Raw genomic sequence first — 55,070 nt, 5'->3', positions numbered from 1 at the left:
GCGCGGTCAGCCTCGGAGAGCTCGCGTTCGGCTCGGACTCCGGACCGGATCCAGAAGCTCGGCAGATCCGGCTGCGCCACGTGCTCGACAGCTACGAGATCCTCCCGTTCGGCGTCGAGGAGGCGAAGCTCTACGGCGTCCTCGTGACGCTCGTCCGGGCCGCCGGTCGCAACTCGCGGCCCCGTCGCCTCGACCTGCAGATCGCCGCGACCGCTGCGGCGGCCCGCGTGCCATTTCTCACCGCGAATCCGGTCGACTTCCTCGGCGCCGACCGGCTCGTCGACGTCGTGCCGGTGGAACGCTCCGTCTGACGCCCACCGATCATCCCCGCCTGCGGCGCCTGCGGTGGTCGGCGACGTGGGCCTGGTTCGCGCAGCGGGTGCTGCAGAAGCGGCGTCTGCCGTTGCGTGAGGTGTCGACGAAGACGGTGTCGCAGCCGGGCCGGTCGCACCGGCCGATGCGGCCGGGGTCGTCGCAGAGGGCGTGGGCGAGGCCACCCACCGTGTAGGCCTTGATCCGGTGCACGAGAGGTGCGTCGTGCTCGGCGTAGTGGAAGTGCGGGGCCCGGCCGTCGTGCTGGGAGATGTAGGGCGGGGCGGCGACGTCGGCGAGGAGTTCGTTGAGCAGCCGGACGCGCCCGGTCACGTCGGGTTCGGCGAACACGGCGCGCAGCCGGTCGGCCCACCGGGCCAGTTCGCGGGCCTGAGCGGGGTCGACGTCGTGGGCCGGCCGGTAGTCGTAGGTCGTCAGGACGTCGTCGACGGCGTCCGCGGTGGCGGCGGGTCCGGCGTTGACGAGGGCGACCGCGAGCTGTGCTGCCGTCCCGCCGTAAGGGTTGAACTGCACTAGGGCATTACAACAGGCTGGTGCCCATGGACACCAGCGTGCAGCGCCCGACCGGTCGGTTCGTGGGCTTGTGGTTGGCGCTCGGCGCCGCCCTGGCGATGGGGAGTGCGGCGGTCGCGATGAAGGCACTGGGAACCATCGGGCTGCCGGCCGTCAACGTGGTCCAGGCGCGGCTGGTGGTCGCCGCGGCGGCGCTGATGGCCGTGGCGGTGCTGGTGCGCCGGGGCCGGGTCGGCGTGGCGCGGCGGGACTGGTGGCTCGTCGGCGCCTACGGCGTGATCAGCCTCGCGGCCAACCAGCTGGTGTTCATGATGTCGCTGTCCCGGCTGTCGGTCGGGGTGGCGTTGCTGCTGGAGTACCTGGCCCCGGTGCTGGTGGCGCTCTGGGTGCGGTTCGTGCGACGGGAGCCGGTGTCGGGCCTGGTGTGGGTCGGCATCGTGGGCACGCTCCTGGGGCTCGCGATGGTCGCGCGGCTCTGGGCGGGGGTCACGCTGGACGGGATCGGAGTCGTGCTCGGGTTGCTCGCGGCGGCGACCATGGCGTCGCGGTTCGTGCTGGCCGATCGAGGGCTGCGCCGCCACGACCCGCTGGTGCTGGCGGCGTGGGGCACGACGGTGAGCGCGGGAGCCCTGCTCCTGACCGGAGCGATCGCGCCGTTCCCGCTGGACGCGCTCGCGCGGCACGTGGAGCTGAACGGCACCGCCGTGCCGGCGGCTCTGCTGGTGGCGTGGGTCGGGCTGGTCGGGACGGCCGGGGGCGTGCTGCTCGCGGTGGCCGCGCAGCGGCTGCTTCCGCCGACCGCGGCGAGCCTGGTGCTGACCCTCGAGGTCGTGGTGGGCGCCGGGTTGGCCTACCTGGTCATCGGGGAGGGGCTCGCGGCGGCTCAGGTACTGGGCGGCGCGGTGATGCTCGGCGGGGTGGCGATGGCGCAGGTCGCGATCGTTCGTGGGCCGCGGAAGCGATCGGCGTACTCAGTTGACGCTGTGGTCCACCGCGTAGGTGGTGATCGGCGCAGGCACCGCCCTGAGCTCGGAGAGCAGGCCGGCCTCCCGGGCCAGGAGCACGCGCACCAGTCGTAGCCGCTCGATCGGGGAGGTCAGCTCCAGCAGGCGCTGGCGGTCGCCGATGGGGAGCAGGCAGTCCGCGGCGAGGACGTGCGGGAGCGTGCCGGGTTCGACGTCGGGTTCCGGTTCGGCCCATTCGCCGGTCCGCCAGGCGGCGGTGCAGTAACGGCGGTGGGCGGCCCGGGCGGCGGTGGACAGGATGCGGGTGAGCTCTCCGACCGCGGCATCGTCGGCGGGGTCGTCGGGGAGGGGCTCCACCGAACCCATCAGGTACGGCTTCGACTCGGTGTCGACGTCGAGCAGCTGGAACCGGCGTGCGCCCTTGGTGACGAGGTCGAAGCGGCCGTCGGGCAGTCGCTGGACGTCGCGCAGCACCGCGGTGCAGCCGACGGTGTGCAGCCCTGCGATGCCGTCGTCGTCGGGGGCCCAGCCCTCCCGGACGGCGACGACGCCGAACTCGCGGTCGGGCACCGTGCCCGTGACGAGGTCCACGGTGAGCTGCCGGTAGCGCGGCTCGAAGACGTGCAGTGGCAGCGTGGCTCCGGGCAGTAACACCGTGCCCAGCGGGAACAGCGGGAGCGTCTCGGCCACGCCGTTACGGTACGACCCCGCGGGTCGCTTCGCCCGACGCGATGGGTGGTCGCAGCACGGCGAAAGCGTCGGTCACGCGCAGGGTGCGCTCGGTGAAGCGGAAGAGCGCCGCCGGCCGTCCCCCTGCGGGCCCGGGCGGGGCGACCTCGCCGGTCGGTTCGAGGACCTGGCGCCGCGTCAGGACGCGCTGCAGGTTGGTGGCCGACACGGGGTGCCCGAGTGCGGCGACGTACAGGTCCCGCAGGGCGGAGATCGTGAACTCGCGGGGCGCGAGCGCGAACCCGAGGTTGGTGTAGGACAGCTTCGCGCGCAGCCGGTCGCGGGCGTCGGCGACGATCACGGCGTGGTCGAACGCGGTCGGGGGGAGCGCGGCGAGCGGGTGCCATGCGGTGTCCGGGGGCACGGCCGGGTCGGCGTCGGACGGCACGAGCCCGAGGAACGCGGTGGCGACCCGGCGGACGTCCGGCACCCGGTCCGGTCGGCTGAACACTCCGAGCTGCTCGACGTGGGTGACCTCGCGCAGGTCGACCTTCTCCGCGAGCTGGCGGCGGACCGACCGCTCGACGTCCTCGTCGTCGCCGAGGAGCCCTCCGGGCAGGGCCCACCGCCCGGAGTCGGGCTCGCGGGCCCGTTGCCAGGCGAGCACCTGCAGGCAACCGTCCCGGATCTGCAGCACCGCGGCGAGCACCTCGTGCTCGGTCGGGCGCGTCATGGTCGGATCGTAGGGTGCCGGCCGCGATACCCGGCGTGAACACCGGGTTGCGCCGGGATGAGTTCCCGGTCACGCGGAGGGGGTGCGGCGGCGCGCTCGCTGTTACGATCGCTACCGTTTCCGACTGAGAGTCGAAAACCAGGAGGGGTCATGACCGCAAGCCCGACGATCGCCGAGCCCCTGCTCGGCGGGTCGCTGGAACCCGGATGGGCCGACGAGGTGCGCGCACTGGCCCGCCGCCGCGACGCCGTGTTGCTGGCGCACAACTACCAGCTGCCCGAGATCCAGGACGTCGCCGACCACACCGGCGACTCCCTCGCGCTCTCGCGCATCGCCGCCGAGTCCGATGCGTCGACGATCGTGTTCTGCGGCGTGCACTTCATGGCCGAGACCGCGAAGATCCTCAGCCCGGACAAGACGGTGCTGATCCCCGACGCCGCCGCCGGCTGCTCGCTCGCCGACTCGATCACCGTCGAGCAGCTGCGGGCCTGGAAGGCCGAGCACCCGGGCGCGGTGGTCGTCTCCTACGTCAACACGACGGCCGCGGTGAAGTCCGAGACCGACATCTGCTGCACCTCGTCCAACGCGGTCGAGGTCGTGGCCTCGATCCCGGCCGACAAGGAGGTGCTGTTCCTGCCCGACCAGTTCCTCGGCGCACACGTCCGCCGCGTGCTGGAGCGGGAGAACATGCACGTCTGGGCGGGGGAGTGCCACGTGCACGCCGGCATCAACGGCGCGACCCTGACCGCGAAGGCGCAGGCTAACCCGGACGCCGAGCTCTTCGTCCACCCGGAGTGCGGCTGCGCGACCTCCGCGCTCTACCTCGCCGGGACCGGCGCGGTCCCCGCGGACCGGGTCAAGATCCTCTCCACGGGCGGGATGCTCGACGCTGCCCGCAGCTCGCAGGCGAAGTCGGTGCTGGTGGCAACCGAGGTCGGCATGCTGCACCAGCTGCGCCGGGCCGCGCCGGAGATCGACTTCCGCGCGGTCAACGACCGCGCGTCCTGCCGCTACATGAAGATGATCACGCCGGAGAAGCTGCTGCGCGCCCTGCGCGAGGGCCGCGACGAGGTGCACGTCGACCCCGTGCTCGCCGCCCGCGGCCGCGCCGCCGTGCAACGAATGATCGAGATCGGGCGGCCGGGGGGTGGCGAATGACCCCCCGGTGGGAGGCCGATGCGGACCTCGTGGTCGTCGGGTCCGGGGTCGGCGGGCTCACCGCCGCGCTGGACGCGGCCGAGCTCGGCCTGCGCGTCGTCGTGGTGACCAAGGACGCCGCCGACGCCGGCTCCACCCGCTACGCGCAGGGCGGCGTCGCCGTCGTGCTCGGGGACGTGCCGGGGGACAGCGTCGAGGCGCACGTCGCCGACACGCTCGCCGCCGGCGCGGGCCTGTCCGAGGTCGCCGCCGTCACGGAGATCCTCGCCGACGGCCCGGCCGCGGTCGCCCGGCTGCGGGCGCGGGGCGCGCTGTTCGATCCCGGCGCCGACGGCCGCCTGGCGCGCACCCGCGAGGGCGGGCACTCGGCGTTCCGCGTGGTGCACGCCGGAGGCGACGCCACGGGCGCCGAGGTGGAGCGCGCGCTGGTGGCAGCCGTGACCGACCGGCGGCTCCCGCTGCTCGCCGGGCACGTCGCCGTCGACGCGCTGCGCGACGAGCGCGGCGCGGTCACGGGGCTCGCGGTGCTCGACGACACCGGCCGGCCCGGCGTGCTGCGCGCGCCCGCGGTGCTGCTGGCCAGCGGTGGCTACGGCCAGCTCTATGCGAGCACCACGAACCCGGCCACGGCCACCGGCGACGGTCTGGCGCTCGCGCTGCGCGCCGGCGCCACGGCGGCCGACCTGGAGTTCGTGCAGTTCCACCCCACCGTTCTCTACACCGGGCCCGCGGTGGGCAGGCGGCCGCTCGTCACCGAGGCCGTGCGCGGCGAGGGAGCGGTGCTGCTCGACCGCGCGGGCCGGCGGTTCATGGCCGATGTGCACCCGCTCGCCGACCTCGCCCCGCGAGACGTCGTGGCCGCGGCGATCACCCGCACGCTCGCCGCAACGGGCGCCGACTGCGTACACCTGGACGCGACGGCCCTCCCGGACTTCGCCCGCCGGTTCCCGACCGTCAACGCGGCGTGCCGGGCCGCCGGGATCGACCCTGTGCGCGAGCCCATCCCCGTCACGCCGGCCGCCCACTACGCGTGCGGCGGCGTGGTCACCGACCTGCACGGCCGCACGTCCGTCCCCGGGCTCTACGCCGCGGGCGAGGTGGCCCGCACCGGCCTGCACGGCGCCAACCGGCTCGCGTCCAACTCGCTGCTGGAAGGGCTGGTCGTCGGGGCGAGGGCGGCGCGGGCGGTGGCGGCCGACCGGCAGGGCCTCCGGCCTGCCGCGGGCGGGTGCCTCGTGGCGTCGCCCGCGGTGCCGCTCGCGCCGCGCGAGGTCGTCCAGCAGGCGATGACGTCGGCGGCGGGAATCGGCCGCGACGCCGCAGGCCTCGCCGCGGCCTCCGACCGGGTGGAGGCCGCCACGGCCGTGGGCGTTCCCGTGGACCGGGCGGGTGTGGAGGACGCCGCGCTCACCCTCCTCGCGCAGGCCGTGCTCGCCGCTGCCGGCACCCGCACCGAGAGCCGCGGCTGCCACGTGCGCACCGACTTCCCCGACCGCGACGACCGGTGGCAGCGGGCGAGCCTCGAGCTCGCACTCGACGCCGACGGTCGGCCGGTGGTCCAGGCCGGGACGGCGGTGGCGGCATGACCGGGACGGCTGGTGTCGATGCGAGCTCCGCGCTGGTGGGTCCCGACCTCGCCGACCTGCGGCGGGTCGTGGCGACGGCCCTCGAGGAGGACCTGCGCTACGGCCCGGACGCCACGACGGCGGCCACCGTGCCGGCCGATGCCGTGGCAGTGGCGGCCTTCGCCGCGCGCGAGCCGGGCGTGCTGGCCGGTCTCCCCGCGGTGCGCGTGGTCCTCGACGAGGTCGTCGGCGGTTACGAGGTCCTGCAAGCCCGCTCCGACGGCGACCGGCTCGCGGCAGGCGACTCCGCCCTGACCGTCCGGGCCCCCGTGCGCGGGCTGCTCACCGCGGAGCGCACCGCGCTCAACCTGCTCTGCCACCTCTCCGGGGTCGCCACGGCCACCGCGGCCTGGGTCGACGCCGTGGCCGGCACCGGCGCACGCATCCGCGACACCCGCAAGACCCTGCCCGGGCTGCGGCTGCTGGAGAAGTACGCAGTGCGCTGCGGCGGCGGGGTGAACCACCGGCTCGGGCTGGGCGACGCCGTCCTGATCAAGGACAACCACGTCGCGGCCGCAGGCTCGGTGGGCGCCGCGCTCGCCGCCGCCCGGGCCGCGGCGCCCGACCTCCCGTACGAGGTGGAGGTCGACACCCTCGACCAGCTCGACGAGGTGCTCGCGCTCGGGGCCGAGCTGGTGCTGCTGGACAACTTCGACGTCGATCGCACGCGCGAGGCCGTCCGGCGGCGGGGCGACCGGCCGACGAAGCTGGAGTCCTCCGGGAGGCTCGCGCTGGCCAGCGCGCGGGCCTACGCCGAGACCGGCGTCGACTACCTGTCGGTCGGCGCGCTCACCCACTCGGTGCGCGCTCTCGACCTGGGGCTGGACCTGCGGTCCTCGTGACCGGGAGCGGGGTCATGGGCTTCACGCGAGAACGACGTTCGCCGCGGCGGTGGCACGCGGATATCCTTCGGCACCTCCTCGCAGATCGTGCTCGTCCATCCAGGAAGCGATGGCCGTGGCGATCGCGGCGGGCTGGTCTTCCGGGGTGTGATGGCCGGCGACGAGCTCGTGCTCGGCGATGTCGAGACCGGCCATGTCGGCGGCACACCAATCGACGAGCGCCGGACCCATCATCGTTCCGGGGCCGGGTTCGAACGTGATCAGCAGCTTGGGAACGTCGGTATTCGGCGCGAGCCATTCGTCGTATCTCGTGATCTCGGCCACGACATCGGCTGGTTCCCCGCCGAGCGGCATGGCCCGCGCCCACTGCAGCAGCGGTATGCGGCTGTCGCGCGGGTTACTGCTGTGGAGGTCGCGCCAGAGCAGGCGCGCCCGATGAGCCGTCCCGGGCGACGGGCTAACGCAGGCGCACGATGCTGCCGTTCAGCAAACGGGCCTCCTCCGACACGACCCAGGCGATCACCTCGGCCACCTCGTCCGGAGTGGCCACGTGGGTGTGCTCGGTGCTCGCCTCGACGCCGGCGCGCACCTCGTCGTTCACCCAGCCCGTGTCGGTGACGGGCGGGTAGACGATGTTGGCGGTCACCCCGTAGGGCGCCAGCTCCACCGACGCCGACATCGTGTAGTTCTCCTGGGCCGCTTTGGCCGCGCCGTAGGACACCTCGTCGGGGAAGCCGTGCTGCCCGCCGGACGTGAGCCCGACGATCCGGCCCCACGTGCCGCCGCGGGCGCGGTGGCGGCGGGCGAACTCCGCGATCAGGAGCGCGGGCGCCATCGCGTCGACGGCGAACTGCTGCCGGAACGTCTCCGCCGTGACCGCTCGCATCGGCCGCCCGAACCGATCCACTTCCGCGGGTTTGAACGTGTCCTGGATCCAGCCGCTGGCGTTGTTGACCAGGATGTCGACCGGCCCGAGGTGCTCCTCGGCGGCGTCGAACAGCAGTGCCGGGCTCGCCGGGTCGCTCAGGTCGGCCTCCACCGCGTGGGCCCGCCCGCCGGCCCGCTCGATCTCCGCGACGACGTCGGTGGCGTCGCCGCGGCGCAGGCGGTTGTACTCCGCGGGCTGGCCCTCGTCGTCGCCGGGACGGAAGTAGGCGACGAGCACGCCGGTGCCCCGGCGGCCCAGCGCGATGGCGGTGGCGGCGCCGATGCCCTGGTTGGCGCCGGTCACCAGAGCGACGTGCGGGTAAGAAGTGATCGCCATACCGGCACCTTCGCAGAGGGCGGGGCGGGCCCGCTTCCGGATTGCAGCATGGCCACCATCACGCAACGAGATGGCATGAAGGTGGCCATGCTGCAACTCGGCCGCGCTTACGCTCCCCGGCACTTCCGTGACAATCCGCCCGGAAGAGGGGGGCGCGTGGGGTTCGTGGCAAAACTGCAGGCGTTGCGTCGTGGCCGGCGGCAGGGGCCGGTCGCGGGGCCGCGACGCCAGGGCGTCTACATCACCGCCGGGGTGGCGATCGCGGTCGTGCTGGTCGTCGTGGCGCCGACCGCGTTCCGGCTGGTCGCACCGGGGGTCGTCGTGGTGCCCGGGTCGGCGAGCCCTGCGGCAGGCACCCCGGACCCGCCTCCGCAAGCCGGCCGGGAGTACCCGCCGTAGCCGGCCGACTCGCGCTACTCCGACCTCGCGGAGATCAGCGCCGCCACCGGCCTCGCCTTCGTCGACGACGGGTCACCACCGAGCGCGTGGCCGACGACCGGGAACCGGTCCAGCCGCAGCGCTACGGCGACCGGTGGGCGCCGGTGCTCGTCGACCCGGTGGACAAGCCGAGGTCGCCTACCCCGACGAGGAGGTCCACGGCGTCGCGTCCCGGTACGTGGTCGCCCCGTCGGGCACACCGTGGTCGGCGCGCTACGTGACGGGCTGGGTCGGGCTCAACCGCGCATGGTTCAGCGCTGCGCTCGCCGATCCCGGGAGGGCGGCGGTGGCGCGGGGCATCATGCTGCACGAGCTGGCGCACCTGGTCGGGTTGGACCACGTCGAGGACCCCACCCAGGTCATGCACGCCACGTCGGAGACGACCGGTCTCGGCGACGGTGACCGCGAGGGCCTGGCGATCGCGGGAGCAGGGAGTTGCTACGCGGACACGTGATGCTCCCCACCTGACGGCCAGGAACAGCAGTACGGCTCCGAGGTGCGTGTTTCGCAGCGGATTACGCTGGACGGCATGCTTCGGCGACTCGATCTGCGTGGTGCACCCCTGCCCCGTACCGCCCGCCTGCGCGGCCTGCTGCCGCGGGCCGAGCAGGACGTGGACGCGGCGGTGCACCAGGTGCAGCCGATCGTCGACGCGGTGCGCGAGCGCGGCGTGGAGGCGGCACTGGAGTTCGCGGAGCGGTTCGAGCGCGTGCGACCGAGCGCGGTGCGGGTGCCGGTGCAGACCTCGCAGGGCGCGCTGGCCGCGCTCGACCCGGCCGTGCGCACGGCGCTGGAGACGGCGATCGAGCGGGCCAGGGCGGTGCACGCCGACCAGCGCCGCAGCGACATCGTCACCCGGGTCGCGCCCGGCGGCACCGTCACCGAGCGGTTCCTGCCGGTGCAGCGGGTCGGCCTCTACGCCCCGGGCGGACTGGCGGTCTACCCGTCCAGCGTGGTCATGAACGTGGTGCCGGCGCAGGCCGCAGGGGTCGGGTCGATCGTGCTGGCCTCCCCGCCGCAGGCCGAGCACGGCGGCCTGCCCCACCCCACGGTGCTGGCCGCGGCGGCGCTGCTGGGCGTCGAGGAGGTGTGGGCGGTCGGCGGGGCGCAGGCGGTGGCGCTGCTGGCCTACGGCGGCACCGACACCGACGGCGCCGAGCTGGAGCCGGTCGACATGGTCACCGGGCCTGGCAACATCTACCTCACCGCCGCGAAGCGGCTGCTGCGCGGCCTGATCGGGATCGACGCGGAGGCCGGCCCCACCGAGATCGCGGTGCTGGCCGACGACACCGCCGACCCGGTGCACGTCGCGGCCGACCTGATCAGCCAGGCCGAACACGACCCGTCGGCGGCGTCGGTGCTGGTCACCACCTCCGAAGAGCTCACCGACGCGGTCGAGGCCGAGCTGGAGGCGCGGGTGGCGGCCACCAAGCACAGCGAGCGCATCCGCACCGCGCTCACCGGGCCGCAGTCCGGCGTCGTGCTCGTGGCCGACCTGGACGCCGGGGTCGCGGTCGTCGACGCCTACGCCGCCGAGCACCTGGAGATCCAGACCCGCGACGCGCGCGAGGTCGCGCTGCGCGTCCGCAACGCGGGCGCGATCTTCGTCGGGCCGTACGCGCCGGTGTCGCTGGGCGACTACTGCGCGGGCTCCAACCACGTGCTGCCCACCGGCGGCTGCGCCCGGCACTCGGCGGGCCTGTCGGTGCAGACGTTCCTCAAGGGCGTGCACGTGGTCGAGTACACCGAGGACGCGCTGCGCGAGGTCGCCGACCAGGTCGTCACCCTCGCCGGGGCGGAGGACCTGCCCGCCCACGGGGAAGCGGTGAGCGCGAGGTTCGCCCGATGACGGCGGTGCAGAACGCTCTCGGCCAGGACACCGTCGGCGCCGACGTCACCCTCGACGAGCTGCCGCTGCGCGAGGACCTGCGGGGCCGCAGCCCTTACGGCGCTCCGCAGCTGGACGTGCCGGTGCGGCTCAACACCAACGAGAACCCGTACCCGCCGCCACCCGAGCTCGTCGCCGACGTCACCAGGGCCGTGCACACGGCCGCGGAGGAGCTGCACCGCTACCCGGACCGCAACGCGGTGGGCCTGCGCACCGACCTCGCCGACTACCTCGCCGCGTCCACCGGTGTGCCGCTGACGTGCGCGAACCTGTGGGCCGCCAACGGCTCCAACGAGGTGCTGCAGCAGATCATGCAGGCGTTCGGCGGCCCGGGGCGGGTCGCGGTCGGGTTCGAGCCGTCGTACTCGATGCACCCGATCATCGCCTCGGGCACGCGCACCGAGTGGCTGCCCGCGCCGCGGCGCTCGGACTTCTCGCTCGACGTCCGGGAGGCCGCGTCGGTGCTGCGCGAGCACGCCCCCGACCTCACGTTCCTGACCAGCCCGAACAACCCCACGGGGCAGAGCATCGACCCCGACGAGCTCGCGGTGCTGGTCGACGCCGCTCCCGGGATGGTGGTGGTCGACGAGGCATACGCGGAGTTCTCCGACCGGCCCAGCGCGATCAGCCTGCTCGGCACCCACGCCCACAAGCTCGTCGTGTGCCGCACGATGAGCAAGGCGTTCGCGTTCGCGGGCGGCAGGCTGGGCTACCTCGCGGCGGCGCCGGCCGTGGTCGACGCGCTGCAGCTCGTCCGGCTGCCCTACCACCTGTCGGCGCTCACCCAGGCCGCCGCACGCGCGTCGCTGCGCCACGCCGACGCCACCCTCGGCTCGGTGGCGCTGCTGCGGGCCGAGCGCGAGCGCGTGGTGCCCGCGCTCGCCGCCGCGGGCTACGACGTGGTGCCGAGCGACGCCAACTTCGTGCTGTTCGGCCGGTTCAACGACGCGTCGCGCGCCTGGCGGGCCTTCCTCGACCGAGGGGTGCTGATCCGCGACGTCGGCATCCCGGAGCACCTGCGTGTCACGATCGGCACGCCGGAGGAGAACGACGCGTTCTTGCAGGTAGCCATCGACGTCGTAGACCAGGAGACAAGCCGGTGACCCGGATCGGCCGCGTGGAGCGGACCACCAAGGAGTCGAAGGTGCTCGTCGAGATCGACCTCGACGGCACCGGCACCACCGAGATCGCCACGGGTGTGCCGTTCTACGATCACATGCTCGACTCGTTCGGCAAACACGGCGCCTTCGACCTCACGGTCCGCGCCTCCGGCGACGTCCACATCGACGTGCACCACACCGTCGAGGACGTCGCGATCGTGCTCGGGCAGGCGATCCGGCAGGCGCTCGGCGAGAAGAAGGGCATCCGCCGCTTCGGCGACGCCTGGATCCCGATGGACGAGGCGCTCGCCCAGGCCGTCGTCGACGTCTCCGGCCGCCCGTACACCGTGCACACCGGCGAGCCGGACGTGATGCAGGGCTTCGTCGTCGGCGGGCACTACCCGACCGTGCTCAACCGGCACGTGTTCGAGTCGCTCGCCTTCCACGGGCACCTCGCCCTGCACGTCCGCGTGCTGGACGGGCGGGATCCCCACCACGTCACCGAGGCCGAGTACAAGGCGATCGCCCGGGCGTTGCGCGCCGCGGTGGAACCGGACGCGCGGATCACCGGAATCGCCTCGACGAAGGGCACGCTCTGAGGTTCCGTCGCGCGTCGCTGCCGGGCGACAACCACGTCCACACCGAGTGGTCGTGGGACGCGGTCCACGGGGCGATGGAGGCCACCTGCAAGCGGGCTGCTCGGCTGCGGCTGCCGTCGGTGGCCTTCACCGAGCACGCGGACCTCACGCCGTGGGTCGTGCGGGCCGAGGACCCCATGTCCGACGTGCTGCGCCGGTGGCTGCGCCCTGATGGCCGGATCGCCCCGCGCGACCTGGACGTCGAGGGCTACCTCGCCTGCGTGCAGCGCTGCCGGGAGCGGTACCCGGGGCTGCGCGTGCTCACCGGCGTCGAGCTGTCGGAGCCGCACTGGCACCCGGAGCAGACGGCCGCGCTGCTCGACGGTGGGCGGTTCGAGCGGGTGCTCGGGTCGGTGCACTCGGTGGGCGGGCGGGACGAGCCGCGGCTGGTCGACCACGCTGTGCTCGCCAGGCCGGCCGCCGACGTCGTGCGCGACTACCTGGCCGAGGCCCGCCGGATGGCCGCCTCCGACGCGCCGTTCGCGGTGCTCGCCCACATCGACTACCCGGTGCGGCACTGGCCGGCCGGCGGGGAACCGTTCCGGCCGGCCGACTTCGAGGACGAGTTCCGCGACGTGCTCACAGTCCTCGCCGCCAGCGGGCGCGCCCTCGAGATCAACACGAGGGTGCCGCTCGCCCCGGAGCTGGTGCGGTGGTGGGGCGACGCAGGCGGCGCGACCGTCTCGTTCGGCAGCGACGCGCACCGGCCCCGCGATCTCGCGAACGGGTTCGTCGCCGCGGCGGAGATGGCGCTGAGCTGTGGGTTCCGGCCCGGCGACGATCCCGTGGAGCTGTGGTCGCGCGCCGGAAGTTCCTGAACCACGAGGTCGAGCGGGCCGTCGGTACCCTGGTTCCGTGTCGAGGATCGTCGTGCTGGACTACGGATCGGGCAACCTGCGTTCCGCGGAACGCGCGCTGCGGCGCGTCGGCGCCGATGTCACGGTCACGGCGGACCGGCATGCCGCGCTGGAGGCCGACGGGCTCGTCGTCCCGGGTGTGGGCGCCTTCGCCGCCTGCATGGCCGGGCTGGCGAGCGTCGACGGCCCGCGCATCATCGACCAGCGGCTGGCCGGTGGCCGCCCGGTGCTGGGCATCTGCGTGGGCATGCAGGTGCTGTTCGACCTGGGCGTGGAGTGGGGCGAGCGCACCACAGGGTGCGGGCAGTGGCCCGGCACCGTGGAGCGGATCAAGGCCGACGTGCTGCCGCACATGGGCTGGAACACCGTGCGCGCCCCGGCCGGATCCAGCCTCTTCGCCGGGCTCGACGCGGACACGCGCTTCTACTTCGTGCACTCCTTCGGCGTGCGGCGCTGGGAGCTGGAGGAGTCGGACGTGCTCAAGCCGCCGCTCGTCACCTGGGCCCACCACGGCGAGGACTTCGTCGCGGCCGTGGAGAACGGCCCGCTCGCGGCCACCCAGTTCCACCCGGAGAAGTCCGGCGACGCCGGCGCCACCGTGCTGCGCAACTGGCTGCGCGACGTCGTCGGCTAGCGATCACGGCACCAGCGGGCGGGCGACGGCGCGCGCGAGCGCCTCTGCTGTGGCGCGCGGCGCGGTGGCGGATGATGCGTCCCGCAGGCCAGGACCGTCCGTCGCGCGCGGCGAGCCGATCGCCCGGGCCGCTCGCCTGTGCCGGGTGCGTGGCGTGGCGGTGGGCTCACCCGCCCGGCCGTTGCGCGCAGGACCACCGAGCGCGACCGGGAGGGCCTGCGCCCGCTCGGTACCCTCGACGTGTGAGTTTCACGCTGCTTCCCGCCGTCGACGTGGCCGACGGCCAGGCCGTCCGCCTGGTGCAGGGCGAGGCCGGCACCGAGACCGGCTACGGCGCCCCCCGTGAGGCGGCGCTGCAGTGGCAGCGCGACGGTGCCGAGTGGATCCACCTCGTCGACCTCGACGCCGCGTTCGGCCGCGGCTCCAACGCCGAGCTCCTGGCCGAGGTCGTCGGCGAGCTGGACGTGGCGGTGGAGCTGTCCGGTGGCATCCGGGACGACGCGTCGCTGGAGCGCGCCCTGTCCACCGGCTGCGCCCGCGTGAACCTGGGCACCGCCGCGCTGGAGGACCCCGAGTGGTGCGCCCGGGCGATCGTGCGGCACGGCGAGCGGATCGCCGTCGGCCTGGACGTGCGCATCGTCGACGGCGAGCACCGGCTCGCGGCCCGCGGCTGGACCCGCGACGGCGGCGACCTCTGGGAGGTCCTCGAGCGGCTCGACCGCGACGGCTGCGCCCGCTACGTCGTCACCGACGTCAGCAAGGACGGCACCCTGCGCGGCCCCAACCTGGACCTGCTGCAGTCCGTCGCCGGGGCGACGAAGGCCCCGGTGATCGCCTCCGGCGGCATCGCGGAGGTGTCCGACCTGGTGGCGCTCGCCGAGCTGGCCGCCTCCGGTGTCGGCATCGAGGGCTCGATCGTCGGCAAGGCGCTCTACGCCGGCCGCTTCACCCTCCCCGAGGCGCTCTCCGCGGTGGGTGCCGTGCGCCCGGCGGGACGGGCGGCGGGCTGATGGGAGTTGCTGTCCGTGTCATCCCCTGCCTGGACGTCGACGCCGGGCGGGTGGTGAAGGGCGTCAACTTCACCGACCTGCGCGACGCGGGCGACCCGGTGGAGATGGCCCGCGTCTACGACGCCGAGGGCGCCGACGAGCTGACGTTCCTCGACGTCACCGCGTCGTCGGGGGAGCGCGCCACGATGCTGGACGTCGTGCGGCGCACCGCGGAGCAGGTGTTCATCCCGCTCACGGTCGGCGGCGGGATCCGCACCACCGACGACGTCGACACGCTGTTGCGGGCGGGTGCGGACAAGGTCGGCATCAACACCGCGGCCATCCTGCGCCCCGAGCTGCTGCACGAGGCGAGCCGCCGGTTCGGCGCGCAGTGCATCGTGCTGTCGGTGGATGCGCGGAAGGTCCCCGAGGGCGGCGAGCCCACGCCGTCGGGCTGGGAGGTCACCACTCACGGCGGGCGCCGCGGCACCGGGATCGACGCGGTCGAGTGGGCCGCGCGCGGCCAGGAGCTCGGGGTGGGGGAGATCCTGCTCAACTCGATGGACGCCGACGGCACGCAGGCGGGCTTCGACCTGGAGATGATCAGCGCGGTGCGCGCGGTCGTGGACGTCCCGGTGATCGCGAGCGGGGGAGCGGGCGCGGTGGAGCACTTCCCGCCCGCGATCAGGGCGGGGGCCGACGCGGTGCTCGCCGCGAGCGTCTTCCACTTCGGGCAGCTGCGCATCAAGGACGTCAAGGACGGCCTGCGCGCCGCGGACGTGGAGGTCAGGTGACGCGCGTGGCGGAGTCGGCGTTGGACCCGGCGATCGCGGCCCGGCTCAAGCGCACTCCGGACGGCTTGGTCTGTGCGGTGGTGCAGGAACGCGGCAGCGGCGACGTGCTGATGGTGGCGTGGATGGACGACGAGGCCCTGCACCGCACGCTCACCACCGGCCGTGCCACGTACTGGTCGCGGTCGCGGGAGGCGTACTGGGTGAAGGGCGAGACCTCGGGCCACGTCCAGCACGTGCACGAGGTGCGCCTGGACTGCGACGGCGACGCGCTGCTCGTCGTCGTCGACCAGACCGGCCCGGCCTGCCACACCGGCACCCACACCTGCTTCGACACCGATGTCCTGCTGGGCGGGAACAACGGTCAGATCGTCCAGTCGTAGGCGGGTTCGCCGACCTCTTCTTGGAGCTCGAGGATCTGCCGGTCGCTCGTGCGCTCGATCCCGAACGTCGACGCGTAGCGCCGGGACACGCGTTTGAGCGATGCTGCGAGCGCTCCGGGTCAACGTGACACTCGGCAGGAAGCGCGCACAAGCCCCGGTTGTGACTGTCCGCAGCGAGTAGCGCCGATACCGCAGCGTTACGCGTCGCGATCCGTGGAGTCAGGAGGAGGTCGATCCGCGCGGTCGTAGGCTTCCTGTGACGCGGACACGTCGCCGAGGTGCGCGATCGACCATTCCTCCAGCGCGCGCAGCGGCTCGCGCAGGGTGCGGCCCGCCTCGGTGAGCGTGTACTCGACGCGGACCGGAACTTCGGGGTAGACGGTGCGGCGCACGAGCCCGTCCCGTTCGAGCCCGCGGAGGGTCTGGGTGAGCATCTTCTGCGAGATGCCCTCAACGCGTCGGCGCAACTCTGAGAAGCGGGCGCTGCCGTCCCAGAGGGCGCCCACGATGAGCACCGTCCAACGGTCGCCGATGCGATCCAGGATGTGGCGAGTCGGGCAATCCGCGCGGTAGGGGCTGCCGCGGAGCACCGACTCGGCCGGGGTGGTTACCACAAGGTGCCTTCTTCCCAGGGGAGAGCTGCCCTCATACGGTAATCGCAGCGCGTCGTCCGACGCCACCCCTCCCGTAGAAAGGCACCTCATGTCTCGCATTGTCGTCATCGGCGGCACCGGCTATGCCGGTTCGGCCATCGCCGCGGAGGCCGCTGCTCGCGGTCACCAGGTCACCGCGCTGAGCCGCTCTCTCCCCGACGCGCCCATCCCGAGCGTGACCTATGTCCAAGGCGACGCCACCGACGAAGCAACGCTGTCTTCGGTCATCGAGGGTTCCGACATCGTCGTGGACGCAATCGCCCCACGCGGCCCGCTGGTCGGCCACGCCCGCGACGTCCACCGCACCATCGCGCGTCTGGCCGATGCCGCGGGCGTACGCCTGTTCATCGTCGGCGGCGCCTCGTCGCTGCGCCCTGCGCCCGGGGCGGATCGCTTCGTCACCGACCCCAGCCACCTCAGCCTCATCCCCGTGGAGCTCCACGACGAGATCCGCGACGGAGCGGCGTTCATCATCGAGGACCTCCCGGCCACGCCCGCGACACTCGACTGGGTCTACGTGAGCCCGGCGCTCAGGTTCGGCGCACACATGCCCGCCGAACGACTCGGTCGTTATCGGCTCGGCGACGAGGTCGCGGTGCAGCCCGAGGACGGCGGTGCGATCTCCGCCGCGGACTACGCCCTCGGGTTCGTCGACCTGATCGAGAAGGGCGACCACCACAGGGCACAGGTCAACCTCGGCCACTAATCGACTTCGCCTACACCGACCTCGAGCCCGTCTTCGAGGAATGCCTGCGCGACCTCGCCTGCGCTTCGCACTGGACGTCCCGGCCGCATGAACAGCAAGACACCGGGCGTCCTAATGTCGGAGGCGTGACCGAGGAGCTCTTCGCCACCGACGCCTACCTCCGCTCCTTCGAGGCCGCGATCACAGAGGTCGACCGGGACGGCGGGCGCGTGGCGCTCGCCCGTACCGCGTTCTACCCGGGCGGGGGCGGCCAGCCGCACGATCTCGGGACGCTCGACTGGGGCGGCGGGCCCGTGAACGTCACGAGGGTGAAGCGGGAGGGCGGCCGCATCTGGCACTGGGTGGACGCACCCGAGCTTCCCGGCGCGGGCGCCGGGCTCGCCGGGGAGATCGACTGGGCGCGCCGGCACCTGCTGATGCGCACCCACACCGCGCTGCACGTGCTGTGCGGGGTGGTATGGGGCGAGTTCGCGATCCCCGTCACCGGCGGCAACATGGAACCCGGATCGGGGCGGCTGGACTTCCCGCTCGAGTCGATCTCCGCGGAGCTGGGGAAGCGCCTCGAGACCCGGATCAACGAGGAGCTCGCCGCGGCCAGGGCCGTCGTCGTCGAGTTCCTCGGCCGCGACGCCGCCGACGCCGACCCGGCACTGATCCGCACCGCGGCCAACCTCATCCCGCGGGAGATCGACCCGCTGCGTGTGATCGACATCGTCGGGCTGGACAAGCAGGCCGACGGCGGCACGCACGTGGCGAGCACCGCCGAGGTCGGCGCGGTCCGCGTGACCGGCACCGAGTCGAAGGGGAAGGGCAACAAGCGGGTGCGCATCCAGGTCGTGGACGCACCCGCCTGACCCCGCGTCCCGGCCGTCCCCACGCCGGCCGGGACGCGACGCCCCCCGTCACCCGCGCCGGCGCTCCCCGGTGCCGACGAGGGCGAGCATCCCGGCCACCGCGAGGGCGAACCCGCCGAGCAGGCCCGCGACCTGCGCGGTTCCGGCCGCCGGCCCGTAGGTGGTGAAGCCGCCCCCGGCCATCCGGACGACGACGGTGTAGAGACCCCAGGAGAACATCGCGGCGCTGCCCGTCCAGGCGGCCGCGACGACGGCCCACCGCGACTGCGGGCGGCCCCGGACCAGCGCGACCACCCCGGCGGCGCCGGCCACCGCGAGCGCGGCGTCGGCGGCCTGGACGCCGAGCGTGAGGGCCGAGCCCGCGGTCAGCCCGACCAGCAGGTGCAGGCCGGCGCTCGCCGCCGCCATGACGCACCCACCCGCGACGATCACGCGCAGCAGCGGCACGAGCGCGGGCGACGGCGGTGCGACCGTCGTGACGGTGTCCGACCAGCGTCGCACCGCGTGCGCGACGAACGCGGCGACCAGGAAGACGCCCTGCCAGGCGAACCCGCCGTACACCAGCGGCTGCAGCCACGGTTCGAACCACGTGGCGTCGGGTGCGTCGGTGGCGTACTGGAGCGCGGTCGCCGGCATGACCGCCACCACCATCGGGACGAGGAACCCGGTGCCCACCCACGCCGGGAGCAGCAGCAGCCACGCGGGGAGCCGGTCGCCCCACTCGTGGGTCAGGGCGAGCGCGAGCCCGATCACGACGAGGTCCATCCCGAACGTCACGGCGTTGGCCACCACGACGGTCGGGTCGGCGAGGAACCCGGGCTCGGTGACACCGGCCGTGCTGCCGGAGAGCCACAGGAGCTTGAGCGTCAGGTAGGGCACGGTGCCCGCGGCGGCGAGCCAGCCGAGGGCCCGCACACCGGCGGGGATCCGAGCTGCCGCAGGTGAGGTCGTCATGGCCACCACGATCGCGCCGCGGGCGGCGCACCGGCTCCCGCGCCCGGACGATCCGGCTCCCTCGGGCGGGGGAGGGCCCGGGCCGAACACTTTGCGACGATCAGAGCGTGCCCCGCCTCCTCCGGCACCTCATCGCCCCCCTCACCGACGGGTTGACCTACCGCCGGTACGTGCACCTGCTCCTGGGCGCGGTGATCCTGCTTCCCTACGTGGCCCTCGCCGCGCTGATCGTCTCGACGGTGGCGGGCGGCGGGCTCGACGTGCTCACGACGGTTCTGCTCGTGGTGCCTGCCGCGGGCATCGCCGTCGGTGTCACCCTCGTCCCGGGCGTCCGCTCGCTGGCCATCACCGCGGCCCGCACGCTGCTCGGCGCCGAAGTCCGCGAGCCGGACCCGGCCACGGTCGACTCCTGGCCGGGCCGTCGTCGGGCCGCCGTCTGGTTGCTGGTCAACGCGGCCGCGGGTGGGCTCACCGCGCTGGTCACGCTGATCGTCTTCCCCACGACGATCGGGTTCCTGTTCGCGCCGTGGCTCCTGCTGGCGCCGTTCCCGACGGGCGGCCGGGCGTGGTGGATGCCGCTGGTGGGGGCGCTGCTGCCGGTCCTGCTGCTGAACGCCGCGTCGGTGGGGGGCGCGGCGCTGGCCCGCCTCGCGCCGCGGGTGCTCGGGCCGACGCCCACGGAGCGGATGGCGGCCGAGCTCGCGGCCGCGCACGCCGCCGAGCGCGCGCTCGCCGAACGCAACCGGCTCGCGCGGGAGCTGCACGACTCCGTGGGGCACGCTCTGACGGTCACGACGTTGCAGGCGGGCGCAGCGGCCCGCGTGCTGAACAGCGACCCGGCGTTCGTCGCGAAGGCCCTCGACGCGATCGCCGATGCGGGGCGCACCGCGCTCGCCGACCTCGACCACGTGCTCGGGCTGCTGCGCGACGGCGAGGGCGGTGACGGCGGTGACCTGAGCCCGCAGCCGGACCTCGGCGACCTCGACGCGCTGGTCGACGGTGCCCGGTCGGCCGGAGTGCCGGTGGCGCTGCACCGCCGGGGCGCCACCGGGGCCGTGCCGCGGGCGGCGTCCCGGGAGGCCTATCGGATCGTGCAGGAGGGGCTCACCAACGCACTGCGGCATGCCGGCCCGGTGCCGGTCGAGGTCTGCGTCGCGGTGGGTTCCGACGCCGTGGAGCTGGAGGTCACCAACCCGCTCGGCCCCGGCCCCCCACGAGTGGGCGGCGGCCGGGGGATCGCCGGGATGCGCGAGCGGGTGGGAGTGCTGCGCGGTGACCTGTCCGCGGGCCCGGACGGCGACCGCTGGCGCGTCGCCGCGCGTCTCCCGATCGGACCCGAGAAGATGCCGTCGTGATCCGCGTTCTGCTGGTGGACGACGAGGAGCTGGTGCGGGCCGGGCTCAGGGCGATCCTCGACGCCGAGCGGGACATCGTGGTGCTCGGCGAGGCGTCCGACGGTTCGGAGGTGCCAGGGCTGGTGCGCAGGCTCGAGCCCGACGTCGTCCTGATGGACGTGCGGATGCCTGCCGTCGACGGGATCGCCGCCACGCGGCACCTCCTGTCGCGGGGGGCGGGCGCGCCGCGGGTGCTGGTGCTCACGACGTTCGGCAACGACGGCTACGTCTACGACGCCCTCCAGGCCGGTGCCACCGGGTTCCTGCTCAAGCGGGCCCGCCCGGCGGAGATCGTGCAGGCGGTCCGCACCGTCGCCGAAGGGGAGTCGCTGCTGTTCCCGGCGGCGGTGCGTGACCTCGTCGCCACGCGCGGACGGGGCCGGGGCGACGCGCTGCGCGGCGCCGGGCTCACCGAACGGGAGGGCGAGGTGCTGCGCCTCGTGGCGCGGGGCCTGTCGAACGCCGAGATCGCCCGCGAGCTGGTGGTCGGCGTCGAGACCGTGAAGACGCACGTGGGCAACGTGCTCGCCAAGGTCGGCGCCCGGGACCGGACCCAGGCGGTCGTGGCCGCCTACGAGTCCGGCTTCATCGACCCCAGGCGCCCGGTCTGACGCCACCTTCCGTCACCCGCGATGATCAGGTTAGCCTCACCTCATGGAAGCGTTGGCGGCCACGGTCGAGCGGTTGCGCGGGCTGCGGCCGGAGTACCCGGACTCCTACGCGCCGCGCATCGGCGTGCCGGCCGAACCGGGCTGGTCGTCGCTGGCGGACGTGGTGCCGCACGTCGCCGGGTGGTGCGCCCAGGCGCGGGAGCGGGACAACCCGGCCGGGCTGGCCTCGGTGGCCGCCACCGCGGTGGGCGGCGCACTCGTGCACGCCGTGCTTGGCCGCGTGACGGCAGCGCTCGTGCTCGAGCGCCGGGCATGGGACGTGCGGGCCGCGCACCTGGCCATCCACGCCGAGACGGAACTGCTCGCCGTGCGCGACGCCACGCTCCTCGTGCTGCCCGACGACCCGGCGGCAGGCCATCCCGGCACCGAGGTGGTGCCCGACCTGGCCGTGCTGCTCCACCGGGTGGCAGCCGATGCCGTGGCGACGCTGCGCCCCCTGCTGGACGCCGTGCGCGCCGCCACCCGCTACGGGCTCGTGCCGCTGTGGAACAGCGCGGCCGACAGCGTCCGCAGCGCCGCCCACTACGTACCGCTTTACGCGGGCGCCGACCGCGACGAGGCGCGCGGCGTCGGCGCCGCGCTCGTCGACGCGCTCGCCGCCCATGGTGCGCGGTTGCGCGACCGCGGCGGGCAGGAGCTGCTGCGGTGGGGGACCGAGACCTACACGGTGCCGGTGCGGGCCGCCTGCTGCCTGTACTACAAGACCGAGCCGGAGGTGGAGCGGCCCTCCGACGCGTACTGCATGACCTGCCCGTTCCTGTGCTCCCCCGACCGCAGGGAGCGCTTCGGGGCGTTCGTGGACGGGCTCACGGCAGCGGCCCGGTGAGGTAGCGCTGCAGGTTCGGCGCCACCGCGGCGATGATCGTGGCGTGGTCGGCCGACGCGAGCGGCTCCACCTTCAGCACGTAGCGGACGAACGCGAGCCCGAACAGCTGCGTGCCGCACAGCGTCGCGCGCAGCTCGGGCCGGTCCGGCGCCACCGTGGCCACGACCTTGATCACCAGCACGCGGGTGATGAACTCGCGCAGCAGGCTCGCCGCGGCGTCGTGGCTGGCGATGCTCTGGATCAAGGTGGCGAGCTGGGCGCCGCCGGTGGTGTCCCAGAGCTGCAGGAACCGGCCGAGGATCCGCTCGGCGAGGAGCTCGGGGTCGCCCGGGAGCACTTCGTTGAGCGCCGCCGCCGGGTCGACCGGCAGGTTCAGGGCCGCGACGAACAGCGGCTCCTTGCCGCCGAACCAGTGGTTGACCATCGCCGGGTCCACGCCCGCCCGCTCGGCGATCGCCCGCACCGTCGCGCCGTCGTAGCCGCGCTCGGCGAACACCACACGGGCGGCGTCGAGCAGCGCAGCACGGGTGTCGCCGCCACCGGGACGGCGTCCGCGGCGGCGGGGTCCGTCCTTTCCTGCCAGTTCGGTGCTCTCGTCGGGTACGGCGGCCACGTGCACATCTTCTCGCCCCCGAACTGAGAGCCTTCTGCAGGTGCGTCGAGAGCGCGCCGCGATAATGAGCGCATGACCGTATCCGCGCCGCCCGGCGCCCTCGGAGCGGTCACCCCCAGCCGCGAGGAGTTCCGAGCGCTGGCCGTCGAGCACCGGGTGATCCCGGTGACCAGGCGGCTGCTCGCCGACGACGAGACCCCCGTCGGGGTCTACCGCAAGCTGGCCGGTGACCGGCCCGGCACGTTCCTGTTCGAGTCGGCGGAGAACGGGCGGTCGTGGTCGCGATGGTCGTTCGTCGGCGCCCGCAGCCGCGCCACCCTCACGGCCGTGGACGGCGAGCTGGTGTGGACCGGCGAGGTGCCGGTCGGCCTGCCCACCTCGGGCGACCCCGTCGCCGCCCTGCGCACGGTGGTCGAGGAGCTGAGCAGCGAGCGGCTGCCCGGGTTGCCGCCGCTCACCGGTGGGATGGTCGGCTACCTCGGCTACGACGTGGTGCGGCGGCTGGAGCGGCTGCCCGAGCTGGCCGTCGACGACCTGCGCATCCCCGAGCTGGTGATGCTGCTGGCCACCGACCTCGCCGCGGTCGACCACCACGAGGGCGCGGTCACCCTGATCGCCAACGCGATCAACTGGGACGCCACAGACGAGCGCGTGGACGAGGCCTACGACGACGCCGTCGCCCGGTTGGACCGGATGACCGCCGACCTCGCCGCGCCCGCGCCGTCCACGGTGGCGGTGTTCCGGCCGGCCGAGCCGCGCTTCACCCGCCGCCGCACGGCCCCGGAGCACCACGCCGCGGTGGAGGCGGCCAAGGAGCAGATCCGCGCGGGCGAGGCCTTCCAGGTGGTGGTGTCGCAGCGGTTCGAGTCGGACTGCCGCGCCGACCCGCTCGACGTCTACCGCGTGCTGCGGGCCACCAACCCCAGCCCGTACATGTACCTGCTGCGCCTGGAATCGGCCGCCGGTGAGCGGTTCGACATCGTCGGATCCAGCCCTGAGGCGCTGGTCACGGTGCGGGACGGCACGGCGACGACGCACCCGATCGCCGGCACCCGCTGGCGCGGGGACACCGAGGAGGAGGACGTCCTCCTGGAGAAGGAGCTGCGCAGCGACGAGAAGGAGCGCGCCGAGCACGTGATGCTCGTCGACCTCGGGCGCAACGACCTCGGCCGGGTCTGCGAGCCCGGCACGGTCAAGGTGCACAGCTTCTTCTCCGTGGAGCGCTACAGCCACGTCATGCACCTGGTGTCGACGGTCACGGGACGGCTGCGCGACGACTGCAACGCGTTCGACGCGGTCACGGCCTGCTTCCCCGCGGGCACGCTCTCCGGCGCGCCGAAGCCGCGGGCCATGGAGATCATCGAGGAGCTGGAGCCGACGCGGCGAGGGCTCTACGGCGGGATCGTGGGTTACCTCGACTTCGCCGGAGATGCCGACACGGCGATCGCGATCCGCACCGCGCTGATCCGCGACGGCGTGGCGTACGTGCAGGCGGGCGGGGGGATCGTCGCGGACTCCGACCCGGCAGCCGAGGACGCGGAGTGCCTGAACAAGGCGCGGGCGGTGCTGTCGGCGGTGGCGACGGCAGCGACGCTCGGCCCGCCGCCGAGCGGCCCGCCGGAGGCGCGCACCGGCGGGGCGCGAGCTACGGGGGATGGGGCCGCCTCACTCGCTCCGCCGTCCCCGCAGCTCCGCCGTTCAGCTGCCTCGACGACTCCGCGGTAGGTGGTCGCAGCCGGCGAGGTGTGTCACGGCCCGGGGGTGAGGATGGTGACCCGCGGACCCTGCAGGGTGACGACGACATCGCCGGTCCGGGCGGCGGTGATCACGTACTCGCCCTCGGTGCGGGTCGCGGTCACGGCGCCGGTCGCGACGTCCACGGCGGCGAGTTGGTCCGAGCCACTGACGAGCAGCCGCGTCGGGCCGTGCAGGACGAGCAACCCGGAGGCGTACATGCCGTCGATCAGCCCCGGCGCCGCCCAGCGCGTGGCGCCGGTTGCGGCATCGAGGAGCACGAGTTCGCTGTCGACGGCGACGAGCACACCCTCGTCGAGGACGTGCAGGACCCGGAAGCGCGGGGTGGAGCTGCCGTCCGTTCCGACGGCGGCGATCCACATCGGCTCGCCGGTGTGCGGGTCGAGCGCGGTGACGAGGCGGCCGTCGCCCGAGGTGGTGGCCACGACCGCTGCGGCCGTGCCGCCCGCGAGGTCGGGCGGCAGGTGTGCCCGGGCCGCCCAGCGCATCGTGCCGGTCGCGACGTCGTAGGCCCGCAGCTCGTTGCCGGTGCGGTCCTCGGGCACGGCATCGACCAGCACGACGTCTCCGGCGAGCACCGGCGCGGCGCTGCCCGCCTCGAACGCGACTTCCCACAGCTCGTTCCCGGTAGCGGGGTCGAGTGCGCGCAGTCGCGAGCCGCCGCCGTGTGAACCGAGGACGATGCGCTCGGCGTCAGCGGTCACGATCTCGGCGCCCCACTCCTCGTCAGCGGTGTCGGTACACCACGCGACGGTGCCGGTGGTCGCGTCGACCGCGGTCACGTCTCCGTCGTCCTTGTCGAACATCAACAGCTGTCCCGGCGCCCCGGGCAGCAGGAACGGCGTGTCGTTGATCGCCGGTCCGTCGATCTGCCAACGCGTCGCGCCCGTGCGGGCGTCGTAGGCGGCGAGCACGGTCGAGTCGGATCCGAACCAGCCGGTCGGATCGGGCCGATGCCCGATGACCACCAGGTCGCCCGCGACAGCAGCGGCCGTGAACCACGGTTCCCACTCCCCGCCGCGCTGCTCCGGGTGGTCCCCCAACAGGCTCCAGCGCGCCGCCACCTGGGTGCCGACCGTGCGCAGATGCCCCGCGGGCGTGGTCCCAGCGGTGAGATCGGCCGAGGCGGGCAACGCTCGATCGGTCGGGCCTGCGGAGCAGCCGGACCTCGGCCACATCGCCAACCCGAGCAGCCCGGCGGCGAGAACAGCGGTGACGATGACCGCGATCGTGCGGGGAGCGATCTGCACGTGATCAGCTTCGCGGGGCGATGCGACCACGGGCAATCCGTAGTCCTACCGGACTGCGCGCCGGAGCCGACCGGTGGCGCTGCCGGTACCGACGGCCGAGGCTGCCACGGGCTCCGCACCACTACGGTCGACGGTGATGGACTCCCGCGATCGAAGGGGCCTGCGCACCGGCGGTGGCACGGCTCGGAACCCGCGCGTGCTGGTCGCCGTGTGTGTGGCGCTGGTGGTGGCTGCGGGGCTCCTGTGGGGTGCGTCGGCCGCGGCGGGTGAGCCGGCGCTGTCCGGGCTCGCGTTGCTCGCCCTGGCAGGGGTGGCCGGGGTGGTGGCGACGGCGGGCGTGCTGCGCAGGGTGGTCGGCGGGCTGCTGGCGGCGGCCGGGCTGGTGCAGGCAGTGCTCGCCGCGGTTGCCGGTCCGGTGCTCGCGTTACCAGGCGCGGTCGTGCTGCTCGCGGCGGGTGTGGTCGCGCTGGCGTGGGAGCCGCGCCTCCCGCGGTTCGGCGCGCGTTATGCGGCGCCGGGGGAGCGACGGGTGGAGCGCGACCCGGACCGGGCCGCGTGGCAGGACCTCGACGAGGGCCGCGACCCGACGATCGACCCCGCCGACGCACCGCCCGGCGACGCGGGGGACGATCCTGGCGACGGGCCGCGAAGCGCGCCTGTCTAGCATGATTCGCGCCCGGCCCTATCCGGAGAGGGGGACAGCTGCCATGACGAACGGCGGAGCGAGTGTCCTCGATTCCATCGTTGACGGTGTCAGGGCCGATCTCGCGGTGCGCGAGGCGGAGGTCGACTTCGCGGAGATCAAGCGGCGGGCGGCGGCGGCCCCGCCTCCGCGGGACGTGTTGGCCGCACTGCGCGCCCCGGGTATCGGGGTGATCGCCGAGGTGAAGCGGCGGAGCCCGTCGAAGGGTGATCTGGCGGAGATCGCCGACCCGGCGGAGCTGGCTGCGTCGTACGCCGAGAACGGCGCGCGGGTGATCAGCGTGCTCACCGAGCGGCGCCGCTTCGGCGGGTCGCTCGCCGACCTCGCCGCGGTGCGCACCGTGGTCGACGTGCCGGTGCTGCGCAAGGACTTCGTGGTGAGCCCGTACCAGGTGCACGAGGCCAGGGCCTACGGTGCCGACCTGGTGCTGCTGATCGTCGCCGCGCTGGAGCAGAACGCGCTCGACGCCCTGCTCGACCGCGTGGAGTCGCTCGGGATGACCGCGCTCGTCGAGGTGCACACCGAGGAGGAGGCCGACCGCGCGCTGGAAGCGGGCGCCAAGGTCATCGGGGTGAACGCGCGCAACCTGCACACCCTCGAGGTCGATCGCACGATCTTCGGGCGGATCGCTCCCGGCCTGCCGACCGACGTGATGCGGGTGGCCGAGTCCGGTGTGCGCGGCCCTGGCGACCTGCTCACCTACGCCGGATGGGGCGCCGACGCGGTGCTCGTCGGGGAGGGCCTCGTCACCAGCGGAGACCCGGGCGGGACCGTGCGCAGCCTGGTGGCTGCGGGCTTCCACCCGTCGTGTTCGAGAATGGTGCGGTGAGTACGCACAGCAAGGCGAGCGACGGGGTCGCGCACCCGTCGGAGCACGAGCCTGACGAGCGGGGCCACTTCGGCCGCTACGGGGGCCGGTTCGTCCCCGAGGCGCTGGTCGCGGCGCTCGACGAGCTCACCACCGTGTACGAGAAGGCCCGTGGCGACCGGGACTTCCTCGACGAGCTCGACCGCCTGCACCGCGACTACACCGGCCGGCCGTCCCCGTTGAGCGACGCCCCGAAGCTGGGTGCGCACGCGGGCGGCGCGCGGATCCTGCTCAAGCGCGAGGACCTCAACCACACCGGCTCGCACAAGATCAACAACGTGCTCGGGCAGGCGCTGCTCACCAAGCGGATGGGCAAGAAGCGGGTGATCGCCGAGACCGGCGCAGGCCAGCACGGCGTGGCCACCGCCACCGCCTGCGCGCTGCTCGGCCTGGAGTGCGTCGTCTACATGGGCGAGGTCGACACCGAACGGCAGGCCCTCAACGTCGCCCGGATGCGGCTGCTCGGCGCGAAGGTGGTGCCGGTGAAGACCGGCTCGCGCACGCTGAAGGACGCGATCAACGAGGCCCTGCGCGACTGGGTCACGAACGTCGACGACACGCACTACCTGCTCGGCACCGCCGCCGGGCCCCACCCGTTCCCGACGATGGTGCGCGACCTGCACCGGATCATCGGCCTCGAGGCGCGCGAGCAGGTCCTCGAACGCGTCGGGCGGCTGCCGGACGTGGTGGCCGCCTGCGTCGGCGGCGGCTCCAACGCGATCGGCATCTTCCACGCCTTCCTCGACGATCCCGGCGTGCGGTTGGTCGGCCTCGAGCCGGGCGGTGACGGGGTGGAGACCGGGCGCCACGGTGCCACCCTGACCGCGGGCTCCCCCGGCGCGCTGCACGGCGCGCTGTCGTACCTGCTGCAGGACGAGGACGGGCAGACGGCCGAGTCGCACTCGATCTCGGCAGGGCTCGACTACCCGGGGGTCGGGCCGGAGCACGCGCTGCTCAAGGACATCGGCCGCGCCGAGTACCGCCCGATCACCGACGCCGAGGCGATGGACGCGTTCGCGCTGCTCTCGCGCACCGAGGGGATCATCCCGGCCATCGAGTCGGCCCACGCCGTGGCGGGTGCGCTGAAGCTGGGCCAGGAGCTCGGGCCCGAGGCGGTGATCCTCGTGAACCTGTCCGGGCGCGGGGACAAGGACGTCGACACGGCGGCGAAGTGGTTCGGCATGATCTCCGAGGAGGAGAGCGCCGAGGAGGCGAGCGGCACCGCGATCGCCGAAGCCAGCCTGACGGAGGGGCCGCCCCGATGAGCGAGCGTCAGCGAGCGAATCATGGACACAGCGCCTGCGCGAAGCGCCGGCCGAGCGCCAGCGAGGCCGAGCGATGAGCGAGGTTCGGAAGATCTTCGAGGCGGCACGGGCAGAGGGCCGGGGTGCCCTGGTCGGCTACCTGCCTGCCGGCTACCCGACCGTCGACGGGTCCGTGGAACGGCTCACCGCGATGGCCGAGGGCGGCTGCGACCTGCTCGAGGTCGGCATCCCGTACTCGGACCCGGTGATGGACGGGCCCACGGTCCAGGCGGCCGCCGACACCGCCCTGCGCGCCGGCTTCCGGCTGCGCGACGTGTTCTCGGTCGTCGAGCGGGTCAGCGCCGCGGGCGGCCGGGCGGTCGTGATGACCTACTACAACCCGGTGCTGCGCTACGGCGTCGACGCGTTCGCCCGTGACCTCGCCGCGGCAGGCGGGCTCGGCCTGATCACGCCCGACCTGATCCCCGACGAGGCCGACGAGTGGCTCGCCGCCTCCGAGGCGCACGGCCTGGACCGGACCTTCCTGGTCTCGCCCTCGTCCACGGAGGAGCGGATCGCGTCCACGGCGGCGGCCACCCGCGGTTTCCTGTACGCCACGTCCACGATGGGCGTCACCGGTGCTCGGGACGCCGTCGCGAGCACCGCGCCTGCGCTCGTGGCCCGCTGCCGCGCCCACACCTCGCTGCCGGTCGCGGTCGGGCTCGGCGTCCGGTCGGCCGACCAGGCCGCCGAGGTCGTGGGCTTCGCCGACGGCGTGGTCGTCGGCTCCGCGTTCGTCACGGCGGCCGAGAACGCCGGTGCCGACGGCGTGCGCGCGCTGGCGCAGGAGCTGGCGGGCGGCGTGCGCCGGGCAGCCCCGCAGCCGGCCTGAGCGGCCCCGCCCGCCGGTGGGCGGAGCAGGGGCTGCACGTCGCGACAAGGTGATCGTTCCCGCCGGAGGCCGACCGCTCCCGCCGCCGCGGGATCGTGGCGCTACCGTGGCGACGTGAGCCCTGCCGTCGTCACAGTGCTGGCGAATATCCCGAGTCCGGACCGCGGCGTCTGGATGCTCGGTCCCATCCCGATCCGGGCGTACGCGCTCTGCATCATCGCCGGCATCATCGTCGCGGTCCTGTGGGGCGAGCGACGCTTCGTGGCGCGCGGGGGGCAGCAGGGCACCGTCACCGACATCGCGGTGTTCGCGGTGCCGTTCGGGCTGGTCGGCGGCCGGCTCTACCACGTGCTGACCGACTGGCAGACCTACTTCGGCCCGGGCGGTGACCCCTTGGGCGCCCTCCGGATCTGGGAGGGCGGCCTGGGGATCTGGGGCGCGGTCGCGCTCGGCGGCGTCGGTGCCTGGATCGGGTGCAGGCGACACGGTGTGCCGTTGGGCTTCTTCGCCGACGCGGTGGCGCCGGGCATCGTGGTGGCGCAGGCGATCGGGCGGCTGGGCAACTGGTTCAACCAGGAGCTCTACGGCGCGCCCACCACATTGCCGTGGGGGCTCGAGATCTACGACCGGGTCGACCCGGCCACCGGGTTCCCCGACGCCCTGGGCGGCGTCGCGCTGGACCACACGCCCGTCCAGGTGGTGCACCCCACGTTCCTGTACGAGCTGCTGTGGAACGTGCTCGTCGCCGTGCTCGTGGTGTGGGCCGACCGCCGGTTCCGCCTGGGCCACGGGCGCGCTTTCGCGGTGTACGTCGCGGGTTACACCGCGGGGCGGTTCTGGATCGAGCAGATGCGCACCGACCACGCCACCCGTGTGTTCGGCGACATCCGGATCAACGTCGTGGTCTCCGTGGTGGTGTTCACTGCCGCGGTGCTCTACATCGCGCTCGTTCGCAAGCCCCGCGAGGTGCTCGAGGGCCCGGCGGCGGCCGTCGAGCCCGCGCCGGTCGGAAGCGCGGAGGAGTCCGAGCCGCCTGCGGAGGAGGGCGTCGCGAAGGCGCCGGAGAAGGACGCGGAGATGGACGCGGAGAAGGACACCGAGAAGGACACCGCGCAGGAGAAGGACCCTGCCGAGGCGGGTGACCGCACGTCATGACGTTCACGGGTTTCGGTGAGGGCGTGGTCGAGTTCTACGACGGTCTCGTCGCCGACAACTCGAAGGCGTACTGGACCGACCAGCGGGCGGTGTACGAGGCGGACGTCCGCGCGCCGATGCAGGCGCTGCTCGCCGAGCTGGAGCCGGAGTTCGGGCCGGGCAAGATCTTCCGGCCGTACCGCGACGTCCGGTTCTCGCACGACAAGACGCCGTACAAGACCCACTGCGGCGCCACCGTCGGGCCGTTCTACGTGCAGGTCGGTTCCGACGGTCTGCTGGTCGCGGGTGGCTACTACCGGATGGCGCCCGATCAGGTCGCCCGTTACCGCACGGCCGTGGCAGACGACCGGCGCGGCGGTGACCTGGAGAAGCGGATCGCGGCGCTGCAGGCGCTGACGTTGGCGGGGGAGACCCTGAAGACCCGGCCCAAGGGCTTCGACCCGGACCACCCGCGCATCGACCTGCTGCGGCACAAGGGCCTGTACGCATGGCGCGCCTGGGAGCCCGACGACGTGCTGCACGAGCCGGGCACCCTGGACCGGGTGGCCGGGGCATGGCGGGAGCTGCAGCCGCTCACGGAATGGCTCGCCGACCACGTGGGGCCGAGCGAGCAGCCGCGGCGGTAGGGATCGTCCGCCCTCACGCGATGCCCACGATCGCGCCCGATGTGGCGTCGAACCGCTCGGAGCCGAGCACGAGGGTGTCCCCGACGAGCGCGATGGACGCGGTGTAGCCCGTGTCGAGGGCGAGGTCGATCGTGAAGCGTTCCTCCCCGGTGTCGGTGGCGTGGGCGAAGAGGGTGAATGCGGGCGTCGGGTCGAGCCTGCCGACGCGGATGCCGCCGATGTAGCAGGTGTCGCCGGCGACCACGGGTGCGGTGCCGTACATCGCCCTGCTGTAGGACGTGCCGCGGCCCAGCTCCCACCGCGGTTCCCCGGTCTGCGCGTCGAGGGCCGAGAGGCCGACGCCGTTGCCCCCGTCGACGTACACGGTGTCGTCGTGGACCGCGATCCGCCCGTACCGGTCCTCGACGGTGCGGCGCCACAGCTCCCGCCCGGTTGCCGCGTCGAACGCGACGAGGGTGGAGTGCGCGGTCGGGGATCCACCCGTGCCGTACACGATCGGGCCCGCGACCGTCACGGTGTCCAGGTCGGGAAGCGGCTGCTCCCAGAGCGTGGTGCCGGTGACGGCATCGAGCGTGCGCAGGGCGTGCTTCAGGCCGACGTGCGCGCGCCCGTCCGCGGCGGCGCCGGGGGTGTCGAGGGCGAACCCCTCCCAGGGGGCGCCGTCGACGACGGACTTCCACCGCACCCGGCCGGTGGCCGCGTCGTATCCGGTGACGTGGTTGCGGGCGTCCTCGGTGGTGGCGGCGAGCACGGTCCCGGCACCCGCGGCGATCAGGCGCCCCCGCTCCTCCCAGCGCAGCGCCCCGGTGGCGTCGAGCGCGTACACGGTCATCCGGTCGTCGTCGATGTAGACGGCGCCGTCGACGACCGCAGGCGGGTGGCTGCTGCCGCCTCCGCGCAGCGAGTACGTCCACCGGGCCTGGCCGGTGCGGACGTCGATCGCGTGGGCCACGGCGTCAGCCCCCGCGGCGTGGACGACACCGTCGCCTGCGACCATGCAGGTCAGCGGCCCGCCGGTGGGGTAGGTCCACCGCGGCGTCGCCGTCCGGGTCGGGCCGGCCGGGGCGCCGGTGGCCGGGCCGGGGCCGGTGCGGAACAGCCCGGCCGCCGTCGCCCCGACGCCACCGAGCGCCGCTGTTCCCAGCACCGCGCCCAGCCCGGCGAGCAGGCCGCGCCGCGACACCCCGCGTGCGGGTGGCGGCGGGGGAGTCATCGGCCCGGGGTTCGTGGCCGGGGCGGTCACGAGCGCGGCGACGCCGGACGGGAGCCAGCCGGTCCCGACCGGCGCGGGCGGGAGGCGCTCGGCGAGCTGCGCGGCGGTCGGCCTGGCGGCCGGGTCCCGGTGCAGGCACTCGGCCACCAGGTCGCGGACGGGACCCGTGAGTGCCCCAAGCGCCGGCTCCGCGGTGAGGATCCGGCGCAGCAGGGTGACCGGGCTGCCCTCGCCGAACGGTCCCGTCCCGGTCGCGGCCCAGACGAGCACCGAACCCAGCGAGAACAGGTCCGATGCGGTGGTGAGCTCGGCGCCGTCGGCCTGCTCCGGGGACATGAACGCCGGGGTGCCCACCGCCATGCCGGTGCTGGTCATGCGCGTGCCGTCGAGGGCGCTCGAGATGCCGAAGTCGATCATCTTCGGCCGGTCGGCGGCGAGCAGGACGTTCCCGGGCTTGACGTCGCGGTGCACGAGATCCGCCTCGTGGATCGCGGCGAGCGCGCGAGCCAGGTGCGCGGCGAGCGCGGCCACGGTCGGCGGCGGAAGCGGTCCCGTGGTGGCGATCGCCTGGCTCAGCGGCACGCCCGGGACGTACTCGGTGGCGAGCCACGGTGTGCTCGCGTCCGGGTCGGCGTCCACGACCGCCGCGGTCCAGGGGCTGCGCACCCGGCGCCCGGCCTCGACCTCCCGCGCGAACCGCGTGCGGAACTGCCGGTCGGGGGCGAGCGCGGGGTGCACCACCTTCACCGCGACGAGCCCGGAGGGCCCGGCTGCGAGGTAGACCTGGCCCATGCCGCCCGCGCCGAGCACACCGAGCACCTGGTACGGGCCGATGCGGTGGGGGTCCGTGGGGTGCAGTGCCTGCACGGCGGCTGCGGCGTGGACCTTCGGCATGATCGTCATCTCCGGTCTCCTCATTCCGGCCTGATGGCCGAGATCCGGCCGTCGGATCCCGCGGTGAACGCGACCCGATCGGCTGCCGTGATCACCTGCACGGCGGAGAAGCCCCGGGTGGGCGCGTACGCCCACTGCCGGGTGCCGGCCGCGACATCGAACGCGTAGATGCGGCCGCGGTCGTCGCCGGTGTAGACCAGGCCGCCGGTCGAGTCGCGGAAGGCGAACGGCGCGACCTTGGCGGTGCCGCCGCCTCTCGTCCGGTCCGGGAGCGACCAGCGCAACGTCCCGTCGCTGATCTCGTACGCGTGCAGCTGCTCGTCGCGGCCGCGCACGATGACGGCGTCGTCGACCACGACCGGCCGATCGGGTTCGGCACCGGCGAGGTCTCCGCTGCCGACCCGGGCCTCCCAGCGCACGGCGCCGGTGGGCGTGTCGAGCGCGACCACCCCGCCGACGTTGACGGTGAGGAACGCGATCCCGTGCGCCACGCCCAGCTCGGTGGCGTTGTCGCCGTCCGGCTCGCGGCGCCACACCAGCTGCCCGGTGGCGGCGAGGAGCGCGTCAACGCCGTTGCCGTTGCTGATCAGCACGTGGTCGCCGTCGATCTCGGGGGAGGCGGCGAAGTTGCCGTCGACGACGTGGGTCCAGCGGGTGTCGGCCGTGGCCGGGTCCATCGAGAAGAGGGACGGGCCGTGGGCGAAGTAGGCGACACCCGGGCCCGCGATCACGTCGATACCGGCGAGGGACCGGTATCCCTCGGTCAGGTCCGACACGAGGCGCCACCGTTCCCGACCGGTCGTCGCGTCGAGGGCGATCGCGGCGCCGTTGGTGGCGACGTAGACGGTGCCGTCGGCGATCGCGAACTTCACCCGGGACGGATCGAACCCGACCCCGCCGGGCGGTGCCGCGTACTCCCAGCGCTTCTGCCCGGTGGTCGCGTCCAGCGCGACGACCGCGCCGCTGCCGCCCGCATACACGGTGCGGCCGTCGGTGAGGAGCGCGCTGGTCGTGGGCGGGCCCTGCACGGTCCAGGCCACCACCGCGGATCCGGCGGAAGGGGCGGTGGTCGGCGCCGGCGCGACGGTCAACGTCTGCGGCTGCGGGGTCTCCAGCGGGCGTGGCGTGGGGAGCACGGTCCGGGCGATGGCGAAGGCTCCGCCCAGCGCCGCGAGTCCGAGCAGGCCGGAGCCTCCGACGAGGAGTGCGCGCCGGCCGACGGCCCGCCCGCGGGGCGTGGCCCCCGCGGCGATGATCGGCTTCCGGGCCTGGCCCGCCGCGATGAGGGTCGGGACGTCCGGCGGCGGGGGAAGCATCGCGGCCACGGACGCCGGCAACCACGAGCCCGATGGCGCCCCGGGCGGCGGCGCGGGGACCGGGCCGAAGTGCGCGGTGAGATCGGCCGCGGTCGGGCGGTCGGCAGGGTTCTTGGCCAGGCACGCCTCCACCGGGCCGCGCAGCGGGCCGACCAGCCCGAGCAGGTCGGCGGGGTCGTCGACGATGCGCCGGAGCTGGACGAAGGGGTTCGCATCGCCGAACGGGCTGCGCCCGAGCGCGGCGAAGGCCAGCAGTGCCCCGAGGGAGAACACGTCCGACGCCGGGCCGGTCTCCATGCCCTCGGCCTGTTCGGGGGACATGAACGCGGGCGTGCCGACGAGGGCTCCGGTCGTGCTGAGCTGAGTGGCGTCGGCGGCGCGGGAGATGCCCATGTCGATCAGGCGCGGCCCGTCGCCCGCGAGCAGCACGTTCGCGGGCTTGACGTCGCGGTGCACGAGACCGGTGGCGTGGACGGTGGCCAGCGCCGCGGCGAGCCCGGCCGCGAGGACGTGCAACGACTGCGGCGGCAGCGGGCCGGTCTCGACCACCGCCCGGTCGAGGCCGGCTCCGGGGACGTACTCGGAGGCGAGCCACGGGACCGGCGCGTCCGGGTCGGCGGCGACCACGGCCGCCGTCCAGGGGCCGCGCACCCGCATGCCCACCGCGACCTCGTGCCGGAACCTGGCCCGGAAGCCCGGGTCGGACGCGAACGCGCGGTGGATCAGCTTGACCGCGACGAGCTCGCGGTGCAGACCGACCCCGAGGTAGACCTGGCCCATCCCGCCGGACCCCAGCCGGGCCAGGATCCGGAACGGGCCGACCTGGTAGGGGTCATCGGCTCCCAAGCGCAACACGGTCGTCCTCCTGCAGGCTCGTTCTCGTCGAGCAGGAAGACCGGTCGGGTGTGTTCGTGGTTGGGGTCGGGTCGCGGATTACTTCCGGCGCCACCACCGTCTGCGGGTGGTCGCGCCGGCCACCGGTGCCCGCGGTGCGGGTGAACGCGCCGCCCGCCAGCCCTGCACGATCGCCTCGGCGTCGACCTTCCGCACCGGAACGGCCGGCCCCGACGGTGCGCGCACCCACTCCGCGATGCGCCGGTTCAGCTCGCCGACCGCGGCGCGCACGGCCTCCTCGGTGGGCAGGTCACGCACCGTCTCGGGGAGCCGCTCGGCCTCCTTGCGCAGCTGCAGCGGGGTGGGCAGCAGGCCCTCGGACGGCACGCCCTCGCGCTGGACCCAGCGCCTGACCCACCAGTTCTCGTCGTACGGTTCGTCGAGGCCGGACAGGGGCTTGCCCTTGCCCGGCAGGTCGGCGAAGTCGCCGCGCTCCTCCGCCATGCGGATCTGCTTGTCGATCGTGGACTCGTAGCGAGCCCAGTAGGCCTCGTTCGCCATGGTCGACACCCCCGCCTCCGACGGTACCCGCCGCGTTCACGAGGATTCCGCATGTGCCCAGACTGATCGAGAACCCCAGCCGCGTGACGGCCGCAGGCGAGCCGCCCAAGACCATCGACGAGTACGTGGGCCGGGTGAACACCGGCGACGCCCGGCTCTCGGTGGCCCACATGCGCAGCCCCGCGGGTTGGTCCGAGCCCGGTCAGCGACCGGAGTTCGACGAGTTCACGCTGGTGCTGCGCGGCGCGCTGCGAGTGGAACACGAGGGCGGCGAGCTGACGGTGACCGCAGGGCAGGCCGTGCACACGGCGGCGGGGGAGTGGGTGCGCTACAGCTCGCCGGGGCCGAAGGCGCCGAGTACGTGGCGGTGTGCCTGCCCGCCTTCAGCCTGGAGACGGCCCACCGCGACTAGCTGGACCCGTCCGGAGGCCGGCGGGACGGCGACCGATCACCGCCGTGGCGTCGAGCTCCGCATCCTGCACGACCCGCGCGGTGAGGCCCGCGGCCGTGATCGCCGCGGCCGTGTGCGCGGCCTGGCGCTCGCTCGTCTCGATCAGGAGGTGCCCACCGGGGCGGAGCCAGCGGGGAGCCGCGGAGGCCAGGCGACGCTGGATGTCGAGGCCGTCCGCGCCGCCGTCGAGGGCCACGCGTGGCTCGTGCAGCCGCGCCTCGGGCGGCATCAGCCCGACCGCGTCGGTGGGCACGTAGGGCGCGTTCGCGAGAAGGACGTCCACCCGCCCGCTCAGCGTCGGGGGCAGCGGGGCGTCGAGGTCGCCCTCGTACACCTGCCCGCCGACGGCGGCGACGTTGCGCCGGGCGCAGCGGACGGCGGCGGGGTCGACGTCGGCGGCGTGCAGCTCGATGCCCGGCACGGTGACGGCCACCGCGACGCCGACGGCGCCGGACCCGCAGCAGAGGTCGACGACGACGGCGCCCGGCCGGGCCAGTGCCGCAGCCTCCCGGGCGAGGAGCTCCGTGCGGCGGCGGGGGACGAAGACGCCGGGGTCGACCGAGATGCGCAGGCCGGCGAACTCGGCCCAGCCCAGTACGTGCTCGAGCGGGAGCCCGGCGACGCGCCGCTCGACCATGTCGGCGAGCTCGGCGGGCGTGCGGGCGGTCTCGACGAGGAGCCGGGCCTCGTCCTCGGCGAAGACGCAGCCTGCCGCCCGCAGCCGGGCGATGACGTTGGTGGCGGGGGCGGGAAGCGGGGTGGAGGTCACGGGGTGCCTTCCGATGGAGCCGGAGGGCGCTACTCCGTGCGCTGGGAGGAGAGCGCCCATGGTCGTGGGTCGATCGGTCTCACCTCCCGCGTCCGTGGTTCTGCGGAAACGATAGCGCCGCGGGTGAGGACGGGGCGCAGCACGTCGACCGGTACGGTCACCGGATGCTCGCCCGTGTCTGGGGAATCGCGCGTTCGCTGGTGATCTACCACGGGCAGCCGGCCAAACACCGCCGTGCGGTGCGGCTCTACGGCGAGTTCCTGGGCCCGGGTGATCTCGCGTTCGACATCGGCGCCCACGTCGGCGGCCGGGTGCGCACCTGGCGACGGCTGGGGGCGCGCGTGGTCGCCGTCGAGCCCCAGCCGGACTGCCTGCGCGTGCTGCGGCTGCTCTTCGGGCGTGACAGCGCGGTGACGATCGAGCCCCGCGCCGTCGGCGCGCAGGTGGGGCGCGCCCGGCTGGGGGTGTCGACCGCGACGCCGACCGTGTCGTCGATGTCGCAGGACTGGCAGGAGTCGGTGGCGGCCGACCGCAGCTTCGCCCGCGTGCGCTGGGACCGCTCCGTCGAGGTCGAGGTGACCACGCTCGACGATCTGATCGCCGCGCACGGCGTGCCTGCCTTCTGCAAGATCGACGTCGAGGGCTTCGAGTCGGAGGTGCTCGCCGGGCTGTCCCGACCGTTGCCCGCACTGTCGTTCGAGTACCTGCCGCCCACGCACGAGCGGTCCCTCGCCGTGCTGGAGCGGGTGCAGGAGCTCGGTGCGTACCGGTACAACTACTCGCCCGTCGAGACCATGCGGTTCGCCTCCGACCGCTGGCTCGACGCCCCCGAGCTGGTCCGGCTGCTCGAGCGGGTCCGTCCCCTCGGGCGCTCCGGCGACGTCTACGCCCGCCTCGCTCAGCAGAGCTGATCACGCACGGCTCTCGCTCTCCCCCATTCGGGGGTAGGGTCCATGGCTCGGCCGAGTGGGACCTCAACGTCGAGCGGAGCAGCCGGAGGATGGTGACGATCACGCCGGTGCGGACCGGCCCGGTCAGCGTGCTGACGGTCAGCGGAGAGATCGACCTGGTCTCCGGCCCGCTCCTGCGCACGGCGCTCGACGAGGTCATCGACGCCCCCGACTCGAGCGCGCTCACCGGCGTGGTGCTCGACCTGACCGCCGTCACCTTCCTCGGATCGGCCGGGCTCGCCGTGCTCGTCGACGCGCACGAGCACGCCACCCAGCGGGGGATCGCCTTGAAGATCGTGATCGACGGTCCGGGCTCACCGGTCGCGCGGGCCTTCCAGGCGGCCGCCATCCACGAGCACCTCGACGTGCACAGCAGCGTCGGCGACGCGCTCCTCGGCGGCGAAGGCCGGCCCGCCTCCTGAGCAGTCTGCAAAGGGTTGCAGCGTTCATTTGCCGCGCTGTGCTCGGCGTTTCGGTATGCGGGATGCCGATGGCGGCGCAAATGCCTGAAAAGATCGGCAAGGGTTGTTGACGCAGCGGCGGCTGCTTTGACCTAATGGTCGGGCGGGAGATCGAAGAAGATCAGGATGGAGGCGCCAGTGACGGCGCTCGGTGAGGACGCCACCCCCTCGACGATCAGCCGCGTCACCACAGGCCCCGCGCCGCCCTCCCCGCCGTCGCTGCGGCGCAGGCTGCTGGACCGCCTCCCGTACCTCTCCGACGGCAAAGCCGCCTACCTGTTCCTCGCGCCGTGGTTCGTGGGCCTCGGCCTGATCACGGTGGGGCCGATCGCGGCGTCGTTCTACCTGTCGTTCACCGACTACAGCCTGCTGGCCGCGCCGGAGTGGGTCGGGCTCGACAACTTCACGCGCATGGCGTCGGACCCGAGGTTCTACAAGGCACTCGAGGTCACCTTCCTCTACGTGTTCGTGTCGGTGCCGTTGCAGCTGGCCTTCGCACTGGCGCTCGCGCTGGTGCTCGACAAGGGGTTGCGCGGGCTCGCCCTGTACCGGTCGATCTACTACCTGCCGTCGCTCCTGGGCTCGAGCGTGGCCGTCGCGGTGCTGTGGCGGCAGATGTTCGGCACCGACGGCCTCGTCAACACGCTGCTGCGGGCGCTGGGGGTCGACGACCCGCCGGGCTGGGTGTCCACGCCCGCGTACGCGCTCGGCACCCTGATCGTGCTCAACGTGTGGACGTTCGGCTCACCGATGGTGATCTTCCTGGCCGGGCTGCGGCAGATCCCGCAGATGTACTACGAGGCCGCGTCGATCGACGGCGCAGGTCGGGCGCGGCGGTTCTTCTCGATCACGCTGCCCCTGCTGTCGCCGATCATCTTCTTCAACCTCGTGCTGCAGCTGATCGGGTCGTTCCAGACGTTCACGCAGGCGTTCATCGTGAGCGGCGGCACCGGCGGCCCGGCCGACTCCACGCTGTTCTACACGCTCTACCTCTACCAACGCGGCTTCGGCAACTTCGACATGGGCTACGCGTCTGCGCTCGCCTGGGTGCTGCTCATGATCGTCGCATTGCTCACGGCCGCGAACTTCCTGGCCTCGAAGTACTGGGTGTTCTATGGCGACGACTGACGCGCGGCGCACCGGCCGGCCCCGACTGCTGGCGCACTTCGGGCTGATCCTGTTCGGCCTGGTGATGATCTACCCGCTGATCTGGACGCTGTCGAGCTCGTTCAAGCCGACGCAGGAGATCTTCTCGAGCCCGGGCCTGTGGTCGGACAACTTCACCGCCGAGAACTACGCCGACGGCTGGACGGCGCTGGCCCACCCGTTCCACCGCTACATCCTCAACTCGCTCGTGGTGGTGGTCGGCTCGATCATCGGCAACCTGCTGGCGTGCTCGCTGGCCGCCTACGCGTTCGCGCGGCTGGAGTTCCGGTACAAGCGGCTGTGGTTCGCGATCATGCTCGGCACGATCATGCTGCCGATCCACGTGGTGATCGTGCCGCAGTACATCCTGTTCTCGCAGCTGGACTGGATCAACACCTACTGGCCGCTGATCGTGCCGAAGCTGCTCGCCACCGACGCGTTCTTCGTGTTCCTGATGGTGCAGTTCATCCGCGGCATCCCGCGGGAGCTGGACGAGGCCGCGCGGATCGACGGCTGCGGTCACACCGGCATCTTCTGGCGGATCATCATGCCGATGTCGCTGCCGGCGCTGGCCACCACGGCGATCTTCACGTTCATCTGGACCTGGAACGACTTCTTCAGCCAGCTGATCTTCCTGACCGACCCGGACATGTACACGGTGCCGGTGGCGCTGCGGACGTTCGTCGACGCCACCAGCCAGACCCCGTGGGGTCCGGTCTTCGCGATGTCCATCGTGGCCCTCGGGCCGATCTTCGGGTTCTTCCTCGCCGGGCAGCGCTACCTCGTCCGAGGCATCGCGACCACCGGCCTCAAGTGAAGGGAGCTGGGATGCTGGGACGGCGAGCGTTCGGGGCTGCCGCGGCGGCACTGGCACTGCTGCTCAGCGGGTGCGGGGGCGGGTCCGACGAGGGTGGCCCGGTCACGCTGCGGTTCTCGTGGTGGGGGAGCGACCCGCGCCACGAGTACACCCAGCGGATCATCGACATCTACCAGTCCGAGCACCCCGGCGTCACGATCGAGCCGTCGTTCACCGGGTTCGCCGACTACTGGGACCGGCTGGCCACCGAGGTCGCAGGCGGCGAGGCACCGGACGTCATCCAGCACGAGACGCGCTACGTCCGCGAGTACGCCGACCGCGGCGCGCTGCTGGACCTCAACCAGTACGTGCCGGGCATCATCCGCACCGAGAAGCTCGACCCGTCGGTGATGCAGACCGGCGTGATCGACGGCGAGATGTTCGCGATCCCGATCGGCATCAACGCCCACGCCGTGATCGCCGACCCGCAGCTGTTCGCCGACCTCGGCGTCCCGATGCCGGACGACCGCACCTGGACCTACGACGACATGATCGCCACCGCCGCCGCGATCTCGGAGGCCGGGCCGGACGGCACCTGGGGTTACCAGATGACCACCGCGATCGACACCAGCTTCGAGATCTTCGCCCGTCAGCGCGGGGAGGCGCTGTTCGACGAGCAGGGCGACATCGGCTTCCGCCGGGAGACCCTCGTCGCGTGGTGGGCCCACCAGCTGCGGTTCCACGAGATCGGAGCCGCTCCGCCCGCGGCGCAGACCATCGAGCTGGAGAACGCCGACGCCGACGGTTCGCTCTTCGCCACCCACCAGGGCGCGCTCGGCACGGTGTGGACCAACGGGCTCCTGACCCTCGACAAGGTGTCCGGGCGCGAGCTGAAACTCCTGCGCTTCCCCGGCGAGGGCACCGAGCAGCAGGCCGGGATGTACTTCAAGCCCTCGATGTTCTGGTCGGCGAGCTCCCGCACCGAGCACCCGGAGGAGGCGGCCCGCTTCATCGACTTCCTGCTGAACGACCCGCGCGTGGCCGACATCATGCTCAGCGAACGCGGCCTGCCGGTGAACGTCGAGCAGCGCGAGCGGATCCTCGGCCAGCTCAACCCCGCCGACCAGCAGGCGGCGGCGTTCCTCGAGGAGATCGAGCCCGACATCGCGCCCCCGCCCCCACTGCCCCCTCAGGGTGCAGGCGAGGTCCAGGGGATCATGCAGCAGCTCAACGAGCAGGTGCTCTTCGGTCAGATGACCGTGGAGCAGGCGGCCGACGAGTTCATGACCCAGGTGAACGCGGCGACGAGCTGAGGCGGCCGAGTCGAGAGCGGCCCCGATCTCGAGGCCTCCTGGGGGCGCCGCATCGCGCGGGGCCGCTGCCGGAACAGGCCGTCGTCCATGTCCTCCTGGCAGGTGTGACAGGCCAACGCGGTATCGGCCTGCTGGCGGCGCCGCGCATTGTGCGGGGCCGCCCCTCCCAGCTCAAGGGCGCCTTCGGCGTCGCTGCGCGATCGCTGCGCGACCCTTGAACCTGCGAGCCTCTGCGGCCCCTCGGGCATGCGGTGCGGGCAGGCCGGGGGCCTGCCCGGTGGGGCGCGCGGCGCCGCCAGCAGGCCGGTCCCACAGGTACGTGATGGGGGTCTCCGCGTTGGTCGCGCACCTGGTGTGCGCTCGCGCGCCCCGTGTCGGCCCACGCGCCCGGTCGACGGGGTGCGTGGGCGGTGAACGGGTGCGTGAGCGGCGCAGATCGCTCCGATCAGCACACCGGGGCTCGGCGGAGACCTGATGTACACCTGGGGCAGATCACGGGCCCTCTCCCAACCACTTCACACACCCAGTGGCCACTTCACACAAGGCCGGCCTTGTGTGAAGTGGCCACTGGGTGTGTGAAGTCGGCTGTGGCGGCGCTTCGGGTGGCGTGATCGGCTGTTCGGCGCGTTCTCGTGCAGAGTTTCGGCCGTTTTCGCGCCGAGGCCTTGATCTTGGCCGTGGGACCGCCTTCGGTGGCGCCGCGCGCCCGAAGGGCAGGCCCCTGGCCTGCCCGCATGGCTTGCCCTCAGGGGTCGCAGAGGCTCGGAGGTCAAGGGTCGCGCAGCGATCGCGGAGCGACGCCGTAGGCGCCCTTGAGCTCTGAGGGGCGGCCCCGCAGAATGCGCGGCGCCACCGAAGGCCTGGCGCCACCGAAGGCCTGGCGCCACCGAAGGCCCTGGCCCGGAGGCCTCGCCCCGGAGCCCGGGTCGAAGGCGCCACCGGAGGTCACCGCCGGGGAGGGGCGGCAGATCGTTGCCCGCGCAACTCGCGCGAGCCCGGTCACCGGTTCGCGCGCAGCTGCGTGGGGCCTGCCTCGGCGATGTCCATGTCCTTGAGTTCGGGGGCGGCGAGGAACGCGATCAGGGAGATCACGCAGAGGCCTGCGATGTAGGCCGCGACCACCCACGGCGCGCCGCCGGCCGCGGCCACCAACGCGGCGGCGATGAGCGGGGTGAACCCGGCCAGTGCGGCCCCGACCTCCCGGGAGGTGGCGAAGCCGCTGTAGCGCACCCGGGCCCCGAAGAGCTCCGCGTAGAACGCGGGCTGCACGGCGATCACCGGCGCCCACCCGAACGCGGTGGCGATCACGAGCGCGAGCACGACCAGCACCGGCTGTTCGGTCTGGAGCAGCAGGAAGAACGGCCAGATGAACACGGCCGTGAAGGCCATGGAGAACAGGTTGAGCGGCTTGCGGCCGATGCGGTCGGACAGCGCCCCGTACACCGGTTGCAGCACGATCACGACCAGGCCGAAGATGATCACACCGGTCAGCACGGTGCCGCGGGAGATGCCGAGGGTGCTGGTGGCGTACGCGACGGTGAACGTGGCGTACAGGTAGGCGCATGCGGTGTCGGCGATGTGCGCGCCGACGCCGATCAGCAGGTTGCGCGGGTAGGTGCGCAGGGTCTCCAGCACGGGGAGCTTGATGATGGTCTGCTCGGCGGCCATCGCGCGGAACACCGGCGACTCCTCCACTCGCAGCCGCACGTACAGGGCCACGCCGATCATCAGGAAGCTCACCAGGAACGGCACCCGCCAACCCCAGGCCAGCAGCTGCTCCTCGGGGAGCAGGCCGACCAGCAGGAACGACACGGTGGCGAGCACCAGGCCGACCTGCACCCCGAGCTGGGCGAATGAGCAGTAGTAGCCGCGCCGGTGCGGTGGGGCGTGCTCGGCGAGCAGGGTGGACGCGCCGCCGAACTCCGCACCGGCGCCGAGCCCCTGCAACACGCGCAGCAGCACGAGCAGCACCGGCGCCCAGACGCCGATGGTGTCGTAGGTCGGCAGCAGCCCGATGACGCCGGTCGACAGGCCCATGACGAGCGTGGTCAGGATGAGCGTGGCCCGCCGCCCGATCCGGTCGCCGATGTGGCCGAAGATGATCCCGCCGAGCGGGCGGAACACGAACCCGACGCCGAACGTCGCGAACGCGGTGATCGTGCCGACGGCCGGGTCGCTCTGCGGGAAGAACAGCACGTTGAACACGAGCGCGGCGGCCGTGCCGTAGATGAAGAAGTCGTACCACTCCAGCGCGGTGCCGACGAGTGCACCGAAGACGACGCGCCGCAGGCCACGCGGCTGAGTCGGGCCGTCGGTTCCCCCCGCCGGGCCGGTGGATCGAGTGGTCATGCCAGCTCCTCGATGAGCTCGAATTCCGCGTAGCGGAACGACATTTCCAGTATCGAGACGGACAATACGCCCACGCGGGTCGGCTCGCGAGCCGAAGCGACACCCGCGCCAGCTCTCCGGCGGCATGGAGCAGCGGGTCGGGATCGCCCGCGGAGGCGTGACCTTCGTCGAAGTGGCCCAGTCCTTCTGCTCCGGAGAGAGCAGAATGTGGATCGACCTGATCTTGCCTTCGGCTCTGCCGTATGTTGTCACCGGCTTGTGGTTGGCCATCGGACGCGCGTTGATCGGCGTGATCGTCGCGGAGTTCTTCACGGCCTTCGCAGGTCCCGGCAATCTGATCGTCACCAACGCCAACAGCTTCCGCACCGACCGCACCTTCGTCCCGATCCTGCTCATGGCGCTGCTCGGCATCACGCCGACGGCGCGGCTGGAATGGGCCGAGCGCAAAGTCGTGCGGTGGGCAGCAAAGGACTCATCCATGCGACGACCCGTAAGACGCCTCCGCACCGCGCTCGCCGCGCTCGCCGTGGCCGGCATGCTCGCCGGATGCGGGGCATTCGGCGACAGCCCGTCCCAGGGCAGCGAGCCCCGCCCGGAGGGGCAGGCGATCCGGGTGGGCCTCCCCACCGGTGTCACCAGCTTCGCCAACGCCGACCTCGCCGTGGCGATCGAGAAGGGCTTCCTCTCCGAGGTCGGGTTGACCGTGGAGACGCAGAACCTGCGCTCCGGGGTCTCCGTGGTGCAGGGTGTGGTCGGTGGCGCGCTGGAGATCGGTGCCTCCAGCATCGAGCCGGTCGTCAACGCCGCGGCGGGTGGCGGCGACGTCGTCATCATCGGCGCCTACACCGACAAGCTGACGGTCTCCGCGGTCGCCCCGGCCGCGGTACAGACGGCGGCCGACCTGCGCGGCCGCCAGGTGGGCGTGCAGGAGGTCGGCGCATTCCGCGAGGTGATGACCCGCCTCGTCCTGCAGTCGGCCGGCCTCACGCAGAACGACGTGCAGTACATCCCGGTCGACGCACAGTCCTACAACTCCGCGTTGGTGGACGGCCGGATCCAGAACGCGATCCTGCAGACCGAGCAGGCCATCGCTGTCCAGCGTGACAACCCGGGCATGCACTCGATCGCCGAGCTGGCCAACGTCGTGCCCGACTACCACTACGGCACCTTCTTCGTGTCGCGCGCGTGGCTGCAGGCCAACCGGGACGTCGCGGTCAAGTTCCTGACGGCAATGACCCGCGCCCACCGCTTCATGTACGAGAACAAGGACGAGACCGTCAAGATCGTCGCCAAGACCACCGAGTTCGACGAGCAGGTGATCTCGCAGGCCTACGACTCCCTGCTCGGACAGCAGGGCGTGTTCCCGGTCAACACCGGGCTCGACAAGGCCCGCATCAAGAAGACGATCAACCGCATGCGCGAGCTCGGGATCCTCGAGAACGAGCCTCCCGTGTACGAGCAGCTCGTCGACGCCGGACCCATCATCGACGCCGTCGACTCGCTGGGTGTGCAGACCGGAGACGCGCGCTGGCGCTGATCTCCGGGAAAATGGATCCCTTCGTCGCGGTGCTCGCCTCCTTGGACACCAAGGCGGCCGAGGCGTACCACCTCCGCGACGTGCTCGACGAGCTCGGGCACCCCACCCGGATCGTCGACATCGGGCTGCAGGCAACCGAGCTCACAGACCCGGTGCGCGACGTCTCCGCCGAGGTGGTGGCGCACGCCGCCGGGGCGTCGCTCACGGATCTGCGTGAGCACACCCGGCGGGACCGGGCGCTGGCCGAGCTGGCCGCGGGCGCAGGGCTGCTGCTGCGCGTCTGGCACCGCGCCGGGCAACTCACCGGGGTGCTCGCGATCGGCGGCAACCAGGGCACGGAGGTGGCGGCCGCGGCGATGCGGCCGCTGCCGTACGGCGTGCCCAAGGTGATCGTGTCCACGGTCGCTTCGGGGAACGTCCGCGGCTACGTCGGCGACAGCGACATCACGATGATGTTCTCGGTCGCGGACCTGATCGGCGGCCCCAACGCGGTCACCGCCCCCGTCCTGCGCGGGGCGGCGGCCGCGGTCGCCGGGATGGTCGCGGCCGGCAAGCCGGCGCAGCCCGGTGGTGCCCGCCCGCTCGTCGCCGCCACGGCGTTCGGCAACACCCACCCCGCGGTCACCACCGCGATCGACCGGCTGCGGGTGGCGGGCATCGACACCGTCGCGTTCCACGCCTCCGGCGCCTGCGGTTCGGCCATGGAGCGGTTGGTCGGCGAGGGCGTGTTCGCCGGCGTGCTCGACCTCACCACGCACGAGCTGCTGGGCGAGATCGAGCCCGCCGACATCTACGCCCCGGTCCGTCCCCGGCTCACCGCGGCAGGGGAGTGGGGCATCCCGCAGGTCCTGGTGCCGGGGGGATGCGAGTACTTCTGCTTCGGCGCCGAGGAGACGATCCCGGAGCGGTTGCGGGACCGCCCCGTGCACCACCACAACCTGCACAACACCAACGTCCGGGCCGGGGCCGCCGAGCTCGACCGGCTGGGCGCCCTGTTCGCCGAGCGCGCGAACGCCGCCACCGGACCCACCACCGTGCTGATCCCGCTGAAGGGCTGGTCCCACGTCGGCTCGCCGGGCGGCATCCTGCATGATCCTGAGGCGAACGCCGCGCTCGTCGCCCGGCTGCGGGCCGACCTGGCCCCGCACGTCGAGTACCGCGAGCTGGACCTGTCGATCAACCACCCGCGGTTCGCTGTGGAGGCCGCCGAAGCCCTGCTACGGCACCTCCCCGACCGCGCGACCGCCACCGTGACCGCCTCTGTGACCGCCACTTGACCCGAGGAGTGACATGACCGCCGACGTCCAAGCAGCACCCACCGCCACGCGCCAGATCCCGGACACCATGCGTGCCGCCGTGCTGTTCGGCCCCGGCGACATCCGCGTGATCGACCGCCCGGTGCCGCAGCCCGGCCCGCACCAGGTGCTCGTCGAGGTCGCGATGTGCGGCACCTGCGGCACCGACCTGAAGATCTTCGACGGTCACTTCCCGCAGACACCGCCGTTCGGCGAGTTCACCCCCGGCCACGAGTGGGCGGGCACGGTGGTGGCGCTCGGCGAGTCGGTGGACGAGTTCGCCGTCGGCGACCGCGTGGCCATCGAGGTGCACGCGGGCTGCGGGCGCTGCGACAACTGCATCATCGGCAAGTACACGGCCTGCCTGAACTACGCCAAGCCCGGCAAGGGGCAGCGGGCCAGCGGCATCACCGTCGACGGCGGGTTCGCCCAGTACGCCGTGCACGACGTCAAGGCGCTCTACAAGATGCCGGAGAACATCTCGTTCGCCGACGCCGTCCTCGTGACGACCGCCGGCACCGGCCTCTACGGCATCGACGTGGCGGGTGGGTACATGGCCGGCCAGGACGTCGTGGTCGTCGGGCCCGGTCCCATCGGCCTGATGACCGTGCAGCTGTGCCGCCAGCTCGCGGCCCGCAGCGTCACGCTGGTGGGCACCCGGGACTCGCGCCTCGAGCTCGGGGCGCGGCTGGGCGCCACCGAGATCATCAACGCCCGCGAGACCGACCCGGTCGCCCGGGTGCGCGAGCTGACCGGGGGCGACGGCGCGGACTGGGTGATCGAGACCTCCGGCGGCCCGGGAGTGCCCGACCAGTGCATCGCGATGACCAAGCGCGCAGGGAAGATCGTCTTCGTGGCGTTCTACCCCGGCCCGGTCACGCTCGACCTCTCCGCCGCCGTCCGCAGCGACATCTCGATGTTCACCTCGCGCGGCGAGGGCGGCAACAACGTCAAGCGCGCGATGGCGATGGCCGCGGGCGGCGGGCTGCGCGGCGAGGAGCTGGTCAGCCACCGGTTCCCGCTCGAGGACATCGCCGAGGCGTTCCGCGTGGTGCGCGAGCGCGACGGCGACCCCATGAAGGTCGTCATCGTGCCCTGACGGGAACCGTGCCCTGACGAGAACATTGACCCTTTCGGGGGTGGCGGACGTGCATGCGGTAGGGGGGTGCGTGGGATGCCGCGGACGAAGGGCACGGTCAGCATCAGGGACGTGGCCGCGGCGGCGGGCGTGTCCGTCGCCACGGTGTCCCGCGTGCTCAGCGCGGCCTCGGCCGACGTGCCGGTGCGCAAGGAGACCCGGGACAAGGTCGAGCGGGCCATCGAGGAGCTGGGCTACCGGCCCAACGACCTCGCGCGTGCCCTGCTCCAGCACCGCACCGCCGCGATCGGGCTGGTGGTGCCGGACATCTCCAACCCCTACTACCCGCCGCTCGTGCGGGGGGTGGAGGACGCGGCGTCGAGCCGGGGCTACCGCATCGTGCTCTGCAACACCGACCGGGACCCCGCCAAGATCTCCGGCTACCTCGACACCCTGATCAAGACCCGCGTCGACGGCATCGTGGTGGCCGGCGGCGGGTGGGCCGACGTGCCCGACCGCACCGCGGTGCTCGGCAACTACCGCACCGGGCTGGTGGCCGTCGGGCGGCACGTCACCGCGCACCCGTCGGTGCGCATCGACAACGTCGCGGCGAGCCGGGAGGCGGCCGGGCACCTCATCGGCCTCGGCCACCGCCGGATCGCGTTCCTCGGCGGACCGGCCTCGTCCACCACGGTGCAGGACCGCGCCCAGGGCTACCGGGATGCACTGAAGGTCGCCGGACTGGCCGAGTCGGGCGCGGTGGTGCGGTACGGCGACTTCACCGAGGAGAGCGGCTACGCGGCCACGCGGGAGATCCTCGACGTGAGCCCGCCGCCCACCGCACTGCTCTGCGCGAACGACCGGATCGCGCTCGGCGCCTACGCCGCGGCGGCCGACGCCGGGCGCCGCGTACCCGTCGACGTCTCGATCGTCGGGTTCGACGACACCCCGATCGCCCGGTACGTCCGGCCCACCCTCACGACGGTGTCGATCCCGACCTACGAGATGGGCGGCGCGGCCGTGCGGATGCTGCTCGCTCAGCTCGGGGGCAACACCGCGTCCGAGATCGAGACGATGCCCACGCGGCTCGTGGTGCGCGACAGCGCGGCCCCTCCCGCGTAGAACCGCAGGTGCGCCGCCGCGGCGGCGTCCCAGGTGTGGCGGGCGGCGAGCGCGCGCCCGGCCGCGCGCCGCACCGGGTCGACGTTCCCCGCGGCGGCCAGCAGCTTCGCGGCGAGGCCCGGCGGGTCGGCGGCGAACGCGGCGGCGCCGCCGAACACCTCACGCAGCACCGGCAGGTCGCGGGTCACCAGCGGCACACCCGCGGCGAGCGCCTCCATCGCGGCGAGCCCGAACCCCTCCTTTGTGGACGGGAACGCGAGCACCTCGGCGGCGGCCACCAGCGCGGGGAGGTCCGCGTGCGGCACCGGGCCGAGGACGACCGGCACGACGCCCAGCGCGGCGGCGCGCTCCTCGACGTGGGCGCGGTAGTCGCGGTGGTCGAACAGGGTCTCGCCGCCCGCGATCACCAGCGCGAGGTCCGGGCGCTCGCGGCGGAGCAGCGCCATCGCCTCGACGAGGTCGAGCGTGCCCTTGCGGGGCTCGATCCCGCCGACGGCGAGGACGTAGCGCCCGAGCCGTTCGCGCCACCGCGCCCGCCCCGCCGCCCCGTCGGCGCCCGCCGCGGCCGCGAACCGGGCCGCGTCCACCCCGTTCGGGATCACGACCGGGGTCCGGCCCCACCCGCGCTCGACCTCGGCCGCGACAGCGGCCGACACGCACACCAGGGCGCGGGGGCGGGCGACGGCGCGGTCGTGGCAGGCCGCGAGGGCCGGGGTGGTGAACGTGTCGAGGTGGTGCACCGTGCGCACGCAGTCCGGCACGGCGTTGGCGCTGATGCAGTCCTGGGCGTGCACGACGTCGTAACGCTCGGCCCGGCGGGCGAACGCGTCGCCCAGCACCGCGATCGAGCGCAGGATGCGGTCCCCGACTCCCTCGCCCGGCACGTCCGGGAACGGCACGAGCCGCACGGTGACCGCGGGGTCGACGGGCCGGAAGAACGCCGCGTCGCCGCCGCGGCCCAGCGACCAGACGGTGACGTCCTCGCCGGCCCTGGCCAGCGCCTCGGCAAGCGCGAGGGTGTGCACCACGCCGCCGCGCGGCTTGGTCGAGTAGGTCAGGAGCGCGATCTTCATGCGTACGTCTCGGGACGCCGCTCGGTGAGGTGCGAGAGCACCGTCCGCGCCCGGGTGACCTCACCGGCGACGTCGAGCTCGGCGAGTGCGAGCCCCGCCTTCGCCCAGGTGCGCGCGAGCACCTCCCCGCCGGGGCCGACCACCTTCGACTGGCCGAGGAACCGCAGCCTGCCCATGGTGCCGGTCTGGTTCGCCGACACCCAGACGACCTGGTTCTCCGCCGCGCGGGCGCAGTCGTAGAGGTCGAACAGCCGGGTCTGGCGGTCCTGCACCAGCCGCGGGGCGCGGTTGGTGAGGCTCGCCGGCCACGCCGAGAGGCACGCGATCACCAGCGCGCCGTCGGCCGCCAGGGTGCGGGCGGCCTCGGGGAACGTCTTGTCGTAGTCGATCAGCATGCCCAGCCGCCCGACGGGCGTGTCGAACGCCGCGAACCCCTCGCCCGCCCGGTACACGCTCGCCTCCCCGGCCGGCTGGTGCACCTTCCGGTGCCTGCCGAGCACGCCGTCGCCGGTGAGGCACACCGAGGCGTTGTACGGCAGGCCCGGGGCGAACTCCCGGTAGCCGAGGCACACCACCATGTCCCCGGCCGCGGCGGCCACCCGCTTCAGCTCGGGGGAGTCCTCGGTGAGCACCGGCGGCAGGCCGGTCTCGTCGGTGCCGGCGAACGTGCCGAGGTAGCCGCCGATCGTCGCGTCCGGGAAGACCAGCAGCTCCACGTCCTGCGAAGCGGCCGCCGAGACGATCAGCTCGATCTTCGTGACGCACTGGTCGACGTCGCGGCCGAAGTGCGCCGCGACGGCCGCGACCTTCATCCGGCCGCCGCCAGTGCCGGCTGCAGTTCGGCGGCGATGTGCTCCGCGAGGTGCTCGGCGTCGCGGGCGATCCCGGAGAAGCGACCCGATCCCCAAGTGTGCAGCCACGGCAGGCCGAGAACCGACAGCCCGGGCACGCTGGTGACGCCCCGGGAGTGGGTGGGGTAGCCGCGCCCGTCGAAGGCGGGCACGCGCACCCAACCCCAGTCGCTGCGGAACCCCGTGCACCAGACGACCGCGCCGATCCGCTCGGCGTCGAGCGTGGTCGGGTGGTCCGGGCCGGGCGCCCACACCGGCTCGTAGCGCGGTTCGGTGGGCGCGGCGATGCCCTCCGCGGCGACGTGCCGGTCCACCAGGTCCTTCGCGTTCTCGCTGACGCGGTCCGCGGCGTCGAGATCGGCGGCGAGGTCGTCGGCGAAGGTGAGCGTGCCCCGGTGCACCCCGGCGAGCCGGCCGTAGAGGTGCATGCCGTCGCGGGCGAACGCGCGCAGGTCGATGTCGCGCCCGCCGTCGCGGCCGGTGACGTAGTGGTTGGTGCCCAGCCGGGCCGCCTCGCCGTCGCGGTGCTGCTCGACGGGCATGTCGTAGTGGCCCATGTCGTGCAGCCACGCCACCATGTCCCGGCCGCGGTAGAAGCGGGCGATCCGGGGTGCGCGCCCCACTGCGAGGTGCACGGTGCGGCCGGCGAGGTGCAGGTCCTCGGCGATCTGCGCGCCGGACTGCCCGCTGCCGACCACGAGCACCTCACCCGGCGGGAGCTGCTGCGGGCTGCGGTAGCGCGCGGAGTGCACCTGCACGATCCGCTCGGGCAGCCGCTCGGCCCATCCGGGCACGACGGGACGGTGGTAGCCGCCGGTGGCGAGCACCACCCGGCCCGCCGTGAGCGTCCCGGCGGGGGTCGTGAGGACGAACCCGCCGTCGGGGCCGGGCTCCAGCTGCTCGACGGGGGTGTGCTCGAGGACGGGCGGGTCGAACGAGGCGGCGTAGCCGCGCACGTAGGCGACGATCTCGTCGCGGACCATGAATCCGTCCGGGTCGTCACCGCGGTAGGGCCACCCCGGCAGCCGGCACTGCCAGTTCGGCGTGACCAGGCAGAAGCTGTCCCAGCGGGCATCGGACCACTCGTGCGCGATCGTGTCGCGCTCCAGCACGACGTGTGCGATCCCCTCCCTCCGCAGGCACCAGGACATGGCGAGCCCGGCCTGACCGGCGCCGACGACGGCCACCGGGACCCGCGCGGGGAACGGGACGCGGGGTGTCCCCCAGCTCGTGAGCTCCGTGGTCGACTCAGACACCGGTCGGCACTCCGTAGGTCTCGGGCCTGCGGTCACGCAGGTGCGCCATCGCCCGCCGGGCGCCTGCGAGCACCGCGGGCACGTCCACCTCGGCGATCGCCGTCCCCGGCTCGACGCCGGTGGTGGCCAGCACCTCGCCCCCGGGGCCGACGACCTTCGCACTGGACACGAACCGCAACGACCCGAACGTGCCCGACTGGTTGGACGCCACCCACACCACCTGGTTCTCCAGCGCGCGGGCGCGGTCGAACAGGTCGAAGCGGTGGGTCCAGCGGTCCTCGGCGAGGTCGGGGCTCGCGGCCGTGCGGGCGGCGGGCCACGCCGACACGCAGACGATGATCTCGGCACCATCCAGGGCGAGGGTGCGGGCGGCCTCGGGGAAGGCCTTGTCGTAGCAGATCAGCATGCCCAGCCGGCCCACCGGCGAGTCGAACGCGCGGAACGAGTCCCCGGCCGCGTAGCTGTTGGACTCGCCGAGCGGCTGGTGCACCTTGCGGTGCACGCCGAGCACGCCGTCGCCGGTCACCGCGACGACCGTGTTGTAGCGCGACGCGCCGTCGGACTCGCAGAACCCGGCGGTGACGACCGTGTCGCCCGCCATCCGGGCCAGCCGGGCGATCTCGGGCCCGTCGAGGTCGAGGGCGGGCGGCTGGGCGTGGCGGGGGAGCACCCGCTCGACGCCGTGCTCGCCGAGGTCGGCGAGGTAGCCGCCGAGCGTGGCCTCGGGGAGCGCGAGCAGGTGCACGCCGCGCTCCCGGGCGTCGGTGAGCAGCCCGTCGATCCGGGCGAAGCAGGCATCGAGATCGCGCCCGAACGGCGCGGCGACGGCCGTGAGCGTTGTCATGTGGGGTCTCCTGTCGCGGGGCCGAGCCCGGTGACCGGCTCGGGTAGCGCGGGGGTGAGCGAGCCGTCCGGCCAGCGCAGCGTCACGCCGCCGCCGGGTACGAGCTCACCGCACGTGGCGGTGGTGGCCGGGCCGGCTGGCGCGACGGCGCGGCCCGGGGCGTCGGTGGTGAGGAAGGCGGAGCCGGGGAAGCAGGTGAGCCAGTCCCCGACGGCGGCCGCCGCCGGGCGGGGCACGGCGGCGACGTCGAGCACGGCGCCGCAGCCGCAGGCCTCGGCGAGCATCCCGAGCGTGCCGACGAGCCCGGCCATGCTCACGTCCTTCGCCGCCGCGGGTGCGGTGCGGGCGACGGCCGAGCCGATGAGCTGCAGCTCATCGGGCGTGCGAGTGGTCGTCGAGTCCCACTGGCGGCCGGTGTGGCCCCGCCGCCAGCCACCGCCGAGGTCGGCGGTGAGCCGCACGGCGTGACCGGGTCGTCCGCCGCCTGCCGGGACCGGCCGGGCGGTGCGTCCCAGTGCCGTGACCGTGAGCGCCGCGGGCACGCCGAGCTGGGTGTGCCCGCCGAGCACCGGCACACCCCATGCCGCGCTCGCCGCGCGCAGCCCGGCCAGCACCCGCGCCGTGAACGACGCGTCCCGGCCTGCCACCGCGTCGAGCAGGCCGACCGGCGCGGCACCCATCGCGGACAGGTCGTTGACGTTGACGAGCACCCCGCACCAGCCCGCCCACTCGGGATCGCGCTCGACCATCGACGGCAGGATCGCGTCGCACGCCGCCACGACGTCGGTGCCGGGCACGGGGGCGCCGTCGTCCCCGATGAAGCCCGCACCGCCCAGGTGCATGCCGGCGAGCAGCCCACCCAGCGGTCCCTTGGTGGCGCGGGCCAGCGCGGCGAGCCGCCCGACCGGCCAGGTCATCGCCGCGTGCGGCCGCCCACCCACCGAGACGGTGCCGGTTCGGCGCCAGCCGAGCCGCGTGAACATCCGCTCGTACCGGTCCTGCACGGTGGCGTCGAAGCGCAGCACACCCGCGGCCTCGGCGCTCGCGCACGCCGCCCGCACCAGCGCCGGCCCGACGCCGCGCGGCGCGCCCGGAGCGGCGACGAGCCGCGAGCCGCTCCACCAGCCGACGTCGGCGCCGCCTGCGTCGGCCGGACCGAGCCGGACACCCCCGAGTACGGACCCGTCCGCCGCCCTGGCCACCAGCACCAGCGTGCGCGGGTCGTCATCGGCCACGTCGCGATCCGTGCGCGCAAAGAGCTCCTGCTCGGTGACGAACGCGCGGTGCCGCAGCGCGGCGTGCGCCCGCCTGCCCGGGCCGTCGGCCTCCTCGATCCGCCAGCTCGCGGCCGGCTCGGCCGCGCGGTGGTCGACGAGCAGCACGTTCCGCGTCAGCGGATCGCCGCTCATGCCCCGGCCGCCTGCAACGCGCTGCACGCTCCGCAGGCCGCGCAGCCCGCGCCCTGGTCCGCGCCGTACATGCCGCGGGCCCGCAGGCCGGCCGCCACCCGCCGGGTGACGTCCTCCAGCACGAGCGGGTCGGGCGGGCCGGCGCCGTCGGCGGCGGCCAGGGTGCCCGCGAGCGGCCGGTAGGGCACCACGAACGGGTAGACGCCGCGGTCGGCGAGCCGCAGCGCGCCGTGCACGAGGTCGTCCGGGTCCTCGCCGAGACCGACGAGCAGGTAGGTCGACACCCGGTTGGCGCCGAACACCCGCACGGCCTCGTCCCACGCGGCCTCGTACTGCGGGAGCGGGACGGTGGCCTTGCCGGGCATCCACCGCCGCCGCACGGTGTCGTCCAGCGACTCGACGTGGATGCCGATGGCGGTCGCCCCGGCGTCGTGCAGCTCGCGGATCGCCGCGAGATCGTCCGGGGCCGGTGGCTCGCACTGCACCTGGATCGGCAGACCCGGCACCGCGTCCAGCACCGCGCGGACGCACCGGGCGAGGTGGCGGGCACCGCGGTCGCGGCCGTTCG

The 55,070-nt window shown here is 73.6% G+C and carries 56 protein-coding genes (2 of these 56 cut by a window edge); 36 read left to right on the top strand and 20 right to left on the bottom strand.

Annotation, left to right across the window (positions count from 1 at the left end):
• Nucleotides 1-311, top strand: partial view of a PIN domain-containing protein gene (locus tag FHX44_RS41615; protein WP_147260776.1) — the 3' portion only. It extends 85 nt beyond the left edge of the window; the window shows 311 of its 396 coding nt (coding positions 86-396); its start codon lies off the left edge, out of view; it ends in the stop codon at nt 309-311.
• A 10-nt stretch (nt 312-321) separates the two neighbouring features.
• Here the strand turns inward: FHX44_RS41615 and FHX44_RS41610 are convergent, their stop codons facing one another.
• Nucleotides 322-846: a CGNR zinc finger domain-containing protein gene (locus tag FHX44_RS41610; RefSeq protein ID WP_147260775.1), complete on the bottom strand. Its 525-nt coding sequence runs from the start codon at nt 844-846 to the stop codon at nt 322-324.
• Nucleotides 847-872: 26 nt separating this feature from the next.
• Between FHX44_RS41610 and FHX44_RS41605 the strand changes: the two genes are divergently transcribed.
• The gene (locus FHX44_RS41605; protein ID WP_147260774.1) at nt 873-1,925 is read left to right on the top strand and encodes an EamA family transporter; all 1,053 of its coding nucleotides are present in this window, start codon (nt 873-875) and stop codon (nt 1,923-1,925) included.
• Here the strand turns inward: FHX44_RS41605 and FHX44_RS41600 are convergent.
• Both FHX44_RS41600 and FHX44_RS41595 read right to left on the bottom strand, forming a co-directional pair.
• Nucleotides 1,818-2,501, bottom strand: coding sequence for an LON peptidase substrate-binding domain-containing protein (locus FHX44_RS41600; RefSeq protein ID WP_147260773.1), 684 nt, complete (start codon nt 2,499-2,501; stop codon nt 1,818-1,820). The two genes, FHX44_RS41605 and FHX44_RS41600, sit on opposite strands and share 108 nt — an antisense overlap.
• A gap of 4 nt (nt 2,502-2,505) precedes the next feature.
• Entirely contained in the window at nt 2,506-3,213 is a 708-nt protein-coding gene (locus FHX44_RS41595) for an NUDIX hydrolase (RefSeq protein WP_147260772.1), read from the bottom strand.
• Between the two features lie 150 nt (nt 3,214-3,363).
• Between FHX44_RS41595 and nadA the strand changes: the two genes are divergently transcribed.
• The 3 genes from nadA to nadC are packed head-to-tail and all read left to right on the top strand — an operon-like array spanning nt 3,364 to nt 6,838.
• On the top strand, nt 3,364-4,371 hold the full coding sequence (gene nadA, locus FHX44_RS41590; RefSeq protein WP_147260771.1) for a quinolinate synthase NadA: 1,008 nt from the start codon (nt 3,364-3,366) through the stop codon (nt 4,369-4,371).
• Nucleotides 4,368-5,957, top strand: a complete 1,590-nt coding sequence (locus FHX44_RS41585; protein WP_147260770.1) for an L-aspartate oxidase — start codon at nt 4,368-4,370, stop codon at nt 5,955-5,957. Before nadA ends, FHX44_RS41585 begins: the two co-directional genes overlap by 4 nt.
• Nucleotides 5,954-6,838 carry a carboxylating nicotinate-nucleotide diphosphorylase gene (nadC, locus tag FHX44_RS41580; RefSeq protein WP_147260769.1) on the top strand — a complete coding sequence of 295 codons (885 nt, stop codon included), beginning with the start codon at nt 5,954-5,956 and terminating at the stop codon, nt 6,836-6,838. The genes FHX44_RS41585 and nadC overlap by 4 nt, the downstream gene beginning before the upstream one ends.
• Before the next feature lie 21 nt (nt 6,839-6,859).
• On the opposite strand, the gene FHX44_RS41575 is transcribed toward nadC, so the two are convergent.
• Nucleotides 6,860-7,162 carry a hypothetical protein gene (locus FHX44_RS41575; protein ID WP_212612899.1) on the bottom strand — a complete coding sequence of 101 codons (303 nt, stop codon included), beginning with the start codon at nt 7,160-7,162 and terminating at the stop codon, nt 6,860-6,862.
• A 133-nt stretch (nt 7,163-7,295) separates the two neighbouring features.
• Nucleotides 7,296-8,102, bottom strand: a complete 807-nt coding sequence (locus tag FHX44_RS41570) for an SDR family NAD(P)-dependent oxidoreductase (protein ID WP_147260768.1) — start codon at nt 8,100-8,102, stop codon at nt 7,296-7,298.
• A 156-nt stretch (nt 8,103-8,258) separates the two neighbouring features.
• On the opposite strand from FHX44_RS41570, the gene FHX44_RS41565 reads away from it, so the two are divergent.
• The 10 genes from FHX44_RS41565 to hisI all read left to right on the top strand — a co-directional run bounded on the left by FHX44_RS41565 (nt 8,259) and on the right by hisI (nt 15,820).
• Complete coding sequence (locus FHX44_RS41565; RefSeq protein ID WP_147260767.1) at nt 8,259-8,501, top strand: hypothetical protein; 243 nt, start codon at nt 8,259-8,261, stop codon at nt 8,499-8,501.
• A 133-nt stretch (nt 8,502-8,634) separates the two neighbouring features.
• The gene (locus FHX44_RS41560; protein ID WP_147260766.1) at nt 8,635-8,994 is read left to right on the top strand and encodes a matrixin family metalloprotease; all 360 of its coding nucleotides are present in this window, start codon (nt 8,635-8,637) and stop codon (nt 8,992-8,994) included.
• 75 nt (nt 8,995-9,069) lie between these two features.
• Nucleotides 9,070-10,389: a histidinol dehydrogenase gene (gene hisD / locus FHX44_RS41555; RefSeq protein ID WP_147260765.1), complete on the top strand. Its 1,320-nt coding sequence runs from the start codon at nt 9,070-9,072 to the stop codon at nt 10,387-10,389.
• Nucleotides 10,386-11,531: a histidinol-phosphate transaminase gene (locus tag FHX44_RS41550; protein ID WP_147260764.1), complete on the top strand. Its 1,146-nt coding sequence runs from the start codon at nt 10,386-10,388 to the stop codon at nt 11,529-11,531. Before hisD ends, FHX44_RS41550 begins: the two co-directional genes overlap by 4 nt.
• Nucleotides 11,528-12,127, top strand: a complete 600-nt coding sequence (hisB, locus tag FHX44_RS41545; protein WP_147260763.1) for an imidazoleglycerol-phosphate dehydratase HisB — start codon at nt 11,528-11,530, stop codon at nt 12,125-12,127. The genes FHX44_RS41550 and hisB overlap by 4 nt, the downstream gene beginning before the upstream one ends.
• On the top strand, nt 12,124-12,984 hold the full coding sequence (locus tag FHX44_RS41540) for a PHP domain-containing protein (RefSeq protein ID WP_281287969.1): 861 nt from the start codon (nt 12,124-12,126) through the stop codon (nt 12,982-12,984). Before hisB ends, FHX44_RS41540 begins: the two co-directional genes overlap by 4 nt.
• A 37-nt stretch (nt 12,985-13,021) precedes the next feature.
• The gene (gene hisH / locus FHX44_RS41535; RefSeq protein ID WP_147260761.1) at nt 13,022-13,657 is read left to right on the top strand and encodes an imidazole glycerol phosphate synthase subunit HisH; all 636 of its coding nucleotides are present in this window, start codon (nt 13,022-13,024) and stop codon (nt 13,655-13,657) included.
• Between the two features lie 242 nt (nt 13,658-13,899).
• Entirely contained in the window at nt 13,900-14,667 is a 768-nt protein-coding gene (gene priA / locus FHX44_RS41530) for a bifunctional 1-(5-phosphoribosyl)-5-((5-phosphoribosylamino)methylideneamino)imidazole-4-carboxamide isomerase/phosphoribosylanthranilate isomerase PriA (protein ID WP_147260760.1), read from the top strand.
• A complete protein-coding gene (hisF, locus tag FHX44_RS41525) occupies nt 14,667-15,440 on the top strand; it encodes an imidazole glycerol phosphate synthase subunit HisF (RefSeq protein ID WP_147260759.1) in 774 nt (257 codons plus the stop codon). The genes priA and hisF overlap by 1 nt, the downstream gene beginning before the upstream one ends.
• Nucleotides 15,437-15,820 (top strand): phosphoribosyl-AMP cyclohydrolase, encoded by a 384-nt coding sequence (hisI, locus tag FHX44_RS41520; protein WP_147260758.1) that lies wholly within the window; start codon nt 15,437-15,439, stop codon nt 15,818-15,820. The genes hisF and hisI overlap by 4 nt, the downstream gene beginning before the upstream one ends.
• 197 nt (nt 15,821-16,017) lie before the next feature.
• Here hisI and FHX44_RS41515 read toward each other — a convergent pair whose 3' ends face one another.
• Nucleotides 16,018-16,410 (bottom strand): winged helix-turn-helix transcriptional regulator, encoded by a 393-nt coding sequence (locus tag FHX44_RS41515; protein ID WP_246170879.1) that lies wholly within the window; start codon nt 16,408-16,410, stop codon nt 16,018-16,020.
• Nucleotides 16,411-16,522: 112 nt separating this feature from the next.
• Between FHX44_RS41515 and FHX44_RS41510 the strand changes: the two genes are divergently transcribed.
• Together FHX44_RS41510 and FHX44_RS41505 are read left to right on the top strand one after the other, a co-directional pair.
• Nucleotides 16,523-17,179 carry an NAD(P)-dependent oxidoreductase gene (locus FHX44_RS41510; RefSeq protein ID WP_147260757.1) on the top strand — a complete coding sequence of 219 codons (657 nt, stop codon included), beginning with the start codon at nt 16,523-16,525 and terminating at the stop codon, nt 17,177-17,179.
• Nucleotides 17,180-17,304: 125 nt separating this feature from the next.
• Nucleotides 17,305-18,033, top strand: a complete 729-nt coding sequence (locus FHX44_RS41505; RefSeq protein WP_147260756.1) for an alanyl-tRNA editing protein — start codon at nt 17,305-17,307, stop codon at nt 18,031-18,033.
• Nucleotides 18,034-18,081: 48 nt separating this feature from the next.
• Here the strand turns inward: FHX44_RS41505 and FHX44_RS41500 are convergent, their stop codons facing one another.
• Entirely contained in the window at nt 18,082-18,987 is a 906-nt protein-coding gene (locus FHX44_RS41500; protein WP_147260755.1) for a hypothetical protein, read from the bottom strand.
• Nucleotides 18,988-19,094: 107 nt separating this feature from the next.
• On the opposite strand from FHX44_RS41500, the gene FHX44_RS41495 reads away from it, so the two are divergent.
• Genes FHX44_RS41495 through FHX44_RS41485 form a run of 3 tightly spaced genes read left to right on the top strand, consistent with a single transcriptional unit; the run spans nt 19,095 to nt 21,878 of the window.
• Nucleotides 19,095-20,342: a sensor histidine kinase gene (locus tag FHX44_RS41495; RefSeq protein WP_246170878.1), complete on the top strand. Its 1,248-nt coding sequence runs from the start codon at nt 19,095-19,097 to the stop codon at nt 20,340-20,342.
• Nucleotides 20,339-20,992 carry a response regulator gene (locus tag FHX44_RS41490; protein WP_246170877.1) on the top strand — a complete coding sequence of 218 codons (654 nt, stop codon included), beginning with the start codon at nt 20,339-20,341 and terminating at the stop codon, nt 20,990-20,992. The genes FHX44_RS41495 and FHX44_RS41490 overlap by 4 nt, the downstream gene beginning before the upstream one ends.
• A 43-nt stretch (nt 20,993-21,035) precedes the next feature.
• Nucleotides 21,036-21,878 (top strand): hypothetical protein, encoded by an 843-nt coding sequence (locus FHX44_RS41485; protein WP_147260753.1) that lies wholly within the window; start codon nt 21,036-21,038, stop codon nt 21,876-21,878.
• Here FHX44_RS41485 and FHX44_RS41480 read toward each other — a convergent pair.
• A complete protein-coding gene (locus FHX44_RS41480; RefSeq protein WP_246170876.1) occupies nt 21,859-22,491 on the bottom strand; it encodes a TetR/AcrR family transcriptional regulator in 633 nt (210 codons plus the stop codon). The two genes, FHX44_RS41485 and FHX44_RS41480, sit on opposite strands and share 20 nt — an antisense overlap.
• 72 nt (nt 22,492-22,563) lie before the next feature.
• Here FHX44_RS41480 and FHX44_RS41475 point away from each other — a divergent pair, with 72 nt between their 5' ends.
• Nucleotides 22,564-24,216, top strand: coding sequence for an anthranilate synthase component I (locus FHX44_RS41475; RefSeq protein WP_147260752.1), 1,653 nt, complete (start codon nt 22,564-22,566; stop codon nt 24,214-24,216).
• 23 nt (nt 24,217-24,239) lie between these two features.
• On the opposite strand, the gene FHX44_RS41470 is transcribed toward FHX44_RS41475, so the two are convergent.
• Nucleotides 24,240-25,496: a PQQ-binding-like beta-propeller repeat protein gene (locus FHX44_RS41470; protein WP_147260751.1), complete on the bottom strand. Its 1,257-nt coding sequence runs from the start codon at nt 25,494-25,496 to the stop codon at nt 24,240-24,242.
• Nucleotides 25,497-25,632: 136 nt separating this feature from the next.
• Here FHX44_RS41470 and FHX44_RS41465 point away from each other — a divergent pair, with 136 nt between their 5' ends.
• From FHX44_RS41465 to FHX44_RS41440, 6 genes are all read left to right on the top strand, one after another.
• Nucleotides 25,633-26,160: a Trp biosynthesis-associated membrane protein gene (locus tag FHX44_RS41465; RefSeq protein WP_147260750.1), complete on the top strand. Its 528-nt coding sequence runs from the start codon at nt 25,633-25,635 to the stop codon at nt 26,158-26,160.
• A 43-nt stretch (nt 26,161-26,203) separates the two neighbouring features.
• On the top strand, nt 26,204-27,028 hold the full coding sequence (gene trpC / locus FHX44_RS41460; RefSeq protein WP_147260749.1) for an indole-3-glycerol phosphate synthase TrpC: 825 nt from the start codon (nt 26,204-26,206) through the stop codon (nt 27,026-27,028).
• Nucleotides 27,025-28,332, top strand: a complete 1,308-nt coding sequence (gene trpB / locus FHX44_RS41455; RefSeq protein ID WP_170308694.1) for a tryptophan synthase subunit beta — start codon at nt 27,025-27,027, stop codon at nt 28,330-28,332. The genes trpC and trpB overlap by 4 nt, the downstream gene beginning before the upstream one ends.
• A 73-nt stretch (nt 28,333-28,405) precedes the next feature.
• Complete coding sequence (gene trpA, locus FHX44_RS41450; protein ID WP_147260747.1) at nt 28,406-29,203, top strand: tryptophan synthase subunit alpha; 798 nt, start codon at nt 28,406-28,408, stop codon at nt 29,201-29,203.
• A 174-nt stretch (nt 29,204-29,377) separates the two neighbouring features.
• Nucleotides 29,378-30,358, top strand: coding sequence for a prolipoprotein diacylglyceryl transferase (gene lgt / locus FHX44_RS41445; protein ID WP_246171060.1), 981 nt, complete (start codon nt 29,378-29,380; stop codon nt 30,356-30,358).
• Nucleotides 30,355-30,984 carry a DUF2461 domain-containing protein gene (locus FHX44_RS41440; protein WP_147260745.1) on the top strand — a complete coding sequence of 210 codons (630 nt, stop codon included), beginning with the start codon at nt 30,355-30,357 and terminating at the stop codon, nt 30,982-30,984. The genes lgt and FHX44_RS41440 overlap by 4 nt, the downstream gene beginning before the upstream one ends.
• Nucleotides 30,985-30,997: 13 nt before the next feature.
• Here the strand turns inward: FHX44_RS41440 and FHX44_RS41435 are convergent, their stop codons facing one another.
• From FHX44_RS41435 to FHX44_RS41415, 4 genes are all read right to left on the bottom strand, one after another.
• Complete coding sequence (locus tag FHX44_RS41435) at nt 30,998-33,100, bottom strand: serine/threonine-protein kinase (protein ID WP_147260744.1); 2,103 nt, start codon at nt 33,098-33,100, stop codon at nt 30,998-31,000.
• Nucleotides 33,101-33,111: 11 nt separating this feature from the next.
• Complete coding sequence (locus FHX44_RS41430) at nt 33,112-35,253, bottom strand: outer membrane protein assembly factor BamB family protein (protein ID WP_147260743.1); 2,142 nt, start codon at nt 35,251-35,253, stop codon at nt 33,112-33,114.
• A gap of 87 nt (nt 35,254-35,340) precedes the next feature.
• Nucleotides 35,341-35,802, bottom strand: coding sequence for a DnaJ family domain-containing protein (locus FHX44_RS41425; protein WP_147260742.1), 462 nt, complete (start codon nt 35,800-35,802; stop codon nt 35,341-35,343).
• A gap of 383 nt (nt 35,803-36,185) precedes the next feature.
• Nucleotides 36,186-37,022 (bottom strand): putative protein N(5)-glutamine methyltransferase, encoded by an 837-nt coding sequence (locus FHX44_RS41415; RefSeq protein ID WP_246170875.1) that lies wholly within the window; start codon nt 37,020-37,022, stop codon nt 36,186-36,188.
• 164 nt (nt 37,023-37,186) lie between these two features.
• Here FHX44_RS41415 and FHX44_RS41410 point away from each other — a divergent pair, with 164 nt between their 5' ends.
• The 5 genes from FHX44_RS41410 to FHX44_RS41390 all read left to right on the top strand — a co-directional run bounded on the left by FHX44_RS41410 (nt 37,187) and on the right by FHX44_RS41390 (nt 41,688).
• Nucleotides 37,187-37,933: an FkbM family methyltransferase gene (locus tag FHX44_RS41410; RefSeq protein WP_147260740.1), complete on the top strand. Its 747-nt coding sequence runs from the start codon at nt 37,187-37,189 to the stop codon at nt 37,931-37,933.
• Nucleotides 37,934-38,022: 89 nt separating this feature from the next.
• Nucleotides 38,023-38,394 carry an STAS domain-containing protein gene (locus tag FHX44_RS41405; protein ID WP_147260739.1) on the top strand — a complete coding sequence of 124 codons (372 nt, stop codon included), beginning with the start codon at nt 38,023-38,025 and terminating at the stop codon, nt 38,392-38,394.
• 165 nt (nt 38,395-38,559) lie between these two features.
• A complete protein-coding gene (locus FHX44_RS41400; RefSeq protein WP_147260738.1) occupies nt 38,560-39,561 on the top strand; it encodes a carbohydrate ABC transporter permease in 1,002 nt (333 codons plus the stop codon).
• Nucleotides 39,548-40,396 carry a carbohydrate ABC transporter permease gene (locus FHX44_RS41395; protein ID WP_147260737.1) on the top strand — a complete coding sequence of 283 codons (849 nt, stop codon included), beginning with the start codon at nt 39,548-39,550 and terminating at the stop codon, nt 40,394-40,396. Before FHX44_RS41400 ends, FHX44_RS41395 begins: the two co-directional genes overlap by 14 nt.
• An 11-nt stretch (nt 40,397-40,407) precedes the next feature.
• A complete protein-coding gene (locus tag FHX44_RS41390; protein ID WP_147260736.1) occupies nt 40,408-41,688 on the top strand; it encodes an ABC transporter substrate-binding protein in 1,281 nt (426 codons plus the stop codon).
• Between the two features lie 999 nt (nt 41,689-42,687).
• Here FHX44_RS41390 and FHX44_RS41385 read toward each other — a convergent pair.
• The gene (locus tag FHX44_RS41385; RefSeq protein WP_147260735.1) at nt 42,688-44,037 is read right to left on the bottom strand and encodes an MFS transporter; all 1,350 of its coding nucleotides are present in this window, start codon (nt 44,035-44,037) and stop codon (nt 42,688-42,690) included.
• 124 nt (nt 44,038-44,161) lie between these two features.
• Here FHX44_RS41385 and FHX44_RS41380 point away from each other — a divergent pair, with 124 nt between their 5' ends.
• The 4 genes from FHX44_RS41380 (at nt 44,162) to FHX44_RS41365 (ending at nt 49,069) form a co-directional block, all read left to right on the top strand.
• Nucleotides 44,162-45,574: an ABC transporter substrate-binding protein gene (locus tag FHX44_RS41380; protein ID WP_147260734.1), complete on the top strand. Its 1,413-nt coding sequence runs from the start codon at nt 44,162-44,164 to the stop codon at nt 45,572-45,574.
• Between the two features lie 11 nt (nt 45,575-45,585).
• Complete coding sequence (locus FHX44_RS41375; protein WP_147260733.1) at nt 45,586-46,851, top strand: Tm-1-like ATP-binding domain-containing protein; 1,266 nt, start codon at nt 45,586-45,588, stop codon at nt 46,849-46,851.
• A gap of 13 nt (nt 46,852-46,864) precedes the next feature.
• Nucleotides 46,865-47,968: a zinc-dependent alcohol dehydrogenase gene (locus FHX44_RS41370; RefSeq protein ID WP_147260732.1), complete on the top strand. Its 1,104-nt coding sequence runs from the start codon at nt 46,865-46,867 to the stop codon at nt 47,966-47,968.
• A 75-nt stretch (nt 47,969-48,043) separates the two neighbouring features.
• Complete coding sequence (locus FHX44_RS41365; protein ID WP_147260731.1) at nt 48,044-49,069, top strand: LacI family DNA-binding transcriptional regulator; 1,026 nt, start codon at nt 48,044-48,046, stop codon at nt 49,067-49,069.
• Here FHX44_RS41365 and FHX44_RS41360 read toward each other — a convergent pair.
• The 6 genes in view from FHX44_RS41360 to FHX44_RS41335 are tightly spaced (each overlapping or abutting the next) and all read right to left on the bottom strand, a layout consistent with a single transcriptional unit that may run on beyond the window.
• Nucleotides 48,985-50,142, bottom strand: coding sequence for an MSMEG_0565 family glycosyltransferase (locus tag FHX44_RS41360; RefSeq protein WP_147260730.1), 1,158 nt, complete (start codon nt 50,140-50,142; stop codon nt 48,985-48,987). The genes FHX44_RS41365 and FHX44_RS41360 overlap by 85 nt on opposite strands.
• A complete protein-coding gene (locus tag FHX44_RS41355) occupies nt 50,139-50,954 on the bottom strand; it encodes a carbon-nitrogen hydrolase family protein (protein ID WP_147260729.1) in 816 nt (271 codons plus the stop codon). Before FHX44_RS41355 ends, FHX44_RS41360 begins: the two co-directional genes overlap by 4 nt.
• Nucleotides 50,951-52,249, bottom strand: a complete 1,299-nt coding sequence (locus FHX44_RS41350; protein WP_170309257.1) for an MSMEG_0569 family flavin-dependent oxidoreductase — start codon at nt 52,247-52,249, stop codon at nt 50,951-50,953. The genes FHX44_RS41355 and FHX44_RS41350 overlap by 4 nt, the downstream gene beginning before the upstream one ends.
• Entirely contained in the window at nt 52,242-53,093 is an 852-nt protein-coding gene (locus FHX44_RS41345; RefSeq protein WP_147260728.1) for a carbon-nitrogen hydrolase family protein, read from the bottom strand. The genes FHX44_RS41350 and FHX44_RS41345 overlap by 8 nt, the downstream gene beginning before the upstream one ends.
• On the bottom strand, nt 53,090-54,502 hold the full coding sequence (locus FHX44_RS41340) for an MSMEG_0567/sll0787 family protein (RefSeq protein ID WP_147260727.1): 1,413 nt from the start codon (nt 54,500-54,502) through the stop codon (nt 53,090-53,092). Before FHX44_RS41340 ends, FHX44_RS41345 begins: the two co-directional genes overlap by 4 nt.
• Nucleotides 54,499-55,070, bottom strand: partial view of an MSMEG_0568 family radical SAM protein gene (locus FHX44_RS41335; protein WP_147260726.1) — the 3' portion only. It continues 502 nt past the right edge of the window; 572 of the gene's 1,074 nt are visible here — the last part of the coding sequence; its start codon lies off the right edge, out of view; its stop codon occupies nt 54,499-54,501. Before FHX44_RS41335 ends, FHX44_RS41340 begins: the two co-directional genes overlap by 4 nt.

This window comes from Pseudonocardia hierapolitana (assembly GCF_007994075.1).
Lineage (GTDB): Bacteria > Actinomycetota > Actinomycetes > Mycobacteriales > Pseudonocardiaceae > Pseudonocardia > Pseudonocardia hierapolitana.
This window is presented reverse-complemented; position numbering and strand designations above follow the sequence as displayed.

Excerpts from the sequence above, each read along its gene's own strand:
- FHX44_RS41605 (WP_147260774.1), top strand. The coding sequence starts at position 873 with ATGGACACCAGCGTGCAGCGCCCGACCGGTCGGTTCGTGGGCTTGTGG.
- FHX44_RS41595 (WP_147260772.1), bottom strand. The coding sequence starts at position 3,213 with ATGACGCGCCCGACCGAGCACGAGGTGCTCGCCGCGGTGCTGCAGATC.
- nadA (WP_147260771.1), top strand. The coding sequence starts at position 3,364 with ATGACCGCAAGCCCGACGATCGCCGAGCCCCTGCTCGGCGGGTCGCTG.
- FHX44_RS41585 (WP_147260770.1), top strand. The coding sequence starts at position 4,368 with ATGACCCCCCGGTGGGAGGCCGATGCGGACCTCGTGGTCGTCGGGTCC.
- nadC (WP_147260769.1), top strand. The coding sequence starts at position 5,954 with ATGACCGGGACGGCTGGTGTCGATGCGAGCTCCGCGCTGGTGGGTCCC.
- FHX44_RS41570 (WP_147260768.1), bottom strand. The coding sequence starts at position 8,102 with ATGGCGATCACTTCTTACCCGCACGTCGCTCTGGTGACCGGCGCCAAC.
- hisD (WP_147260765.1), top strand. The coding sequence starts at position 9,070 with ATGCTTCGGCGACTCGATCTGCGTGGTGCACCCCTGCCCCGTACCGCC.
- FHX44_RS41550 (WP_147260764.1), top strand. The coding sequence starts at position 10,386 with ATGACGGCGGTGCAGAACGCTCTCGGCCAGGACACCGTCGGCGCCGAC.
- hisF (WP_147260759.1), top strand. The coding sequence starts at position 14,667 with ATGGGAGTTGCTGTCCGTGTCATCCCCTGCCTGGACGTCGACGCCGGG.
- FHX44_RS41510 (WP_147260757.1), top strand. The coding sequence starts at position 16,523 with ATGTCTCGCATTGTCGTCATCGGCGGCACCGGCTATGCCGGTTCGGCC.
- FHX44_RS41500 (WP_147260755.1), bottom strand. The coding sequence starts at position 18,987 with ATGACGACCTCACCTGCGGCAGCTCGGATCCCCGCCGGTGTGCGGGCC.
- FHX44_RS41485 (WP_147260753.1), top strand. The coding sequence starts at position 21,036 with ATGGAAGCGTTGGCGGCCACGGTCGAGCGGTTGCGCGGGCTGCGGCCG.
- FHX44_RS41475 (WP_147260752.1), top strand. The coding sequence starts at position 22,564 with ATGACCGTATCCGCGCCGCCCGGCGCCCTCGGAGCGGTCACCCCCAGC.
- FHX44_RS41465 (WP_147260750.1), top strand. The coding sequence starts at position 25,633 with ATGGACTCCCGCGATCGAAGGGGCCTGCGCACCGGCGGTGGCACGGCT.
- trpC (WP_147260749.1), top strand. The coding sequence starts at position 26,204 with ATGACGAACGGCGGAGCGAGTGTCCTCGATTCCATCGTTGACGGTGTC.
- trpA (WP_147260747.1), top strand. The coding sequence starts at position 28,406 with ATGAGCGAGGTTCGGAAGATCTTCGAGGCGGCACGGGCAGAGGGCCGG.
- lgt (WP_246171060.1), top strand. The coding sequence starts at position 29,378 with ATGCTCGGTCCCATCCCGATCCGGGCGTACGCGCTCTGCATCATCGCC.
- FHX44_RS41440 (WP_147260745.1), top strand. The coding sequence starts at position 30,355 with ATGACGTTCACGGGTTTCGGTGAGGGCGTGGTCGAGTTCTACGACGGT.
- FHX44_RS41435 (WP_147260744.1), bottom strand. The coding sequence starts at position 33,100 with ATGACGATCATGCCGAAGGTCCACGCCGCAGCCGCCGTGCAGGCACTG.
- FHX44_RS41425 (WP_147260742.1), bottom strand. The coding sequence starts at position 35,802 with ATGGCGAACGAGGCCTACTGGGCTCGCTACGAGTCCACGATCGACAAG.
- FHX44_RS41410 (WP_147260740.1), top strand. The coding sequence starts at position 37,187 with ATGCTCGCCCGTGTCTGGGGAATCGCGCGTTCGCTGGTGATCTACCAC.
- FHX44_RS41405 (WP_147260739.1), top strand. The coding sequence starts at position 38,023 with ATGGTGACGATCACGCCGGTGCGGACCGGCCCGGTCAGCGTGCTGACG.
- FHX44_RS41400 (WP_147260738.1), top strand. The coding sequence starts at position 38,560 with ATGGAGGCGCCAGTGACGGCGCTCGGTGAGGACGCCACCCCCTCGACG.
- FHX44_RS41395 (WP_147260737.1), top strand. The coding sequence starts at position 39,548 with ATGGCGACGACTGACGCGCGGCGCACCGGCCGGCCCCGACTGCTGGCG.
- FHX44_RS41390 (WP_147260736.1), top strand. The coding sequence starts at position 40,408 with ATGCTGGGACGGCGAGCGTTCGGGGCTGCCGCGGCGGCACTGGCACTG.
- FHX44_RS41385 (WP_147260735.1), bottom strand. The coding sequence starts at position 44,037 with ATGACCACTCGATCCACCGGCCCGGCGGGGGGAACCGACGGCCCGACT.
- FHX44_RS41380 (WP_147260734.1), top strand. The coding sequence starts at position 44,162 with ATGGAGCAGCGGGTCGGGATCGCCCGCGGAGGCGTGACCTTCGTCGAA.
- FHX44_RS41375 (WP_147260733.1), top strand. The coding sequence starts at position 45,586 with ATGGATCCCTTCGTCGCGGTGCTCGCCTCCTTGGACACCAAGGCGGCC.
- FHX44_RS41370 (WP_147260732.1), top strand. The coding sequence starts at position 46,865 with ATGACCGCCGACGTCCAAGCAGCACCCACCGCCACGCGCCAGATCCCG.
- FHX44_RS41365 (WP_147260731.1), top strand. The coding sequence starts at position 48,044 with ATGCCGCGGACGAAGGGCACGGTCAGCATCAGGGACGTGGCCGCGGCG.
- FHX44_RS41360 (WP_147260730.1), bottom strand. The coding sequence starts at position 50,142 with ATGAAGATCGCGCTCCTGACCTACTCGACCAAGCCGCGCGGCGGCGTG.
- FHX44_RS41355 (WP_147260729.1), bottom strand. The coding sequence starts at position 50,954 with ATGAAGGTCGCGGCCGTCGCGGCGCACTTCGGCCGCGACGTCGACCAG.
- FHX44_RS41345 (WP_147260728.1), bottom strand. The coding sequence starts at position 53,093 with ATGACAACGCTCACGGCCGTCGCCGCGCCGTTCGGGCGCGATCTCGAT.
- FHX44_RS41340 (WP_147260727.1), bottom strand. The coding sequence starts at position 54,502 with ATGAGCGGCGATCCGCTGACGCGGAACGTGCTGCTCGTCGACCACCGC.